At 63.9% G+C, this 55,646-nt stretch carries 53 protein-coding genes and 1 tRNA gene; 28 read left to right on the forward strand and 26 right to left on the reverse strand.

Annotated features, from left to right (window positions below; translation table 11 throughout):
* Nucleotides 1–445: 445 nt before the first annotated feature.
* From pstS to RT460_RS11205, 7 genes are all read right to left on the reverse strand, one after another.
* On the reverse strand, nt 446–1,465 hold the full coding sequence (gene pstS / locus RT460_RS11175; RefSeq protein ID WP_313319029.1) for a phosphate ABC transporter substrate-binding protein PstS: 1,020 nt from the start codon (nt 1,463–1,465) through the stop codon (nt 446–448).
* A 114-nt stretch (nt 1,466–1,579) separates the two neighbouring features.
* The gene (locus RT460_RS11180; protein ID WP_313319030.1) at nt 1,580–2,359 is read right to left on the reverse strand and encodes a hypothetical protein; all 780 of its coding nucleotides are present in this window, start codon (nt 2,357–2,359) and stop codon (nt 1,580–1,582) included.
* A gap of 291 nt (nt 2,360–2,650) precedes the next feature.
* Nucleotides 2,651–3,634: a hypothetical protein gene (locus tag RT460_RS11185; RefSeq protein ID WP_313319031.1), complete on the reverse strand. Its 984-nt coding sequence runs from the start codon at nt 3,632–3,634 to the stop codon at nt 2,651–2,653.
* A gap of 34 nt (nt 3,635–3,668) precedes the next feature.
* Nucleotides 3,669–4,904, reverse strand: a complete 1,236-nt coding sequence (locus RT460_RS11190) for an OprO/OprP family phosphate-selective porin (protein ID WP_313319032.1) — start codon at nt 4,902–4,904, stop codon at nt 3,669–3,671.
* Between the two features lie 169 nt (nt 4,905–5,073).
* Nucleotides 5,074–5,715, reverse strand: coding sequence for an endonuclease III (nth, locus tag RT460_RS11195; protein WP_313319033.1), 642 nt, complete (start codon nt 5,713–5,715; stop codon nt 5,074–5,076).
* A 116-nt stretch (nt 5,716–5,831) separates the two neighbouring features.
* Nucleotides 5,832–6,188, reverse strand: a complete 357-nt coding sequence (locus RT460_RS11200) for a hypothetical protein (protein WP_313319034.1) — start codon at nt 6,186–6,188, stop codon at nt 5,832–5,834.
* A gap of 8 nt (nt 6,189–6,196) precedes the next feature.
* The gene (locus RT460_RS11205; protein WP_313319035.1) at nt 6,197–6,979 is read right to left on the reverse strand and encodes an enoyl-CoA hydratase-related protein; all 783 of its coding nucleotides are present in this window, start codon (nt 6,977–6,979) and stop codon (nt 6,197–6,199) included.
* 168 nt (nt 6,980–7,147) lie between these two features.
* On the opposite strand from RT460_RS11205, the gene RT460_RS11210 reads away from it, so the two are divergent.
* Entirely contained in the window at nt 7,148–7,849 is a 702-nt protein-coding gene (locus tag RT460_RS11210) for an FKBP-type peptidyl-prolyl cis-trans isomerase N-terminal domain-containing protein (RefSeq protein ID WP_313319036.1), read from the forward strand.
* 100 nt (nt 7,850–7,949) lie between these two features.
* Here the strand turns inward: RT460_RS11210 and RT460_RS11215 are convergent, their stop codons facing one another.
* Both RT460_RS11215 and RT460_RS11220 read right to left on the reverse strand, forming a co-directional pair.
* The gene (locus tag RT460_RS11215; protein ID WP_313319037.1) at nt 7,950–9,647 is read right to left on the reverse strand and encodes a PA domain-containing protein; all 1,698 of its coding nucleotides are present in this window, start codon (nt 9,645–9,647) and stop codon (nt 7,950–7,952) included.
* On the reverse strand, nt 9,644–10,063 hold the full coding sequence (locus RT460_RS11220) for a hypothetical protein (protein WP_313319038.1): 420 nt from the start codon (nt 10,061–10,063) through the stop codon (nt 9,644–9,646). Before RT460_RS11220 ends, RT460_RS11215 begins: the two co-directional genes overlap by 4 nt.
* A gap of 746 nt (nt 10,064–10,809) precedes the next feature.
* Here RT460_RS11220 and RT460_RS11225 point away from each other — a divergent pair.
* Both RT460_RS11225 and RT460_RS11230 read left to right on the forward strand, forming a co-directional pair.
* Nucleotides 10,810–11,115 (forward strand): hypothetical protein, encoded by a 306-nt coding sequence (locus RT460_RS11225; protein WP_313319039.1) that lies wholly within the window; start codon nt 10,810–10,812, stop codon nt 11,113–11,115.
* Between the two features lie 12 nt (nt 11,116–11,127).
* Complete coding sequence (locus tag RT460_RS11230; RefSeq protein WP_313319040.1) at nt 11,128–12,789, forward strand: PA domain-containing protein; 1,662 nt, start codon at nt 11,128–11,130, stop codon at nt 12,787–12,789.
* A gap of 152 nt (nt 12,790–12,941) precedes the next feature.
* On the opposite strand, the gene RT460_RS11235 is transcribed toward RT460_RS11230, so the two are convergent.
* Together RT460_RS11235 and RT460_RS11240 are read right to left on the reverse strand one after the other, a co-directional pair.
* Nucleotides 12,942–14,630: a PA domain-containing protein gene (locus RT460_RS11235; protein WP_313319041.1), complete on the reverse strand. Its 1,689-nt coding sequence runs from the start codon at nt 14,628–14,630 to the stop codon at nt 12,942–12,944.
* A complete protein-coding gene (locus RT460_RS11240) occupies nt 14,627–15,052 on the reverse strand; it encodes a hypothetical protein (RefSeq protein ID WP_313319042.1) in 426 nt (141 codons plus the stop codon). Before RT460_RS11240 ends, RT460_RS11235 begins: the two co-directional genes overlap by 4 nt.
* A 293-nt stretch (nt 15,053–15,345) precedes the next feature.
* Here RT460_RS11240 and RT460_RS11245 point away from each other — a divergent pair, with 293 nt between their 5' ends.
* Genes RT460_RS11245 through RT460_RS11255 form a run of 3 tightly spaced genes read left to right on the forward strand, consistent with a single transcriptional unit; the run spans nt 15,346 to nt 18,026 of the window.
* Nucleotides 15,346–16,164: a CoA pyrophosphatase gene (locus RT460_RS11245; protein WP_313319043.1), complete on the forward strand. Its 819-nt coding sequence runs from the start codon at nt 15,346–15,348 to the stop codon at nt 16,162–16,164.
* A complete protein-coding gene (locus tag RT460_RS11250) occupies nt 16,161–17,060 on the forward strand; it encodes a sulfurtransferase (RefSeq protein ID WP_313319044.1) in 900 nt (299 codons plus the stop codon). The genes RT460_RS11245 and RT460_RS11250 overlap by 4 nt, the downstream gene beginning before the upstream one ends.
* A 45-nt stretch (nt 17,061–17,105) precedes the next feature.
* Entirely contained in the window at nt 17,106–18,026 is a 921-nt protein-coding gene (locus RT460_RS11255; RefSeq protein ID WP_313319045.1) for a DUF1684 domain-containing protein, read from the forward strand.
* 6 nt (nt 18,027–18,032) lie between these two features.
* On the opposite strand, the gene RT460_RS11260 is transcribed toward RT460_RS11255, so the two are convergent.
* Nucleotides 18,033–18,596: an N-acetylmuramoyl-L-alanine amidase gene (locus RT460_RS11260; protein WP_313319046.1), complete on the reverse strand. Its 564-nt coding sequence runs from the start codon at nt 18,594–18,596 to the stop codon at nt 18,033–18,035.
* Between the two features lie 51 nt (nt 18,597–18,647).
* Between RT460_RS11260 and RT460_RS11265 the strand changes: the two genes are divergently transcribed.
* Complete coding sequence (locus RT460_RS11265; protein ID WP_313319047.1) at nt 18,648–19,175, forward strand: hypothetical protein; 528 nt, start codon at nt 18,648–18,650, stop codon at nt 19,173–19,175.
* A gap of 145 nt (nt 19,176–19,320) precedes the next feature.
* A complete protein-coding gene (gene rlmKL, locus RT460_RS11270) occupies nt 19,321–21,459 on the forward strand; it encodes a bifunctional 23S rRNA (guanine(2069)-N(7))-methyltransferase RlmK/23S rRNA (guanine(2445)-N(2))-methyltransferase RlmL (RefSeq protein WP_313319048.1) in 2,139 nt (712 codons plus the stop codon).
* A 307-nt stretch (nt 21,460–21,766) separates the two neighbouring features.
* Here the strand turns inward: rlmKL and RT460_RS11275 are convergent, their stop codons facing one another.
* The 4 genes from RT460_RS11275 to RT460_RS11290 are packed head-to-tail and all read right to left on the reverse strand — an operon-like array spanning nt 21,767 to nt 25,065.
* A complete protein-coding gene (locus RT460_RS11275; RefSeq protein ID WP_313319049.1) occupies nt 21,767–23,053 on the reverse strand; it encodes a DUF445 family protein in 1,287 nt (428 codons plus the stop codon).
* A 3-nt stretch (nt 23,054–23,056) separates the two neighbouring features.
* Nucleotides 23,057–23,485, reverse strand: coding sequence for a hypothetical protein (locus RT460_RS11280; RefSeq protein WP_313319050.1), 429 nt, complete (start codon nt 23,483–23,485; stop codon nt 23,057–23,059).
* Entirely contained in the window at nt 23,482–24,126 is a 645-nt protein-coding gene (locus tag RT460_RS11285) for a DUF5671 domain-containing protein (RefSeq protein WP_313319051.1), read from the reverse strand. The genes RT460_RS11280 and RT460_RS11285 overlap by 4 nt, the downstream gene beginning before the upstream one ends.
* Before the next feature lie 51 nt (nt 24,127–24,177).
* Complete coding sequence (locus tag RT460_RS11290; RefSeq protein WP_313319052.1) at nt 24,178–25,065, reverse strand: plasmid replication/partition related protein; 888 nt, start codon at nt 25,063–25,065, stop codon at nt 24,178–24,180.
* Nucleotides 25,066–25,225: 160 nt separating this feature from the next.
* Here RT460_RS11290 and RT460_RS11295 point away from each other — a divergent pair, with 160 nt between their 5' ends.
* Nucleotides 25,226–26,728 (forward strand): aldehyde dehydrogenase, encoded by a 1,503-nt coding sequence (locus RT460_RS11295; protein WP_313319053.1) that lies wholly within the window; start codon nt 25,226–25,228, stop codon nt 26,726–26,728.
* 616 nt (nt 26,729–27,344) lie between these two features.
* Entirely contained in the window at nt 27,345–27,632 is a 288-nt protein-coding gene (locus RT460_RS11300; RefSeq protein WP_313319054.1) for a putative quinol monooxygenase, read from the forward strand.
* Nucleotides 27,633–27,676: 44 nt separating this feature from the next.
* Here RT460_RS11300 and RT460_RS11305 read toward each other — a convergent pair whose 3' ends face one another.
* Nucleotides 27,677–28,111, reverse strand: a complete 435-nt coding sequence (locus tag RT460_RS11305; protein WP_313319055.1) for a PepSY domain-containing protein — start codon at nt 28,109–28,111, stop codon at nt 27,677–27,679.
* A gap of 235 nt (nt 28,112–28,346) precedes the next feature.
* Here RT460_RS11305 and RT460_RS11310 point away from each other — a divergent pair, with 235 nt between their 5' ends.
* Nucleotides 28,347–29,645: an MFS transporter gene (locus RT460_RS11310; RefSeq protein ID WP_313319056.1), complete on the forward strand. Its 1,299-nt coding sequence runs from the start codon at nt 28,347–28,349 to the stop codon at nt 29,643–29,645.
* A gap of 204 nt (nt 29,646–29,849) precedes the next feature.
* On the opposite strand, the gene RT460_RS11315 is transcribed toward RT460_RS11310, so the two are convergent.
* The 3 genes from RT460_RS11315 to RT460_RS11325 form a co-directional block, all read right to left on the reverse strand.
* The gene (locus RT460_RS11315; RefSeq protein WP_313319057.1) at nt 29,850–30,311 is read right to left on the reverse strand and encodes a bacteriohemerythrin; all 462 of its coding nucleotides are present in this window, start codon (nt 30,309–30,311) and stop codon (nt 29,850–29,852) included.
* Between the two features lie 113 nt (nt 30,312–30,424).
* Complete coding sequence (locus RT460_RS11320; RefSeq protein ID WP_313319058.1) at nt 30,425–31,729, reverse strand: diguanylate cyclase; 1,305 nt, start codon at nt 31,727–31,729, stop codon at nt 30,425–30,427.
* A gap of 192 nt (nt 31,730–31,921) precedes the next feature.
* A complete protein-coding gene (locus RT460_RS11325; protein ID WP_313319059.1) occupies nt 31,922–33,214 on the reverse strand; it encodes an FAD-binding oxidoreductase in 1,293 nt (430 codons plus the stop codon).
* Nucleotides 33,215–33,383: 169 nt separating this feature from the next.
* Between RT460_RS11325 and RT460_RS11330 the strand changes: the two genes are divergently transcribed.
* From RT460_RS11330 to RT460_RS11340, 3 genes are all read left to right on the forward strand, one after another.
* Nucleotides 33,384–34,148 (forward strand): gamma-glutamyl-gamma-aminobutyrate hydrolase family protein, encoded by a 765-nt coding sequence (locus tag RT460_RS11330; protein ID WP_313319060.1) that lies wholly within the window; start codon nt 33,384–33,386, stop codon nt 34,146–34,148.
* Nucleotides 34,145–35,533, forward strand: coding sequence for a glutamine synthetase family protein (locus tag RT460_RS11335; RefSeq protein ID WP_313319061.1), 1,389 nt, complete (start codon nt 34,145–34,147; stop codon nt 35,531–35,533). Before RT460_RS11330 ends, RT460_RS11335 begins: the two co-directional genes overlap by 4 nt.
* 207 nt (nt 35,534–35,740) lie before the next feature.
* Nucleotides 35,741–36,865, forward strand: a complete 1,125-nt coding sequence (locus RT460_RS11340) for a polyamine ABC transporter substrate-binding protein (RefSeq protein WP_313319062.1) — start codon at nt 35,741–35,743, stop codon at nt 36,863–36,865.
* Between the two features lie 117 nt (nt 36,866–36,982).
* Here the strand turns inward: RT460_RS11340 and RT460_RS11345 are convergent, their stop codons facing one another.
* On the reverse strand, nt 36,983–38,041 hold the full coding sequence (locus RT460_RS11345; RefSeq protein WP_313319063.1) for a 4Fe-4S dicluster domain-containing protein: 1,059 nt from the start codon (nt 38,039–38,041) through the stop codon (nt 36,983–36,985).
* Nucleotides 38,038–38,328 carry a hypothetical protein gene (locus RT460_RS11350; protein WP_313319064.1) on the reverse strand — a complete coding sequence of 97 codons (291 nt, stop codon included), beginning with the start codon at nt 38,326–38,328 and terminating at the stop codon, nt 38,038–38,040. Before RT460_RS11350 ends, RT460_RS11345 begins: the two co-directional genes overlap by 4 nt.
* 158 nt (nt 38,329–38,486) lie before the next feature.
* Between RT460_RS11350 and RT460_RS11355 the strand changes: the two genes are divergently transcribed.
* From RT460_RS11355 to RT460_RS11380, 6 genes are all read left to right on the forward strand, one after another.
* Complete coding sequence (locus RT460_RS11355; protein ID WP_313319065.1) at nt 38,487–38,891, forward strand: group III truncated hemoglobin; 405 nt, start codon at nt 38,487–38,489, stop codon at nt 38,889–38,891.
* A 74-nt stretch (nt 38,892–38,965) separates the two neighbouring features.
* Nucleotides 38,966–40,378 carry an oxygen-independent coproporphyrinogen III oxidase gene (gene hemN, locus RT460_RS11360; protein WP_313319066.1) on the forward strand — a complete coding sequence of 471 codons (1,413 nt, stop codon included), beginning with the start codon at nt 38,966–38,968 and terminating at the stop codon, nt 40,376–40,378.
* 81 nt (nt 40,379–40,459) lie between these two features.
* A tRNA-Leu gene (locus RT460_RS11365) sits at nt 40,460–40,546 on the forward strand.
* Nucleotides 40,547–40,570: 24 nt separating this feature from the next.
* Nucleotides 40,571–41,860, forward strand: a complete 1,290-nt coding sequence (locus RT460_RS11370; RefSeq protein WP_313319067.1) for a nucleotide sugar dehydrogenase — start codon at nt 40,571–40,573, stop codon at nt 41,858–41,860.
* Between the two features lie 31 nt (nt 41,861–41,891).
* Complete coding sequence (locus RT460_RS11375; RefSeq protein ID WP_313319068.1) at nt 41,892–43,514, forward strand: FMN-binding glutamate synthase family protein; 1,623 nt, start codon at nt 41,892–41,894, stop codon at nt 43,512–43,514.
* 3 nt (nt 43,515–43,517) lie between these two features.
* A complete protein-coding gene (locus tag RT460_RS11380) occupies nt 43,518–43,997 on the forward strand; it encodes a GNAT family N-acetyltransferase (protein WP_313319069.1) in 480 nt (159 codons plus the stop codon).
* Nucleotides 43,998–44,065: 68 nt separating this feature from the next.
* On the opposite strand, the gene RT460_RS11385 is transcribed toward RT460_RS11380, so the two are convergent.
* Together RT460_RS11385 and RT460_RS11390 are read right to left on the reverse strand one after the other, a co-directional pair.
* Nucleotides 44,066–45,310, reverse strand: coding sequence for a TIGR03862 family flavoprotein (locus tag RT460_RS11385; protein ID WP_313319070.1), 1,245 nt, complete (start codon nt 45,308–45,310; stop codon nt 44,066–44,068).
* Entirely contained in the window at nt 45,294–45,725 is a 432-nt protein-coding gene (locus tag RT460_RS11390; RefSeq protein ID WP_313319071.1) for an FKBP-type peptidyl-prolyl cis-trans isomerase, read from the reverse strand. The genes RT460_RS11385 and RT460_RS11390 overlap by 17 nt, the downstream gene beginning before the upstream one ends.
* Before the next feature lie 60 nt (nt 45,726–45,785).
* Here RT460_RS11390 and RT460_RS11395 point away from each other — a divergent pair, with 60 nt between their 5' ends.
* The 3 genes from RT460_RS11395 (at nt 45,786) to RT460_RS11405 (ending at nt 48,186) form a co-directional block, all read left to right on the forward strand.
* Entirely contained in the window at nt 45,786–46,151 is a 366-nt protein-coding gene (locus tag RT460_RS11395) for a DUF6164 family protein (protein ID WP_313319072.1), read from the forward strand.
* Nucleotides 46,152–46,316: 165 nt separating this feature from the next.
* Nucleotides 46,317–47,072 (forward strand): sulfurtransferase, encoded by a 756-nt coding sequence (locus tag RT460_RS11400; RefSeq protein WP_313319073.1) that lies wholly within the window; start codon nt 46,317–46,319, stop codon nt 47,070–47,072.
* Nucleotides 47,073–47,190: 118 nt separating this feature from the next.
* Complete coding sequence (locus tag RT460_RS11405; protein WP_313319074.1) at nt 47,191–48,186, forward strand: LLM class flavin-dependent oxidoreductase; 996 nt, start codon at nt 47,191–47,193, stop codon at nt 48,184–48,186.
* 98 nt (nt 48,187–48,284) lie between these two features.
* On the opposite strand, the gene RT460_RS11410 is transcribed toward RT460_RS11405, so the two are convergent.
* Nucleotides 48,285–48,944: an exopolysaccharide biosynthesis protein gene (locus tag RT460_RS11410; RefSeq protein ID WP_313319075.1), complete on the reverse strand. Its 660-nt coding sequence runs from the start codon at nt 48,942–48,944 to the stop codon at nt 48,285–48,287.
* A complete protein-coding gene (locus tag RT460_RS11415) occupies nt 48,928–50,271 on the reverse strand; it encodes a hemolysin family protein (protein WP_313319076.1) in 1,344 nt (447 codons plus the stop codon). The genes RT460_RS11410 and RT460_RS11415 overlap by 17 nt, the downstream gene beginning before the upstream one ends.
* Before the next feature lie 275 nt (nt 50,272–50,546).
* On the opposite strand from RT460_RS11415, the gene RT460_RS11420 reads away from it, so the two are divergent.
* From RT460_RS11420 to RT460_RS11440, 5 genes are all read left to right on the forward strand, one after another.
* Nucleotides 50,547–51,173, forward strand: a complete 627-nt coding sequence (locus tag RT460_RS11420) for a DUF47 family protein (RefSeq protein WP_132862713.1) — start codon at nt 50,547–50,549, stop codon at nt 51,171–51,173.
* Nucleotides 51,174–51,185: 12 nt separating this feature from the next.
* Nucleotides 51,186–52,307, forward strand: a complete 1,122-nt coding sequence (locus tag RT460_RS11425; protein WP_313319077.1) for an inorganic phosphate transporter — start codon at nt 51,186–51,188, stop codon at nt 52,305–52,307.
* Nucleotides 52,308–52,647: 340 nt separating this feature from the next.
* Complete coding sequence (gene potA / locus RT460_RS11430) at nt 52,648–53,778, forward strand: polyamine ABC transporter ATP-binding protein (RefSeq protein WP_313319078.1); 1,131 nt, start codon at nt 52,648–52,650, stop codon at nt 53,776–53,778.
* Nucleotides 53,775–54,701: an ABC transporter permease subunit gene (locus RT460_RS11435; protein ID WP_313319079.1), complete on the forward strand. Its 927-nt coding sequence runs from the start codon at nt 53,775–53,777 to the stop codon at nt 54,699–54,701. The genes potA and RT460_RS11435 overlap by 4 nt, the downstream gene beginning before the upstream one ends.
* The gene (locus RT460_RS11440) at nt 54,698–55,543 is read left to right on the forward strand and encodes an ABC transporter permease subunit (protein WP_313319080.1); all 846 of its coding nucleotides are present in this window, start codon (nt 54,698–54,700) and stop codon (nt 55,541–55,543) included. Before RT460_RS11435 ends, RT460_RS11440 begins: the two co-directional genes overlap by 4 nt.
* Nucleotides 55,544–55,646 lie beyond the last annotated feature (103 nt).

Consider the following 55,646-nt stretch of genomic DNA (forward strand, 5'->3'; position numbering starts at 1 on the left):
GCTTGCCCGGTAGCGCCCCAGCCGAGCATGGCTCGGCTCTACAGGTGAAGCGGGTAAACCGGGCCGGAGCAGGGTAGTGCCGAGCCATGCTCGGCAAGCGGCTTGCCCGGTAGCGCCCCAGCCGAGCATGGCTCGGCTCTACAGGTGAAGCGGGTAAACCGGGCCGGAGCAGGGTAGTGCCGAGCCATGCTCGGCAAGCGGCTTGCCCGGTAGCGCCCCAGCCGAGCATGGCTCGGCTCTACAGGTGAAGCGGGTGAAGCCGGCCGGAGCAGGGTAGTGCCGAGCCATGCTCGGCAAGGGGCTTGCCCGGTAGCGCCTCAGCCGAGCATGGCTCGGCTCTACAGGTGAAGCGGGTGAAGCGGGCCGGGCGTCAGCAAAAAAAAGGGCGCGGATCGCTCGATCCGCGCCTGAGGCGACGAGGGAGAGGGACTCGTCGCCTCTACACTCAATAGTTCAGGTTCTGCTGCCAGTAGGTTTCGATCTGGCGCACCAGCGGATCCGGCAGCGGCACGTAGTCCAGCTGGCGGGCCTGGGCGTCGCCGTTGGCGTAGATCCAGCGGAAGTACTCGATCGTGGCCTTGGCGCCTTCAGCGGTCTTGGGCTGCTTGCGCATCAGGATGAAATTGGTGGCGGTGATCGGCCACGCCTGGTCGCCCGGGGCGTTGGTCATGACCAGGTAGAAATCACGTGCGTTGGTCCAGTCGGCGCTGGCAGCAGCCGCCGAGAAGGTTTCATCGCGCGGCTGCACGAAGTTGCCGGCAGCGTTCTTCATGCGCGAGAAGGTCAGGCGATTCTGCAGCGCGTAGGAGAACTCCACGTAGCCGATCGAACCCTTGATCTGCTTGACGTAGGCGGCCACGCCTTCATTGCCCTTGCCGCCGATGCCGACCGGCCACTGGACGCTGGTGCCTTCGCCGACGCTGGTCTTCCAGTCGGCATTGACCTTGGACAGGAAGTTGACGAAGTTGAAGGTGGTGCCCGAACCATCGGAGCGGTGCACGACGGTGATCTTGGTGTCGGGCAGGGTCAGGCCGGCGTTGAGGGCAACGATGGCCGGATCATTCCACTTGGTGATCTTGCCCAGGAAGATGTTGGCCAGGGTCGGGCCGTCGAGCTTCATTGCGCCGGCTTCCACGCCAGCCACGTTCAGCACCGGCACCACGCCGCCGATCACCGACGGAAACTGCACCAGGCCCGAAGACGCCAGTTCTTCCGGACGCAGCGGCGCATCGGACGAGCCGAAGTCCACGGTGTTGGCCTTGATCTGGGCAATGCCGCCGCCCGAACCGATGGACTGGTAGTTGACGCGCTTGTTGGTCGCAGCTGCGTAGTCGGCCGACCACTTGGACATGACCGGGTAGATGAAGGAAGCGCCAGCGCCGGTGACATCGGCAGCGTTGGCGGCGAACACGGACGACGCGGCGAGGATGGCGACGACGGCGCGCGATTTGATGGCGTGGATCACGAAAGGCTCCTGGGAGTTAATGTGCGGTGAGTGCCGCCCGGCGCCTATTCCATAACCATTTGATGACAGCGCAGCGTCTGTCATATGACGCTCGCATGACAGCGTTTCATCGCCTCAGAACGCGGCTTTCACGGCCTCCGGAAGGGGGTAGTGGCGGCCCTGCGGGGTGAGCGTATGGACGGCGCCCGGCAGCGTCTTGCGGGTCTCGTTGCAGCTGCCGTCGGCGTCCTCGCGTTGCAGGGTTTCGCTGCTGCGCTCGCGGATGCGCAGCGGAGCCCAGCCTTGCTTGGGTACCGCACCCACCTCCAGCGTGCGGCTGAGTTCCTGGAACTCGCCGGCACAGTTGGTGTCCCATTCGCCGTTGGTGCGCTGCATGACGATGGGGTCGGTGATCACCTCCAGGCGACTACCTTCGTTCACGAACAGCTGCAGCTTTTCATCGCCGAACGGGTTCGCTCGCGAGGACCCACTGCGCGTGATGCGCACGCCAAATGCGCGGGTATCGGCCGACAGGCGATAGCGCGCGGTATCCAGATACACGCCATCCACGCGGATCGCGTCGCTGCTCATGGCGTCGGGCAGGCGCAGTCCAGCACGCGGGTGCAGCGTAGCGCTGTCGACAACCAGTACATCCAGGTCGCCTTGTTGAACGTCGCCATTGAACTCTTCCGGGCCCAATACCGGCACGGCCATCAGGGTCAATGACGTGTCCGCTGGCCAGACCCGGCAAACGCTGCGCGCAATGTCGATGGCCCAGCCGGGGCGATCGGGTAGGGTGCTGATATCGCGTTGCTCATAGGCCTGAGTGATGCGGGTAGCGCTGTCATCGCCACAGTCCTGGGCGAAGGCGGTCAAGGGCAGGGAGAGCAGCAGTACAAGCAAGCAGGTACGCATGGATCCGTCCAGTTGATGCGCCCCCGGGGTTTATCGTAGGAGCGACATGAGCCGCGAAGCTTACACAGCTTCAGCTTGTGGCATCGTTCGTGTATTGAGGCTATTAGGTGCGTAGGTGCTATCGGCTTTTCCGGAGCGCCGGCAGCTGCGAAGCTGGCACAACGGTGGTCGCTTGCGCAATTACGCAATCGGCTTCGCGACTAACCCTGTTCCGATCACCATCCAGCCTATAAAAGACAAACGCCCCTAGCGGGGCGTTTGTCTTTTATAGGCTGGATCAGCTCGGCAACTCTATGGAATTTGTCCGCTCTTGATCTGAAGCCCAATCTGCTTGTATTGACTTCGAAGGGCCGGTAAATCCTTGGTTCCCGGGCATTGACCGCCGTTCTGGCTTTTCCATAGGAAGGGCATTAATAGAACTTCCTCCCCAAGCCATTGGCGTTTGAATTCGTCGAACCACGCTTGTGGGTTGTGGGGACTACCATCAAGGCCACATCCTCCAGTTGCCGCCTGCGGGACGAGAATGATCTTCGGCAATCGAGTCCAATTCTTGCAGTTGGTAGACCAAAGATGCTGGTCTACTCCTAGTGGAGGATCCATGTCATGACAGTATGTGAGCATTCCCGAAAAGTCATTGTATCCAATCGCGGTTGAATCGTTCTTTCCGTAATAGTCTATGCCCAACCAGTCGAAGTACCTGCCACCATCCGTCATCACTTCATGGCTAATTGCCGTAATTGGGATGCTGGCAGATAGTGGATTGGCGCGGATAACTCCGGTCGCATCCCGAATTGCCTGATTGTCGGGAATCGAAAAAAAGCCTTCGGCTCCGTTTTCTATCTGTACAAATCTATCCTGTAAACCACACAGTTCAGGCTCATCGATTAGGTAGAAGGCGACAACCGTTCCATTCGGGCCGAGATGCCCAGCCGTGGACAGTCTTTTTACGAAATTGGCCCAGATGGTGCGTGTCGCTTCAATGTCACGACGTGGACTGGCCGGGCATTTTCGATTCGGAAAGTTGAACAGTAGTGTGTCAACAGTCACCATTGCCTTGACGCCTAGCATCCGTGATTGATCCAGTTCGCGGAGGATAAAATCGGTTGCCTGGACGGGATCTGATGGCGGCCACATTATGTGATGGAGATTGATGTGGTCGTAGTTCTGGATCAGGTCGCCGTCATTTCCGTAGTAGCCGAAATAACGTTGTGCTGAGGCGTCAAAGCAGAATAGTGAAAAAAAACCAATAACGATTGCAGCCATAAATCCTTTCATGGGATCTCCTAATCGTCGGGCTTTCCTGAGGGTATTACCAGAAGAACTGCAGGCGCGCTTCCAGAATGTCCGGCTTGTCGCTGAGGAAGGCAGTCTTGCCGGCGTTGTACTTCTTGCTGTCGACCATCACGTAGTTCAGCGAAGCCTTGAAGTTGGAGCGCCAGTACCAGTTGGCACCCACCGTCCAGATGTCCATCTTGCCGCCCAGCACACCGTCCACCAGCGGGGCGCCGCCGATCACGGCCGGGGCACGCAGGCCGCCATCGTTCAGGTCGATGCTGTCGAAACGTGCGCCCAGCTGCCACATGCCGCGGCCCGGCTCGTCCGGCAGGCCCAGGCTCGGGGTGCCGCCCTTGTAGCCCCAGGTCTCGCCGGTGACGTTCCACACGCCGCTGATGTAGTAACCATCGGTGCTGTAGTTGTCATGGTCATAGCGCTTGACCTTGGCGTTGTAATACTCGGCTTGGGCCTTGAACGGGCCCTGCACGTACATCGCCTCGGCGCCGATGGTGCTGACGCGATCGCTGTCCTTCATGTCGCCGCTGTCCACCAGGCGAACGCCCGCCAGGTCAGCATTCGGGCGTGCGCGCAGGCGCAGCGTGTCGGCGTCGGTATCGTAGTCAACGTAGCTCAGGCCGAAGTGCAGGATATTGCCCTTCTCGTTGATCGGCGCGAAGGTGCCGCGCACACCGTAGCCACTGCCGTGTGCCAGGTCGCGGGTCAGCTCGCGGCCGAAGGCCGATGCGGTGATCGACCAGTCGGCATCGCCTACGCCGTAGCCGACACCCAGGCGACGCGCGACGGCATAGGTATTGGTGACCGTGGCCTTGGAAATGAAGTCGTTGTTCTTGGTGCTGGACAGCTCTTCCAGGCTGTTGGGCTGCTTGAACTGGCCGGCCTGCAGGAAGTGGTTGCTGTTGCCGCCCAGCTTGTACTTCAGGTTGGTGTCCAGGAACTTGTCAGCCTTGGCGTCGTAGCCCACTACCCATTCAATATTGCCCGGGCCCTTGCCCTTGAGCACCAGCTCGGCGCGGCGCAGCTCGAACTCGCTGTTCTTGCCGTTCTTGGTGCCGTCGTTCGGATTGGTGGCGTTCGGGCCCGGGTTGAGGTCGGCACGGTCATTGCTGAACCAATTGCCGTCAGCCTGCACCAGGCCTTCGAAGGTGATTTCGGAACCGCCAATAACGTCGATGGCGACTTCAGCGTGTGCAGCCGGCGCAAACAGTGCAGCAGCCACGGCCGCAGTGAGGAGTTGGCGATGCAGTTTCATTGGGTGGGTAGCCTTGCAGGCAGGTTGAGGTTGCTGCGAAGGCTAGGCTGTAAAGATTGCGTAAATGTGACAGTCCGGCGACGGACTTGCCCTCGACGGGGCAAGCGCCTGCGTATTGGGCAGGCGCGCTGTTACGGGGAAGTGTCGTCCAGATGGCAGCTGCCAACGCTCAGGCGGCGTCGGCGGTCTTGTCCTTGAAGTGGCACAGGTCGCGGATCACGCATTGCGGGCAGTCCGGTTTGCGCGCCTTGCAGACATAGCGCCCGTGCAGGATCAGCCAATGGTGGGCGTCTTGCAGGAACTCGGTGGGGATGACCTTGACCAGCCCGTCCTCGACTGCCCGCACATCCTTGCCCGGTGCCAGCCCGGTACGGTTGGCGACGCGGAAGATATGCGTATCCACGGCCATGGTTGGCTGGCCGAAAGCGGTGTTGAGGACCACGTTGGCGGTCTTGCGTCCGACCCCCGGCAAGGCCTCCAATGCCGCGCGATCAGCCGGGACCTGGCCGCCATGTTTTTCCATCAGGATGGCGCAGGCGGCGATCACGTTCTTGGCCTTGGCATTGAACAGGCCGATGGTGGCGATGTAGCGCTTCAAGCCTTCTTCGCCCAGGTCGAGGATCGCCTGTGCGGTATTGGCCACCGGGAACAGTTTGCGCGTGGCCTTGTTGACGCCCACGTCGGTGGCCTGTGCCGACAGGGTCACCGCGACCAGCAACTCGAACGGCGTGCTGTATTCCAGCTCGGTGGTCGGATGCGGGTTGAGCTCGCGCAGGCGCGTGAACATCTCCAGCACCTCGGCAGCATTCATGCGTTTGCTGCCACGTGTCGGTGCGGACTTGCTTGCGGCAGCGGTCTTTGCCGGCGTTTTGCCAGTACGCTTTTTGCTGACGACCTTCTTTGTCGATTTCTTCAGGACGCTGGCCATCACGCGTTCGGGGTCCCTGCCGCACGTGCCTTGGCCCGGGCCAGGATGGCCGCCGCTGCCGAGGGCAGGGCGGGTTTGCTGTCCGGCGCCGGTGGCGGTGCGCGCCGCGCCTCGCGTTCGGCGGCGCGCCGTGCCAGTCGTGCCGCACGGGCACGATGGCGTTCGCGTGCGGCCCAGGCGGTGTGCAGCTGCTGCTGCGCGTGCTGCAGGCGCTGCGGCAGGTCGGGGTAGGCCGTGTCCAACTGCGCGTGATCGGGCTGTGGCTGGTACTCCATCAGACCCGCGCGTAGCGCCGCATCCAGGTCGTCATCCAGTATCAGTTGCAGCAGCTGTCGGGGTGGGGTGCTTACAGGCATGGTGCGGCTCAGCAGTTCTTGAATTCCGGCTTGCGGCGTTCCAGGAAGGCACTGGTGCCTTCGCGCATGTCCTGGGTAGAGAACACCAGGCCGAACTGCGCGCTTTCATATTCCAGCCCTTCTTCAATGCCGCATTCGCCGCCCACGTTGATGGCATCCAGGATGCCGCGCAGCGCAAGCGGTGCGGCGTTGGCCAGTTGCTGGGCGAGCTTGGTGGTCTCCGCTTCCAGCTCGGCGGCCGGCACGACACGGGTGACCAGACCCAACTGCTGCGCCCGTTCCGCGCCGATGGGTGCGCCCAGCAGGCACAGCTCCAGCGCAGCGGCGCGGCCGCCCAGGCGCAGCAGGCGCTGGGTGCCGCCAAAGCCGGGCACCAGGCCCAGATTGATCTCCGGTTGGCCGACCTTGGCGCTGTCCGCAGCGATGCGCAGGTGGCAGGCCATGGCCAGTTCCATGCCGCCGCCCAGTGCAAAACCATTCACCATTGCGATGACCGGCTTGTTCAAACGCTCGATCCGGCGCATCAGGCGCTGGCCGACCAGCGAGAAATCCCGGCCCTGTACGGGCGTCAAGGTGTTCATCTCCGCGATGTCCGCGCCGGCCACGAACGCCTTGTTGCCGGCCCCGGTCAGCACCACCACCCGCACGGCGTCATCCTGCGCGGCTGCGGCAAACGCGGCATCCAGGGCTTCCAGGGTCTGCCGGTTGAGGGCATTGAGCTTCTCCGGGCGCTGCACGGTAATGGTGTGAACGCCATCCTGGGTGCGGGTGGAAACCGGGGCATCGGACATACAGCGGGACTCCTGAAAAGTTAAAAAAAAGTGAGCCGGGAACTCTCGGAACCCTTGGCCTGTCTGAATCGGCGTCGTCAGTGGCGGACAGCCTTTGTGACGGCTATCCTAACCCGTCGCCTCTAGCGGCATGGTTGCCCTGAGACACCTTTCCTGGAGAACTGTTTGATGAAGTTGCGTTCTATCGCGGTCGCCGTGGCCGCCCTGGCCATCACCGGCACTGCATTCGCCCAGGACGTCTCGTCCGAGAAGGGCAAGCTGAGCTATTACTTTGGCTACGATTACGGCAACAACTTGGCTGAACTCACCGGCCGCGGCGAACAGCTGGACATCGCTTCGGTGGTCAAGGGCCTGCAGGACGCCTACGCCAAGAAGCAGCCGGCCATCACCGCCGACCAGCTGAAGCCGGCCGTCGAGGCTTTCCAGCGTCGTGAGCAGGGCCGTGCCCAGGCTGCCAAGGCCGAGTACGAAAAGGCTGCCGCTGAAAACAAGACCCGCAGTGACCAGTTCCTGGCCGCCAACAAGGCCAAGCCCGGCGTGCAGAGCCTTGCCAACAACGTGCAGTACCGCGTGATCGAAGCTGGCAATGGCGCCAAGCCGACCCAGGCCAGCACCGTTGCCCTGGAAGTTGCCGGTCCGTTCCCGTACGGCCAGCGTCCCACCGAAGCCCGTCCGGCCCAGTCGATCCCGTCGATCAAGCTGAGCGAAGTCGAGATGGCTGCCATGCGTTCGACCCTGCTGCAGATGCCGGCCGGCGCCAAGTGGGAAGTCACCCTGCCGCCGGATCAGGCCTATGGTGCCGACCCGCGCACCCCGTTCCCGCCGAACGTGGCTGTGCAGTTCGAAATCAAGCTGGTCAGCGTCAAGTAATCGCGCACAACCCGCATGAAGAAAAACGCCGGTGGCAACACCGGCGTTATTTTATGCGCGGTACCCGCAAACGGGGGCGCTGGCTGGAGCGGTGGGGTGGCTAGTCCAGTTTGATCACCTTGGCTGCGCAGGCGCGGATGGCGGTCTGCTCGATGCTGTTGATCAACTGCAGCGAACGCAGCGTGGCGGCGTTGTCGCTCATGCAGCGCAGATAGGTTACGCGGCTGCCCTTGGCAGAGAGCCGGCACACCCGATCCTGTGCCTGCACATTGGCGCCTGCCATCAGCCCGGGTTGTTTGAACAGTTTGACGCCGGTGTCGCAGTCGCCGATGCGTGCGTTCCCCGGATTGAGCTTCCACCCCTGGTCGGCAAACGTGCCCAGGGTCAGGTCGACCAGGTGGGCGGCGTCGGTGTCGTCGCTGGCGCTGGGTTCCATCAACACGTTGGGGCTGGCGCTGTAGTCAAAGTGCGAGAACGATGACCCCTGTTCCACCTCCGGTGGTGCGTATAGCAAGGGCCGTCCGGCCAGATCGCTGCCAACGCGTTTGTTGGGGGCCACCGTGGTGGATGCCTTGAGGGATGCAGATTTGAGTCCTGCGCGGATACGGTCGCTGTCGGCAAGTGTCAGCTGGATGGCCGGGATCGTGGCCTTGTAGGCCTCGACATCGGACATCGTCAGGGTGCTGTTCGGATTGGGCGAACTGGCGACATTGCCGATGATGGCTGCAACGGCCCCGGCCGCTTGCGCATTGGCTACCTTGGCTTCGAAATCGCAGGAGCCACGATTGATGAAGGCGATCCTGCCTTTCAGGCTGTCGGTTGGCAGTGCTTCACAGGCATCGGCTGGGTCGCCGCCGCTTGCATCATTCGCCAGTGCGAGGTCTCCCGAGAACACGTTGTTCGGCAGCGCAGGGCCAAACGCGGCGGTCCCAACGTTGTAGGTCACAAGCGGGGGTGCCGCCCCGCCTTCCACGACAAGCTGCAGACTTGGCCGCAGCCAGAGTCGCGCTGCAGCAATGGCGGCGGGGCCGCTCCAACTGGGTGCGCCGGGCGTGCGGATGGACAGAGCGCGCATTGCGTCGGTCATCGTTGTGTCTGCAAAGGGCTTGCCTTGAAGATTGTCAAATGCAAGCTGCGTGTAGCTGTCGGAGTAGCCGTACAGCTCGGGCACGCCCAGACGGTCGCCCAACCTGCCATTGCCATAGCCGACGAAACCGGAAAATCCCAGCCCATGCGCCATTTCGTGCATCACCACATCCAGGAAGGAGATGCCGGATTGGGGTGCTTGGCCATCCAGTCCGTAGTACCAGTCCAAACCGGTCAAGCACGAGCTGCCATCCGGGTTGGTGCCGCCCAGGTTTGCGTTGAAGCGGCTGGCGATGTCCATGCCACTGTCACTGATATCGATGCGCTTGCCCTGCATGGCGTTGGCCAGCGGACCATGGATCAGCATACCTGGGCTACTGGCTTCGGGCGCGCTTGTCGCGACCCATGCTGGGCCTGCCGAACCCAGGACGCCTGTAGTAGGTAAGCATCGTAGGTCCTGGAAGCTGGCCCCCACGATGATGTCGATATCGCTTTCAAGTACGGAGCCCCACAGGTCGGCGGCGTACTGATAAACGATGCGTCGCTGTTCGCCCACGCTGCGGCCGGGGTTGTCGCCCACCGGTGTGCGCGGGGTTGGGTCATTCAAGCCCTTGCCTGCCGGGTCGGTGTTCATGAGGGTGAGCCTGGATGCGTGTACCTGGCCGGAAAGGCAGCAGGAAATGGCCAGGGCCGATAGCCACAAGGACTTCATTTGCTCACTCCTGCAGCGCTGTGGTTGGCATCGACGTCCAATTCGCCCATGGACAGGCTGCCATCTGCCTGGCGGGTTACGGCCAGCGACGACATGGCGGACAGTGGTACGTCCATGCTGGCCTTGCCATTGCCGCGGTGCCGAATCGTTTGCTTCGCCTCCATCCCATTGCGCGGGACCCGGGCCCAGGTGGCGTCCACGTTGCTGCGCGGCATTGCATTGGCCTTGTCTGCCAAGGCGCTGATTTCTTCGTTCGTGAGGCGTCGCGTCTTTCCGCTCAAGACATCAACGCCGACAAGCATGTCGTTGGCGGTGCCGTCTGTCGGTTTGAAATGCGGGGCCGGATCACTGGCAAACGCAACGGCGCTATGCCCTGCTACGGTCAGGAAAACTATTAAAGGTATGGCCGATTTCATCTGGTTTCTCCCGGGGAAGCGAAGTGTTGGGTGGTGCGGCAGCAAGGGAGATGCGCGGGCAACAGATGTTGTCCGGGATGGGGGATCGGTTATGGCTCCTGGCTGCCCGGCGAGTGTGGGCAAACGGCGGGTATTTGGATGTGCCGGGAAAAACAATCGGGCATGCAGATCACGCCGAGCAGCACTAAGGGCATAGTTTCTTCATCAGAAGTAACCAGCTTGCCGGCGATCACCACAGCGCTACAGCCAGGTTCCTGGCGCCGCGTCGGTGCTGTGCCTGGTCGATGTATGTCGTCAGCATTCCGGTCCCCTTGATGGCCGGCATCCGTACCCTCCGAATCGCGGATTACAGGCATCCAATGGCGAATGCAGAGCCATTCCCATGCCGCCGTCATTCGTACGCTGGGTGATGTACGTCCAGCCTTTCCTTCAAGGCGTTGCCCGGGAGGTGTTGTGTGTACATCCAGGTGGCTGGCCTTCGCGCGGACCAAGCGTGCAACTGCCCGCGCGGATCTGATTGAGGCGATGGCAGGTAGCCGCTAGGGGCTGCTTGCTTGCCCAACGTGGGTCATGGCTGCAACCACCGTCATCGTTTCTTACGAGAGGGTAAGTAAATGCAATCAAACAGAAAGACGGTAGCGCGTGCTTTGGGGTGTATTGCAGCGCTCCTGTGTCTGCAAGGCGGCAGCGTATGGGCGCAGACGGCAAAGGAAGTACCGGATTTCGCTGCGCTGATTGGTGTGCCGATGACCAAGGCCGATCAGCAGCGCGCGCGGGCTCGCACGGGACGCAGCACCGTAGCGGATGTGGAGCGAAGAATCGCGGCGGCGGGGATACGCCGTACTGCGGCAGATAGGGCTGCGTCGGAGAACCTCAATCGCAGGCTGGCCAAGATGCCCGAGACCCGGGAGCAGGCATTGCGGGAGTCGGCGGCGCGCGGTGACGGCGTGATATTCACCTCCTTTGAGGAGTTGTTTCCAATGCGGGCGGTGCCAAATGAAGGAGGCGGTTTCAGCGCCTCACACGAGCCACGTCAAAGCGACACCAACTAAACAGGGGGAGTGATGAAACTACAATTGATTGCTGCCAGTGTCGCAGCAGCACTATGTTTGGCGCCGTCGCCCGCGCCGGCGCAGACAAAGATCAGGCTGATCAATCAGGATGCGCCCGGTGTAGGGCTGAACGATCCAAGGCCGCAGTTGCCGCTGGGTGGAAATCCGGGGCGAACCTTGGGGCAGCAGCGTCAGATTACGTTTCAGTACGCGGCAGATCTCTGGGCAGCGCTATTGGGAAACGTGCCAGAGATACGCGTTTCAGCATCGTTTTCACCGCTGGCATGCTCTAAGGGTTATGTAGTTCTTGGTGCCGCGAGTGCGGCGAGCGTTGTCGCGGAGGATCGTGTGGCATCAGGTGGTGCCGTCGATTCCTATTACGCGGTCGCTCTGGCCAATGCCGTTGCTGGTCGGGACTTTGATGTTGCAGGAAATCATATTGATTCGGAATTCAACGCGAGAGTTGATGATGTTGATTGCCAGGAGCTTGGTGCAAATGGTTGGTTCTATGGCCTGCATGGAAATTCACCGGACAATCCAGAATTTCGATCCAACTTTCTGAATGTGGTCATGCATGAAATAGGGCATGGGCTTGGGTTCTATTCCCTTGGCGTTGGTACTAATCTCTTTGACTCGCCGTATGGGGCAATGGCATGGTCAAACGATTCGTCGAAGTCATATAACGATTTCGAAAGGGGGGAGAAAGCACTTGCGGTGGCGATTGCCAATCCCGGACGGTCTGTTTGGAAAGGGGAAAAAGCAACCGCCACCGCGGCTTTGTTGGCTGAGAACAAGACGTTGTTCAAAATAACTTCCCCGCAGCCAGCCTTGCATGAATTCCGGGGTGCCTCGTTTGGCCCTCAGGATCGGAGCGCAATGAAGGGGGAGATCGTGCTTGTGGATGATGAAGTGCTGCCAGACGGTCGGGTCCTTCATACCGGTTGTGATGGGGCTGAGGGACAGCCGAAGATCCGCAATCGGGATGATCTGGTGGGAAAGGTGGCACTTGTTGAAAGAGGGGGGTGCGAGACTGGGCGGAAAGTTCTGAATGTCCAGAACCTCGGAGCAGTCGGGGTTATTGTCGCAAACGATATCCCGTTGGATGCGCTACCTGCGGGCGCAGGTGGGTCCTTTCGTCCGCAGATAAAGGTGCCGGTCATCACCGTGACGCAGGAAGTGGGGGTTGCGCTTCGTTCTACGGTACCGGTGGTGGCGACAGGGTTTGTCGTTGATAAGACGCAGTTTAACGGTCTGGATGCAGCCGGTAGGGTGAAGCTGTACACGCCGAGGCTGTTTGCGGCGGGGAGTACCTTGTCGCATATCGATCCCGAAATGTCGCCAGATGCCATCATGGAGGCTATAGAGGCGCGTGGTATGCGCGCCGACGTGTCGATCGGCATGGTCCTGGACATGATGGAGGAAATGGGGTGGCCGACAAACCGAAACGGCACGGCGAAGCTTGGTAACTGCGACACGGGTATCCCGGTCTACAAGGATGGATTCATTCCCGGTGCCAATCTCATTGCACACAACAATATGTGCAAGACAGCCTTTGTCGGAAGCCGCGCTCAGCAACTACGCTGCATGAATGATCAGATCAATTGGTTGCATGATCAGACCCTGCTCAGTAGTGCAGAAGTGGTGAAGGCGCGCCAGTGCGTAGCCAAGCTGTGAGGGGTATTTTTGCGTGGGCCCGCTGACGTCTTGTCGTCCAGCATCGCAGGTAAAGCGTATGGATAACCGGGCGGTGCGGGGCGTTTGGTTGGGCAGGTGATAGAGGCACCGGCGCCAAATGGCGCCGGTGCTTTTGATGAAACAACTGAGTTTTACAGCGAGGTCAATTTCGCCGCGCAACTACGAATGCCGGCCTGTTCCACCGTGTTGACCATGCCGATGGCCTTCAGGCTGCTGGCGGTGTCGTTCATGCAGCGCAGGTATTGGCCGCGGTTGCCCTTGGCGCCAACCCGGCACAAACGGTCCTGTGCCTGCACGTTCGCACCGGCAATCATGCCCGGTGCCTTGAACAGCTTGACGCCGGTATCGCAGCTGCCGATACGTGCGTTACCGCTGTTCAAGCCCCAGCCTTCGTCGGCGAATACGCCAAGCGTCAGGTCGACGATGCGTGCGGCATCGGTGCTGTCGCTATTGGCCGGTTCCATCAAGGCATCCGGCTTGAGCACGCTCTCGAAGTGCGAGAACGAGGAGCCACTGGCCACCGTGGCCGGCGCGTAGAGCAGGGGACGACCGCTGGGGTCGGCACCGGCCATCTGCCCGGCAACATTGCCCAATGCAGCGGTCATCGCGGTGCCGGCCTGTGCAGCGGCCTTGATCAGGTTGGCATCGTTGAGATTGACGCTGAGCGTTGGGATGGTGGCGTTGACCGATGCATCTTCTGCCATGCCCGGTGCAGTACCCGGGTCCGCGGAACTGGCGACGTTGCCGATGATGGCGGCCACCGCACCGGCGGCCTGTGCATTGGCTGCCTTGATCTCGAACGCGCAGGTGCCGCGATTGACGTAGGCCACCTTGCCGGCCAGGCTGCCGGCCGGCAGCGCTTCGCAGGCATCGGCGGTGTCTGCGCCGGTTGCGTCATTGGCGACGACCACCGGGCCGCTGAAGTTGGCCGATGTAGCTGCCGGCCCGAACGATGCGGTACCGAAGAACTGCGACACCACCGACGTTCCGCTGACCGACAGCACCAGCGCCGGGTCCAGCCACAGCGGCGTCTGCGATTTGGCGCTGGTGCCGTCCCATGCCGGCGCGCCACGCGTCTTGATCGATGTCGCACGCAGCGCGTTGGTCATCGATGCGTCGGTGAAACGCTTGCCGGTGAGGTTGTCGAACGCGTTGTCGGTGTAGACATCGGAGTAACCGTAGTACGCGCTGATGCCGGTGCGCTCGCCGAGCCGGCCACTGGTGTAGCCGACAAAGCCGGAGAAGCCCAGGCCGTGGCCGATTTCATGCATCACCACGTCCAGGAAGTTGATCTGCCCGGCGGGGGTGTTGCCGTCCAGGCCGTAGTACCAGCCCGAGCCGGTCATGCACGGCGTGCCATCGGGGTTGCTGCCACCCAGGTTGGCATTGAAGCGGCTGGTGATGTCGGTGCCGCTGCTGCTGATGGTGATACGCGAACCATTGACCGCGTTGGCCAGCGCGCCGTGATAGATCATGCCCAGCTGCGTGCCTGACGGCGCCGATGCACCAACCCAGGACGCGCCGGCCGAGCCCAGCGTGCCGCCGGTGGCAGTGCAGGCCAGGTCCTGGAAGCTGGCGCCGACAAAGGTTTCCACATTGCTCTGCAGTACCGCGCCCCAGAGATCGGCGGCGTACTGGTAAACAATGCGGCGCTGTTCGCCAACGCTGACGCCGGGGTTGCCGCCTTCCGGCGCGCGCGCGGTGGTGTCATTGAGGCCCTTGCCTGCCGGATCCTGGTTGACCGGGGTGATGATGGCGGCCTGGGCAGAGGCTGCGCAGAGCGTGGCCGCAACAACGGCGGTGAGAAGTTGCACCTTCATTTGGAGACCTCCTGCCGATCGTGCGAAACCGATGCGCCGTTCTCCAGCATCTGCACGCTGCCATCGGCAGCACGCTCCACGGTCAATGCGTTGAGCGAGGACAGTGGCAGGTCCGCGGTGGTCATGCCGTTGCTCTGCACACGCAAGGTCTTGCTCGCATCGGTACCGGTCTGGGGAATGCGTGCCCAGGCAGCGTTGGTACCGGCAGCGCTGCGGCTGGCCGGGGCCATGGCGTTGGCCTTGTCGGACAAGGCCCGGATCTCGCTATCGGTGAGTTTGCGCAGCTTGCCGGTCTTGGCGTCGATGCCAGCGACCATGCCGTTGTCGACAGTCTGCTCCGGCGCGGGCGGCTCGCTGGCCATGGCCGAAGCCGTGGCCAGGACCAGGGCGGGAAGCAGAAGGAGAGGTTTTGCCAATTTCATTTCCGTACTCCGTACAGAGTGATGCGAAAAGGCGCTACCCGGTGGTAAGCAACACCCTGTAGGCCGAAAAGCTTCGGACTGCATGGGTACGCTTGCGGCGCGGATAGTTCGGTGATCCCCCTGACGGCAGCTTGAGTGTGCCCTTGGATTAACCCAAGCTCAATAGATTGATGCGTGTCACAAAATGAATTGGGGCCCTGTCGTTGCAGACGCGACTTTTTGGGCGCACCGCAGCAATTTGCCGGGGATACATTGACCTGTGCGCTGACACTCAGGCGCGCTACGCTAGCTTGATGTGTGAATTTGTTGAGTCTCCGCCGCGCAGCATCATTTCCAGCCCGTGTGTCGGGCTGTGTACCTTGGACCCGACAGGTTTGTGCCGGGGGTGTTGGCGTACCGGCGGTGAGATCGGGGGTTGGATGCAGATGAGCGAATCAGAGCGTCGGCGTGTGATGGAACAGGATCTGCCGCGGCGCGCCCGCGACGCGGCCACTTTTGTCGAGCGACTGGGCGATCGTGATCGCCTGCAGCAGGCGCTGTTGCCCTTGCGTCAGGCGCCGGCTGGCCCGGGTTGGAACCGCACTGAGCTTGAAGACCTGTTGCCGCCTGGGCCACCGGTTGAAGCAGCGGTACTGGCCGGGCTGGTGCCGCGCCCGCAGGGTACCCAGGTCATCCTCACGCGGCGTACCGAGGCCTTGCGCAACCACGGCGGCCAGGTCGGCTTTCCGGGCGGACGCATGGAACAACGTGACCGCAACCCGCTGGCGGCGGCCTTGCGCGAAAGCGACGAAGAGATCGCCCTTGCCGGCAGTCAGGTGCTTGCCTTGGGCTATCTGGACCCGTTCATCACCATCACGGGGTTCCGCGTGACGCCGGTGGTGGCGGTGGTGGACCCGGATTTCGTCGCCCGGCCCGAGCCCGGCGAGGTGGCCGAAGTGTTCGAGGTGCCATTGGCGTTCCTGATGGATCCGGCCAACCTGCGGCAGGTGCCAGTGGACTATCAGGGGCGGGTGCGCCATGTCATGGAGTACACCTGGCCCGGCCAACGCATCTGGGGTGCAACCGCCGCCATCCTCTACAACCTGCGACGCCGACTGGAGCAAGTGGCATGACCCTCCCCCTTTCGTGGACCACCCTGGTGGATGTCGCCAGCCTCGCTGCTGCGCTGCAGGCGGATGCGTTGCGGGTAGTTGATGCCCGCGCGACGGCAAGCGCGGCGGTACGGGTGATGGATGCACGGTTCTCGCTGGCCGATGCCCAGTCGGGCGCGCAGCAGTACGCGGCAGGGCATATCCCCGGCGCGCTGTATGCGGACCTGAACCAGGATCTGTCCGACCTGGGCAAGGTTGGGCATGGCCGCCACCCGCTGCCTGACAGCGCGGTGTTTGCGGCGACGTTGGGGCGCTGGGGCATCACGCCGCAGACCCAGGTGGTGGTCTATGACGCCGCCGACGGCAGCATGGCTGCTGCCCGGCTGTGGTGGCTGTTGCGCTTGATCGGGCACGACAAGGTTGCCGTGCTTGATGGTGGGTTGGCGGCCTGGCAGGGCGCAGGGCAGGCACTGGAAGTGACCGTGCCGGAGGTCGTCGCCACGGCGCCGTATCCGGGTCATTTCGATCTGGCGCAGGTGGTCAGCGCCGATGAAGTTCAGGCGCGCCTGTCGCAGGCGGCCGGCTGGTTGTTCGATGCACGGGCGGGCGAGCGCTATCGCGGCGAGGTGGAGCCGCTGGATCGTATCGCCGGGCATGTGCCTGGGGCACTCAACCGGCCCTTGGGGCTGAACCTGCGTGACGGCCGTTTTCGGCCGGCCGCCGAGTTGCGCGCCGAGCTGCAACCACTGCTGGGCGCGTATGCCCCCGGTCAGGCGGTGATGATGTGTGGCTCCGGGGTGACCGCCTGCCATCTGCTGCTGGCCTTTGAGCACGCTGGCCTGCACGGGCCGCGCGTGTTCGCCGACTCCTGGAGTGGCTGGTCGGGTGACGAGCGACGCCCGGTTGCGGTGGGGTAAGGCAGGCAGGTCGACAGGCATGGCGGTGCGAGGAGTCGGGGGACGATGAGAACGTGGATGTGGTTGCTGCTGGCAGTGCTGCTGGGCGGATGCGAATCCGCCCCGGACGGTGCCTTGACCATGGATGCGCGCCAGTACGCACGTGATGTGGAACAGTGGCGTGGGCAGCGCCTGGCGCGGCTGCGCGCCAGCGATGGCTGGTTGAGCTATATCGGCTCGGGACGGTTGAAGCCGGGCACCTATCGGGTGGGCAGTGCAGCTGGCAACGACTTGTTGTTGCCGGCGGGCCCGGCACAGCTGGGAGTGCTGAAAATCGACGGCAACGGTGATGCCTCGATCGAAGGCGCGCCGGGTAGCGGGGCCACCCTGAATGGCCAGCCGTTGCGGCAGGCGCCATTGCGGGTGGGCGTGGCCGGCGCGCAGGAAGCCAGTCGCATCCAGTTGGGAACGTCCGAGTTCTACCTCGTGCGCATGGGCAGCGTGCTGGGTTGGCGCTTCCGTGATCCCGGATCGCTGCGGCGGCGGAACTTCCCCGGGATTGAGCATTTTCCGGTTGACCGTGCCTGGCAGATACAGGCGCGCTGGCAACCCTATGCGAAGGCCCAGCAGGCGGTGCTGCTGACATCGATTGGCACGCCGTTGTCAGCGCAGGTGCCGGGCGAGGCGGTATTCGAGATCGACGGACGTACGTTCCACCTGCAGCCCATGCTGGACAAGGAAGCGCTGCCGTCGCGGCAGTTGTTCTTCCTGTTCTCCGACCGCACCAGCGGCAGGGAGACCTATGGCGGCGCGCGTTATCTGTATGCAGCCGAGCCGCGTGATGGCCGCCTGGTGCTGGACTTCAACCGTGCCGAGAACCCGCCCTGCGCGTTGACCCCACACGTGGTGTGCCCGATCGCCCCGGCGTTCAATCGGCTGGATGTAGCGGTAACCGCTGGCGAGAAATTCCAGTACCTGGCGCAGTAGCCCGGTTCAGTCCGGCAGCCGCTGCAGGTCGACGGCGCGCAGCACCAGCTCCCACGGAAACAACGGGCCCGGGTCCAGCTTGCGTTGCACGCTGCGGCTGGGATCATCGCTGGCCGGCTCCAGCGCCGTATCCAGCTGCTCATGGCCGGCGATGAAGCGCAGTGAGGGCAACGCCTGCGGCAGCCACTCCAGCAAACGCACCAAGGACGCGATCTGCGCCTCGGGGTAGGGCTCGCTCATGGTCTGCTTGTCGGCGTCGAACCAGTTGGGCCAGCGCCCGCGGTTGACCAGCTCGATGCCGATGGAACGCGGGTTGATGCCGCGTACATGATGGGCAACGCGGTCCAGCGCCACGTACTGCTGGATGCTGCCATCGCGGTCGATGTAGTAATGCCCGCTATTGCCCGTGCCGTTGTCGTACAGGACGCGCTCGCCGTACTCGCGGGCAGTGGCCAGGTCCGGCAGCTCGGTGCAGTGGATCACCACCAGATCGATATCGGTGGGCTTGCGCTGCGTCAGCTGGCTCTCGTACGGCAGCGGTTTGGCGATGATGGGGGGCGGCAGGTGCATGGGTGGATGCTAGCATTCGCGCATGAGTTCCCCCACGACTTGCCGCCAGCCATGAGCCGCGGCCACTGCATCCTTTCACACGGCTTCGAGAGCGGCCCGGACGCGACCAAGGTCACCGCCCTGGCCGAAGTGGCCGAACGCCTTGGCTGGAGCCATGAGCGTCCGGATTACACCGATCTGGATGCCAGGCACGAAATCAGCCGGGTGGGCGATGTGCCGGCACGGCTGCAGCGGCTGGTCGAGCGCGCGGCGGAAATGGCCGCGCGCGGCCCCTTGGTGCTGGCCGGGTCCAGCCTGGGCGCCTATATCTCGGCGATCACCTCGCTGCAGGTGCCGGTGGCCGGGCTGTTCCTGATGGTGCCGCCGACCACGATGGGCCCCATGCCGGCGCTGGATGCTGCGGCCGTGCCGATCAGCGTGGTTCACGCCTGGGGTGACGAGCTGATCCCCGCCGTCGACGTGATTGCCTGGGCCGCAGAGCGCTCTGCGCGCTTGCTGCTGGTCGATGACGGCCACCGGCTGATGCGCCATGTGGACGCATCCGCACAGGCCTTCGAGGCCTTGTTGCGCGGTTTGTGAACGCCGCCGCCGCCCGAAACCGGCGGCGCAGCGGGCAACTGCCTACAATAGCGGCCTCGGACCACCCGGGGCCGGCCACCGCGCCCGCCTGCCGTGCCTGCCCGCCGGGCGCGCCTGACTCCCTTTCTGAAAGTTGATGCCACCCGTGAATTTCTTTGTTTCCTGTGCCAAGGGCCTCGAATACCTGCTCGCCGACGAACTGCTGGCGATGGGCCTGCCACGGGCCACGGCCACCATTTCCGGTGTCAACGCCGAAGGTGAACTGCGCGACGCGCAGCGGGTGGTGCTGTGGTCGCGCTTGGCCAGTCGCGTGCTGTGGCCACTGCATGAGTTCGACTGCCCGGACGAAAACTCGCTGTACCAGGGCGTGGCGGCAATGCCGTGGGACCAGCACATCAGCCCGGAGCTGACCTTGTCGGTAGACGCGCACGTGTCCGGCACCGCCATTACCCATGCGCGCTTTGCCGCGCAGCGGGTCAAGGATGGCGTGGTCGATAGCCTGCGCGACCAGGGCCTTGAGCGGCCGTCGGTGAATGTCGAGTTCCCGGACGTGCGCATCAACCTGTCGCTGCGCAAGGGCAGGGCCACGATCTCGATCGACCTGGGCGGTGGCCCGATGCACCGCCGTGGCTGGCGCATGGCGCAGAACGATGCGCCGCTGAAGGAAAACCTGGCCGCAGCCGTGCTGCTGCGCGCCAATTGGCCGAAGATCCATGCCGAAGGCGGCGGTCTGCTCGACCCGATGTGCGGCAGCGGCACCTTGCTGATCGAAGGCGCCTTGATGGCCGCCGACGTCGCACCGGGGCTGCAGCGCCATGGCAGCATCCCGCCCAGCCGTTGGCGCGGTTTTGACCAGGCGCAATGGAAGGAATTGACGGCTGAAGCGCGTGAGCGCGAGCAGGTTGGCCGCGCTGCGTTGAAGCAGGTCATTCACGGCAGTGACATCGACCCGCAGGCAATCCGCGCAGCCAAGGAAAATGCCGAAGTTGCCGGCGTCAGCGAGGCCATCTGGTTCGGCGTGCGTGACGTGGCCGATGTGCAGGTACCGCCGCAGGAAACCGGCTGCGTGGTCTGCAACCCGCCGTATGACGAGCGTCTGGCGGCCGATACCGTGTTGTACCGCCGTATCGGCGATGCGCTCAAGCGCGCCGTGCCGACCTGGCGTGCAAGCCTGCTGTGCGGCAGTGCCGACCTGGCCTTCGCCACCGGCCTGCGCGCGGCCAAGAAGTACCAGATGTTCAACGGTGCCATCGAATGCGCACTGATCGTCTGCGACCCGATTGCCGTGCCGGAGCGCGAGAACGCCGGCCAGCCGCGTGAGCTCAGCGAAGGCGCGCAGATGGTGGCCAACCGCCTGCGCAAGAACCTCAAGAAATTCAAGAACTGGCTGAACCGCGAAGGCATCACCTGCTTCCGCGCCTATGACGCTGACCTGCCGGAATATGCCGCAGCCATCGACGTTTACCGTGAGGACGGCGGCAAGGCCCGCACCTTCCTGCATGTGCAGGAATATGCGGCGCCGGCCACCATTCCCGACGTGGACGTGCGTCGCCGCCGCAACGAGCTGCTGGCGGCTGCGCGCGAAGTGTTCCAGGTGCCGGCCGAGCAGGTTGCGCTGAAGTCGCGCGAGCGTGGCAAGGGTGGCAGCAAGTACGGCCGCTTCGAGCAGCGTGGCGAGTTCATCCTGGTGCGCGAAAACGATGCGCTGCTGCGGGTCAATCTGTTTGATTACCTGGACACCGGCCTGTTCCTCGACCACCGCCCGTTGCGTACGCACATGGCACAGGAATCGCGCGGCAAGCGTTTCCTCAACCTGTTCTGCTACACCGGCGTGGCCAGTGTGGAAGCAGCGGTAGCCGGTGCCAGCTCGACCACCAGCGTCGACCTGTCCGGTACCTACCTGCAGTGGTGCGCCGACAACCTTGCGCTCAATGGCAAGGGGGGCAGCCAGCACACCTTGGTGCAGGCCGATGCGGTGACCTGGTTGGAAGCGGAGAAGAACCGTTACGACGTGATCTTCTGCGATCCGCCGACCTTCTCCAATTCGGCGCGCGCTGAAGACTTCGATATCCAGCGCGAGCATGTTCGCCTGCTGCGTGCGGCGATGGCGCGGTTGACCTCGGATGGCGTGTTGTATTTCTCCAACAACTTCCGTCGCTTCAAGTTGGAAGAGAACGCCATCGCCGAGTTCGCCATCTGCCGTGAAATCTCCGCGCAGACCATTGGCCCGGATTTCGAGCGTAACGCCCGCATCCACCGCGCCTGGGAACTGCGCCGGGTTTAAGCCGCGTGCTGCACCTGTAGTGCCGAGCCATGCTCGGCATGGGCTTTCCCGGTAATGCCCCAGCCGAGCATGGCTCGGCTCTACAAGGGAGCGCCGCGTGCGGCCGGCGATGCCGGGTTACGTCGCCCCCACTGTTCGGGGGACGGGTAGTGCCGAGCCATGCTCGGCAGGGGCGTTCCAGATAATGGTTCACCTGTAGTGCCGAGCCATGCTCGGCATGGGCTTTCCCGGTAAGGCCCCAGCCGAGCATGGCTCGGCTCTACAGTTACGTTGCTTGCGGCCGGCGATCCGCGCCCGGTGGTGCTGATCAGAACTTCAGCCAGCCGGTGAGCGCATGCAGCAGCAGGCCGATCAGGCCACCCACCAGGGTGCCGTTGAAACGAATGTATTGCAGGTCGCGGCCCACGCTCAGTTCCAGTTGCTCGACCAGCTTCTTCTCGTCCCAGCCCTTCACGGTCTGCGCGATGTGGCTGGTGACGCCGCTGCGCAGGCGGTTGGTGAGCTTTTCCGCGCCGGCCAGCATGTGCTGGTTGAGCGCGTCACGCAGGGCGGGGTCGTTGCCGATGGTGGTGCCCAGCTTGCCCAGGCTGCGTTCCAGGTGGCCGGCCAGCACGGAGTCCTCGCTGGAAAGGTCGGTACGCAGGTAATCGTGGATGCGCTGCCAAAGCCCCTGCACGTAATCCTGTACCGCCGGATGGTCGATGACCTTCTGCTTGAGCGCGTCAACCTTGGCTGCCAGCGCCGGATCTTCGCGCAGGCGTCGCATGTAATCGGCCAGCCATGCCGCGTAGTCCTGCCGCAACGGATGTTCGGGCTGTGAAAGGATGGCTTGCAGCTCCTCCAACCCTGCACGCGCCAAACGATCGGCCAGTGAGTCGCCGATCTCGTCGATGGGTTTGACCCAGTCCACGGTGCTGGCCAGCTTCGGCCATTCCTTGCGGATATAGCGCACGATCAGCGCCGAGGCCTGTTGCCGCACCTTGTCGTTGTCCAGCCAATGGGCGATGCGGGTAAGGCCTTCGTCCAGCACGCGCTGATGGCGGTTGTCGGCAGTCAGCAGGCCGAGTAACTCGCCCGCGGTAGCGGCCGCATTCCATTGCCGCAGCTGGGCGACAACGAAGCCCTGGATGGAGCGGCGCACAGCCGCTTCGTCCAGCAGATCCAATGCCTGTACCGCCCAACCACGCGCCATGCTGGCCAGCATTTTTGCCTGCGCCGGTTGTGCCAGCCATTCACCCAGGCGAGTGGCTGGATCGAAGACTTTCAGTTTGGCCAGCAGTGTTTCGGGTTCCAGGAAGTGGTCGCGCACGAACACCGCCAGGCTGTCGGCAATGCGCGCCTTGTTGCGCGGGATGATGGCCGTGTGCGGGATCGGCAGGTTCAAGGGGCGGCGGAACAAGGCCACCACCGCAAACCAGTCAGCCAGCGCGCCCACGGTCGCTGCTTCGCAGAACGCACCCACCCACGCCCAGATGCCACGTTCGCCGTTGATGTGGCTGACGATGAAGCCCGCCAGCATCGCCAGCAGCATCGCCAGCGCGTAAAGCTTGAGGCGGCGCAACTGTGCGCGGCGGGGGTCGTCCTGAGGACTCACGGTTTAGTTACTGTCCTTTGCTTCCACGCTGCGGCGGAAGCAATGCTTGCCGGCGGGGTGCGCCCACGCATTTATCACCTGTGGCGAGCGCCCGTTGGCACTGTCGGTGTCGAATTGCGCACACAGCTCGTAATGGGTGGCATCCAGCGGCCGATAGCTGTAGTCCGGGCCACCGCTTGGGTCGGTGGTCGATACCGACATGCCGGGCTGTGCTTTGAGGGTGGCGAGATCGGCAGGCAGGGCATCGTGTTCCCCCCAATATGTGCGGGCGGCCATTTCCAAGGCCTGCAGCTCGGAAAGCCGCGCGCCGTCCAAGCGTTTGAGGCGCTGCTGTGTGGGCGAGTCGATGATCCATACGCCGGCAGCGATGGCAGCCGCGGTAACAAGGCCCGCAGCCCAAAGTACGCGGGTGCCCCAGGCGGTTCGGCTCATGCGTCACGCTCCTCTTGGCGCAGGTCCCACAGGTAATAGCCGAATACGGTGCCGGCGATGGCGCCGACCACCACAACCTTCAGCACGAAGCGCAGGCTCAGGTCGCCGCCCAGCAGGTTGAACACCAGTGCGGTCAGGTCGCCGATCAGGATGATGGCGGCGACAAACAGGGTGAGGTAGGTCAGCCAGCGCCGAACCGGGGAAAGACGCTTTATCGGGTTGCGATCCACATCGCGGCTGACCCGGCGGGCAACGAAGGCAAACACCGGGAAGGCGATGACCAGCGCGGAGATTGCCCAGCGGATGCCGCCGTCCAGTCGTAGCCGCTGCCAATCGGCGTCGGCGGCATCGGGCAGCACGTATTCGATCAACTGGAACAGCAGGCTGCCCAGGTTCCATGCGTAGAAATACAAGGTGCTGAACAGCACCAGATAGGCAAAGGCTTCGCGCGCCGACAACGAGGCGCGGGGGCGCGGCACCGGCAGCGGGAAATCCACGTCGGCCCAGCCATCGAGCACGCCGCCGATCTGCTGCTCGCTCCAGCCGGCCGCCAGCAAGGCGCCGCTGACCTGCTGGCGCGTATGCCCGCGCATCAAGGCGTCGCGGACAAAACTCTCAAGTTCCGGGGAGGCCGAGGCCATCGCATGCTCCTTGCAGGGATGACCGCAGCCTAGGGGGCCGGCTCAGGTCAATCAAGCCTCGGCCGTTTCATCGGCCTGCGCGGCCAGCATGCGCGCACGCAATGCGTCCAGCTCCATGCGCAGGGCCTGGTTCTCGGCGGTGAGCGAGGCCACGCGCTGGCGCAGTGCCTGGATTTCCGGATTGACGGGGGCGTCCGTGGTGTCGTCCAGGCCGTCGGCCTCCGCCATGCTCAGCGGCTGCGCGTCATCGCCTTCTTCATGCGTAGGCTTGGGCTTGCGCTTGGCATCGCGCACGCGCTTGGCGGCCTGCTTCAATTCATCCTTGCCACCGCGTGCTGCTGCGCGCTGCTCGTCCTCGGGCAGGCTGGCGACGGTGGCTGCGGCGCTGAGCGAGATCGCACCAACGCGCATCGCCTCGATCACCTCGGCGGTGGCGTGGTCGTGGATTTTCTCGATCATCGTCACCTGGCTTGGGCTGAGCTTGGCTTCGCGGGCCAGGTCGGCCTTGGACAGCTTCGGTGCCGGTTCCCACGGCGGGCTGTCGGCGTCTGCAGGGGTGCCAGGTGCGGCTTCACCTTCGCTCTCGCGGCGCAGCTGTTCCTGCTCGCTGCGGCGGCGGGTTTCCAGGATGTCGCGCTTGCGCAGGGCCAGCACCCCGCGCTGGTAGTCCGACACGCTGCGCCGGCCCAGGTGCTGCTCGATCATCCACAGATGCACGTCATCCATCGACTTGAAGCGGGTGTTCTGCACCGTGTTGAAGGGGATGCCGTGCTTGGAGCAGATGCCGTAGCGGTTGTGGCCGTCGATCAGAACATCGCCCCACAGCACCAACGCGTCACGGCAGCCCTCGGCCAGCAGACTGCGCTCCAGCGCGTCGTGCTCGTCCTGCGTGAGCGGGTCGATGTAAGCCTTCAGTTCTTCGTTGACGATGATGTCCATTGCGCTGCCGGTTGAAACGTTGGGCCGGCATTGTGAAGCCCGGGGCGGTCAGCGCCAACCCTTGCAATTGCGCCGGATTACGTGTCCACACGGCCGCGCTACCGCACGCGGCGTACCATGAACGCGTTGACGCTTATTCATTCGTTACCGGGACATGACCATGAACAGCCCCCATATCCGTGAGCAATGGCAGACCCTGGCCGATGGCTTGTCATTGCGCAGACGCGCGTTCATCAACGGCCAGTACGTGGATGCCGCCTCCGGCGCGACCTTCGACTGCATCAGCCCAATCGATGGACGCGTATTGGGCCAGATCGCCGCGTGCGGCCAGGTCGATGTTGATCACGCAGTGGCGGCGGCCCGGCGCAGTTTCAACGCTGGGCATTGGTCCGGGCTGAAACCGGGCAAGCGCAAGCAGGTGCTGTTGAGGCTGGCGGCCTTGGTGGAAGCCCATGCCGATGAGCTGGCCGTGCTGGAGACGCTGGACATGGGCAAGCCGGTAGTCGAAGCGCGCGGCGTGGACATTGCCGGGGTGGTCCGCTGCATCCAGTGGACCGCCGAAGCCGTGGACAAACTGTACGGCGAGGTCGCGCCCACCGGCGCCAACGAACTGGGCTTGATCACCCGTGAGCCGCTGGGAGTTGTTGCGGCGATCGTGCCATGGAATTTCCCATTGCTGATGGCGGCATGGAAGATCGCTCCGGCGTTGGCGGCGGGCAACTCGGTGCTGCTCAAACCCTCGGAAAAATCGCCGTTGAGCGCGCTGCGGTTTGCGGAGCTGGTGGCGGAGGCGGGCATTCCCGATGGCGTATTCAATGTACTGCCGGGCGATGGCAAGGGCACGGGTGAGCCGCTGGCCCTGCATATGGATGTGGACGGGCTGGTCTTCACCGGCTCAACCGCGGTGGGCAAGCGTCTTTTGCAATGCGCTGGCCTGTCGAACATGAAGCGAGCCTACATGGAATGCGGTGGCAAGAGCCCGAACATCGTGTTCGCCGACGCGCATGACCTGGATAAGGCCGCGGCTGCAGCGGCCTCGGGGATCTTCTACAACCAGGGCGAGGTATGTACGGCCGCGTCGCGGCTATTGGTGGAACGTTCGATCAAGGATGAATTTGTCGCGCGGGTCATAGCGCACGGCAAGCAGATGCAACCGGCGCATCCTTTCGAACCCAGGGCGGCGATGGGTGCCATGGTCGACGAGGCGCAGACCGCCCGGGTGCTGGGTTTCATCGAAGAAGGTAGCGCCGAAGGAGCGCGGCTGCTGCTGGGAGGCAAGCGCGCGCAGGTCGTGGACGGTGGTTGTTACATCGAACCTACCGTGTTCGACGAGGTGAGTCCGCAGCATCGCATTGCGCGGGAGGAGATTTTCGGACCGGTGCTGTCAGTGATTGCATTCGACGGTGAAGCGCAGGCCTTGCAGTTGGCCAATGACACTGAGTATGGGCTGGCAGCTGGCGTATGGACGCGAGATGTGTCACGCGCGCATCGCGTTGCACGTGGTCTGCGGGCAGGCAGCGTGTGGGTCAACTACTGGGATGGCGGCGACATGACGGCGCCGTTCGGCGGCTACAAGCAGTCCGGCAATGGCCGCGACAAGTCGCTGCACGCCTTCGACAAGTACACCGAGATGAAGGCAACCTGGATAAATCTCGAAGGCTGATGCTGCGTTCCATTCGCGCAGCGCAACCGCGTCGCCCCCTCCCTTTCGCGTAGCGAAGGGGAGCGTTGGGGAGGGGTTGGTGTTGAGCTTTGGCTCTGGCATTTGAAGCTTCACCAGCAACAGCAACGCTACCCCCTCCCAACCTCCCCCTTGGCTACGCCAAAGGGGAGGGGCAAAGCGTCGCCCCCTCCCTTTCGCGTAGCGAAGGGGAGGGCTGGGGAGGGGTTGGTGTTGAGCTTTGGCTCTGGCATTTGAAGCTTCACCAGCAACAGCAACGCTACCCCCTCCCAACCTCCCCCTTGGCTACGCCAAAGGGGAGGGGCAAAGCGTCGCCCCCTCCCTTTCGCGTAGCGAAGGGGAGGGCTGGGGAGGGGTTGGTGTTGAGATTTGGCTCTGGCATTTGAAGCTACACCGGCAACAGCAACGCTACCCCCTCCCAACCTCCCCCTTGGCTACGCGAAAGGGAAGGGGCCAAGCGTCGCGCCCTCCCTTTCGCGTAGCGAAAGAGAAGGGTGGGGAGGCGCTTGGAACATTGGGTGCTGAAGGATCGCCTTGCCAGCGGCCGCAACCGCGGCCAAGGTTGTCCCCCCGCTTATTGCCCATTCTTCAGGTCGACATGCTGAAAGTCATCGCCCAGGATTTCATCAAGCCCGAGCATATCGCCGAGGTCTTGCCGCTGTATCGCGAGCTGGTGGAGGAAACCCGGCGCGAGCCCGCTTGCATTGCCTACGACTTGTTCATCGACCAGAAGGACCCCGGGCATTTCATCTTCATCGAGCAATGGCCCGACCGCGCGGCATTGGACGCGCACTGTGCCAGCGCACATTTCCAACGGCTGGTGCCGATGATCGATCGGTATCAGCGCCAGGCGGGGACTTACCTGCTGATGGATGCGTTCGCCTGATCATCTGGCAGTGGCGGTGCCGTACTGGCACCGCCACGCCCCCGTCAGTCCTTCTCCTGCGCCACCACGGCACCGGTGGCGGGATCCAGGTGAATCTCCACCTTCTCGCCGTTGGCGGTTGTGCCCTTGGCCTTCCACATGCCGTCGTCCAGTTTGACGTCGTTGACACCGGTATAGCCGGCACTGGATAGCTGCGCACGGATATCGGCCTCGCTCAGTTGCGAAACGGCCTTGTCCGGATAGACGGTGCCGGTGCGCGGGTCGAGTTTCACGTCCACGCGCTTTCCGTCGGCGCTGGTCGCATCGGCTTCCCACATCCCGTCATCGAACTTGACGTCCTTCACGTCGGTGTAGCCCTGCGCTTCCAGCTGCGCACGGATCTGCGGTGCGGTGAGTGCATCCTGCGCCTGGGCGGCGCTGGCACCGGCAAGTGCGAGGGCAGTGGCAAGCGCCGCGCTCTGCAACAGTCGATTGGTCATCGGTGTACTCCTATGGGTGTCTGCGATTGCACGCAGCACGAACCCTAACGACCTCAGGCTGTACCGTGCAGTGAACCCTGCCACCTTGCGGTCGACAGGGAGGGCTGCGATTAATGCATGTGCAGGCTTTCTTAAGATGGCGTGCACGGGATGTGGACGGTGTCCGCTGCAACCAAATGCGGGGCGCCGTCCGGAGCCATGGCAGACTGCGGTCTTCACCTCTCCTGTCTTGCCCATGTCCACCGTTGCCACGCCCGTCCCGCTGAACTCTCCACGCCGCGTGCTGGCGGCCAGCCTGGTCGGTACGACCATCGAATTCTTTGATTTCTACATCTACGCAACCGCTGCGGTATTGGTGTTTCCCAAGCTGTTCTTCCCGGAGAGCAGTTCCAACGCGGCCATGTTGCAGTCGCTGGCGACGTTTGCCGTGGCCTTCATCGCACGCCCCGTCGGTTCGGCGGTATTCGGCCACTACGGGGACCGCATCGGGCGCAAGGCGACGCTGGTCGCTGCGTTGCTGACCATGGGTTTGTCGACGGTGGCGATCGGCCTGCTGCCGACGTATCACGACATCGGGGTGCTGGCGCCGATGCTGCTGGCGCTGTGCCGATTCGGGCAGGGGTTGGGACTGGGCGGCGAATGGGGCGGCGCGGTGTTGCTGGCCACCGAGAACGCCCCCCCGGGCAAGCGTGCGTGGTACGGCATGTTCCCGCAGTTGGGTGCGCCCTTGGGCTTTCTGTTGTCGGCGAGCACTTTCCTGGTGCTCGGTCGCGTGCTCGACGATGCGGATTTCCTCGCCTGGGGCTGGCGGGTACCGTTCATTGCCAGTGCGCTGCTGGTGATCGTTGGGCTGTGGGTGCGCTTAAACATCCGCGAGACCCCGGATTTCCAGAAGGCACTGGACCAGGGCCAGCGTGTGCGCCTACCCATGCGTGACGTGCTGGTGGGCCACGGTTTTGCGGTGGTGGTGGGTACGTTGGCGGCGTTCGCCACCTTCGTGCTGTTTTACCTGATGACGGTGTTCACCCTGGGCTACGGGACGTCCGCCCTGGGGTATGTGCGGGAAGATTTCCTGCTGATGCAGATGGTCGGCATCCTGTTTTTCGCCGCCGGCATCCCGCTGGCGGCGCTGTACGGCGACCGGCGCGGCACGGTCAAGGCGATGTTGTGGGCGACGGTGGGTATCGGTGTGTTCGGGCTGCTGTTCCAGCCCCTGTTCCAGGCCGGGCATCCGTTGCAGGTGTTGTTGTTCCTGTCCCTGGGCCTGTTCCTGATGGGTCTGACCTACGGCCCGTGCGGCACCATGCTGGCCAGACTTTATCCAGTGCAGGTGCGCTACACGGGTGCATCCTTGTCGTTCAACCTGGCCGGCATTCTCGGCGCGGCACCTGCGCCGTATGCGGCGACCTGGTTGGCCGGGAAATTCGGGATTGCTGCGGTAGGCGGCTATCTGTGTGTCACCGCGCTGGTGACAGGACTGGCGCTGCTGGCCATCGGACGGAAGCAGCGGATGCTGGCTCACCGAAGTCACTGAGCGTGTTGAACCTGCAGACGGGTTCATTTCGGCGCCGATGTACTGGCGGCCTGCGCCATTGGCCGCGCCCAGCAGTGCGACTGTCCGGCTGATGGCTTCAGGCCATCAGCGGCGGTTCGGCCTGGGTGGCTGGAGGCAGGACCGGCACGGGCGCTTGCACTTAAGGGGGAGGGCGCACGCCGTGCCGATCCTGCGCATGAGGTATCAGCGGAATAGACGCTTGAGCGTGCGGCCAAGCCAGCTGCCTTCCTGATGATCCTTGGCAAACTGGTTGAGATGGCGCTTCACCTGCTCGGCGTAAGCCTTGTCATCACCGCGGATATGGTTGAACAACCAGCGCGACAACATGTTGCGCAGTTCATCGGTGACATCCTCGCCAGCCTGGAAGCGCATGCGGTACTCGGAGACGCGCTTGCCAAATACCTCGTGCACGCGCTTGTGCGCAGCGCAGAAGGGGTAGCCGGCTTCTTCCATCAGCTCCTCCTCGAAGGCGAAGTGCGACATGGTGTAGTCCACCAGTTCGTCGATCACTTCGGCCACGGCCACGCGCTCCAGGTTCTTCTGGGCCACATGGAGGTTGTTGAGCATCTCCACGATGCGCATGTGCTGGTGGTCGATGACCTCCACGCCCGTATTGAGATCGTCCTGCCAAACCAGTAGTGCCACAACGCTTCCCCTCTCAAGGTCTGGCTGCACTGTAGGCAGTAGCGGGAAATGTCGCGTTGATCTGGATCAATGGCCTTGGGACAAGGGCATGTTGGCGCCGCTGACGGCGCGATTCAGTGCAGTTGCACGCTGCAGACGCGGTTTCGGCCGGCGGCCTTGGCCAGATACAGCTGGCGATCGGCTTCGGTGATCAGCCGGTGCAGGCCGTCCGCACGCAGCGGCATGCGGCAGACGCCAATGCTGACGGTCATGCGCAGGGTGCGGTCACCGAACTGCAGTTGCGAGGTGGCGATGGCCTCGCGCAAACGCTCGAAATGACGCGTGCTCTGCGCATCGCTCATACCACCGACCAGCAGGCAGAATTCTTCGCCGCCGAAACGGGCACTGATGTCCCGGCCCGTCGTATGCGCCTGCAGCACCCCCGCCACCGCACGGATAGCCTGGTCGCCGGCTTCGTGGCCCAGGCTGTCGTTGATATGTTTGAAGTGATCGATGTCCACCATCGCCACCGATACCTCGCCGTCGCCAGCGCTGGCCAACTGTCGCTGGCTCTGCTCCAGGAAACTGCGGCGGTTGGGCAGGCCGGTGAGGAAGTCGCGGGTGGCCAGGTCCTGCAGGGTGCCGATCAATTCCAGCTGGTCTACGTTCTGCGAAACCCGGCAGAAGAATTCCTCGCGCGAGAACGGCTTGCGCAGGAAGTCGTTGGCGCCGTTCTTCAGGAAGCGCGGGATCAGCGAAGGATCGGAGTTGCCGGAGATGCCGATCACCGCGACCTTGTCGCGTGCCCGCAGGGAACGCAGCCGGCGGGTCAGCTCCACGCCTTCCATGCCTGGCATTTCCTGGTCGACGATGACCAATCGTATCGCGGGGTCGGCCTCTATCGCGCGCAATGCAGATGCGCCATCGGTCGCTTCGGTCACCTGGTAGCCATACATTGACAGCAGCGCGGCCGCATAGGCCCGCGCCGACAGTGAGTCGTCCACCACCAGCGCGGCGATGCGGCGGTTGCGGTCCATGCGCTGCACCAGCCAGACCAGATAGTCGATGCTGCCCGGCGTGTTCTTCAGTACGTAGTCGATGATCTGCTGCTGCAGCACGCGCTTGCGCAGGTCTTCGTCGTAGACGCCGCTGACCACGATGGTGGGCAGGCCGCGGTCGAGGAAATAGGCCACCACCTGGTCGCGGTCGCCATCGGCAAGCACCAGGCCAGTCAGTACCAGGAACCAGCCTTCCTCAAGCTCCAGCAGCTCGCCCGCCTCGGCAAGGGTGGAGGCGACGCTCACCGGCAGTTCCAGGCGCTGCTCGATGGCTTCGCGCAGCATCGTGGTGAACGTGCGCGAGTTCTCCACCAGCAGGATGCGTTGCGGCAGGGGGGCGATGGGCCGGCTGTCAAAGCCGGTGTGGGGCGGCGCGGGCATGGGCGGAACGTCCGGGGATCTCAGGACGGGGTAGCGGCCGCTGGCGCAAGAACTTGAGGTGAGGCGGGGATTGGGGATTCGGGATTGGGGATTCGGGATTCGGGATTCGGGATTCGGGATTGGCAAGCACCGGCCGAGGACTCGTGGTGACCCGCGCTCTTCATCCCCAATCCCGAATCCCCAATCCCCGCCTCACCACAACAAATCGCGCAGCTTGTACCAGGACATGGCCGCCACCAGCAGTGGCATGCGCAGCGCCTTGCCGCCGGGGAACACGCCATGCGGGATGCGCTCGAACACGTCCAGGCGCTGCGCCTGGCCGGCAATGGCGGCGGCGATTACTTCGCCGGCCAGGCCGGTGCTGGCAACGCCATGGCCGGAGAACCCCTGCGCGAAGTACACATTCGGGGTCAGCCGACCCCAGTGCGGGGCGCGGTTGCGGGTGATGTCGATGTAGCCGCCCCACACGTATTCCATTTCGATGTCGGCCAGCTGCGGGAAAACCTTGCGCATGCGCCGGGTCATGCTGGCGCGCAGGCCGGGCGGGGGCAACGCTGAATAATTGGCCTGGCCGCCAAACAGCAGGCGGTGGTCGCGGCTGAGCCGGAAGTAGTCCAGTGCCCAGTTCACATCGGCTACCGCCATGTCGTTGCCGATCAAGGCCTTCGCGCGCTCGGCGCCCAATGGCTGGGTGGCGCCGATATAGGTGCCGACCGGCATCATCCGGGTTTCCAGTTCCGGCGCGATGTCCTGTAGGCAGGCATTGCCGGCCAGTATCACGAAATCGGCGTCGACCCGGCCCTGCGCGGTGATCAGCGCCGGCTGCGGCCCGCGCTTCAGGCGGGTGACCGGTGAGTGCTCATGCACGGTGACGCCGGCAGCCTCTGCCGCCTGCGCCAGGCCTTGCGCGTAGGCCAGCGGGTGCAGATGGCCGCTGGCCGCGTCATACATGGCACCGAGATAGCGCTCGCTGGCAAGCTGCTGTTGCAGGCGTGAGCGGTCCCACCATTCCAGCGGATAGTCGTAACGCTGCGCCATGTGCTCGATGTCGGCGCGCAGGGCGCGTTCCTGACGCGCGTGGATGGGCACGCTGGCGTGGCCGTCGCGCCAGTCGCAATCGATGCGGTGACGGGCGATGCGCTGCTTGAGCATGTGCATGCCATCACGCGAGAAGTCGAACAGCAGCCGGGCATCGGCATCACCTACCAGGCTTTCCAGCGTGCCCTGTTCGCAGCCATAACCAACGATGGCCTGCCCACCGTTGCGACCGGAAGCGCCCCAGCCGATGCGTTCGGCCTCCAGTACGGTGACCTTGTAGCCTTTCTCGGCCAGCGCCAGGGCAGCAGTCAGGCCGGTGTAGCCGGCGCCCAGCACGGCCACATCGGCACGCACCGACCCGCGCAGCGGTGCGCGCGGGGGCAGTTCGGGTTGGCTGGCGGCATACCAGCTCGGGGGGTAAACGGATGCAGCGGCGTCCACAGGCACAGTGCCGTATCAGGGGGCGGGAAGTGTAACGATCCGGACGTATGCGGCGTGCGCAGGCCCGTGGCGTACCTGCGTATTGTGCCGCCCAGCAGTTGAATGCCAGATGCCATGCGGTTGCCTAAAGCGGCGGGCAGGGGTAGCGTGCCTGCACGTCTCATGAGCTTCACCCATGGCCAGCCTGCCGCTGGTCGGCCTGCCCACCGACAGCAAGCCGATTGGTTCCCATCCCTTCCTTGTTGTCGGCGAGAAGTACGTGCGGGCCGTTGTTGACGGTGCGCAGGCCATGCCGCTGGTGCTGCCGTTGCTGCAGCCGCCGTTGCCAGCCGGGGATTGGTTGGCAACGCTGGATGGTCTGTTGCTGACCGGTGCGACCAGCAATATCGAGCCGCACCGTTATCAGGGCGGTGACAGTTGGCCGGGTAATCCGCACGATCCGGCGCGTGATGCCAATGTGCTGGGGTTGATCCCGCAGGCGGTGGCACTGGGCATGCCCATCCTGGCGATCTGCCGCGGTTTCCAGGAGGTCAATGTTGCCTTTGGTGGCAGCCTGCACCCCAAGGTGCATGAAGTACCTGGCCTGGCAGACCATCGCGAGGATCCCGATGCGCCGCTGGATGTGCAATACGGGCCGGCGCATATGTTGCAATTGCGCGCCGGTGGCCTGCTGGCAGGCATTGCCGGTCGCGGCGAGGTGATGGTCAACTCGGTGCATGGTCAGGGCGTTGCGCGCCTTGGCACCGGCTTGCAGGTTGAAGCCGTGGCCCCGGATGGCCTGGTCGAGGCATTCACTGCGCCTGGCCCATCCTTCCTGCTTGGCGTGCAGTTCCACCCGGAGTGGCGGGTTACGGAGAATCCGTTCTATCTGGGCATTTTCAAAGCCTTCGGCGAGGCCTGTCGCCGCTATCGGTTACACAAACAAGTTGGTTCCCCATGACTTCGCGCCCCCGCAACCGCAAGACCGCCGCCGCCGTACAGGAAGAAAGCTCGCTGCTGCGCTGGCTCAAGGAGCGGCATATCACCGAGGTGGAATGCCTGGTGCCGGACATCACCGGCAATGCGCGCGGCAAGATCATCCCGGCAGACAAGTTCTCGCATGACTACGGCACGCGTCTGCCCGAGGGCATTTTCGCCACCACGGTGACCGGCGATTTCCCGGATGACTACTACGAACTGACATCGCCGGCCGACGCGGACATGATCCTGCGCCCGGACCCGGACACCGTACGCATGGTGCCGTGGGCGGCCGACCCGACCGCGCAGATCATCCACGACTGCTACACCAAAAGTGGACAACCGCATGAACTGGCGCCGCGCAATGTGTTGCGGCGGGTGTTGTCGGCCTATGCAGAGCTGGGCCTGAAGCCGGTGGTGGCGCCGGAGGTCGAGTTCTTCCTGGTGCAGAAGAACACCGATCCCGACTTCCCGCTGCTGCCGCCCGCTGGCCGCTCCGGTCGCCCGGAAACGGCGCGCCAGTCCTACTCGATCGACGCGGTCAACGAGTTCGATCCGATCCTCGACCTGATGTACGACTACTGCGATGCGATGAAACTGGACGTGGACACCCTGATCCATGAATCCGGCGCCGCCCAGCTTGAGGTCAACTTCACCCACGACGATGCAATGTCGCTGGCCGATCAGGTATTCCTGTTCAAGCGCACCATGCGCGAGGCGGCCTTGCGCCACGGCATCTACGCCACCTTCCTGGCCAAGCCGATGGAAACCGAGCCTGGCAGCGCGATGCATATCCACCAGAGCCTGGTGCGGATGTCCGATGGCCGCAATGTGTTTGCCGGGGCCAGCGAGGGCGAGTACAGCGAGACCTTCGACAACTACCTGGCCGGGCTGCAGAAATATGTACCGGCAGCGATGGGTTTCTTTGCCCCGAACGTGAATTCCTACCGCCGGCTGGTGTTCGGAGAAGTCTCGCCCAGCAACGTGGAGTGGGGTTTCGACAACCGCACCTGCGGCCTGCGGGTGCCGATGGACAGCCTGGAAAACAATCGCGTGGAAAGCCGCTTTGCCGGTTCCGACGCCAACCCGTACCTGGCCATGGCTGCAACCCTGGCCTGCGGCCTGCTCGGCATCCGCGAGAAGCTGCGCCCGACCACGCCGATCACCGGCAACGCCAAGGAACTGGGCTACGAGCTGCCGCGCTCACTGGGTGAGTCGCTTGATGGCCTGGAAGTATGTGAAGCGCTTCAGGAACTGCTGGGGCGCCGTTTCTGTCGCGCCTACATCTCGGTCAAGCGCAAGGAATACGAGACCTTCTTCCGCGTGATCAGCTCTTGGGAGCGCGAGTTCCTGCTGCTGAACGTCTGAGGGGCTTGTCTCCCTCCCTTTTGCGCAGCAAAGGGGAGGGTTGGGGAGGGGTTGGCTCTGCTGCGGCCTTTCGGGCATGGCGAACTCCGCGGCTCGCTCCCCCCCGGCGGCCGCCTTCTACACACGAAGGCACTACAGATGGGACAATAGCCCACCTCCCGGCTTGGCCGGTCCCCCATACCGCTCCCGGATCACACTGGAGAACCCATGAATCTGCGCATTCTCACCGTTGGTGTTGCCATTTCCCTGCTTGCTGCCTGCGGCGGCAAGGACGAGGGCGCCAAGCCCGCCGAAGGCGGCGAGGCCAAGGTCCTCAATGTCTACAACTACTCGGACTACATTGCCGAGGACACCATCCCGAACTTCGAGAAGACGACCGGCATCAAGGTCACCTATGACGTGTTCGACAGCGACGAGATGGTGGAGACCAAATTGCTGACCGGCGACAGCGGCTACGACATCGTGGTGCCGACGTTGAACTTCTTCGGCCGCCAGATCCAGGCCGGCGTGTTCCTGCCGCTGGACAAGAGCAAGATCCCGAACCTGGCCAACCTCGATCCGGCGGTGATGCAGCGCATTGCCGGCCAGGACCCGGAAAACAAGTTCGGCGTGCCGTACATGATGGGCAGCACCGGCATCGGCTACAACGTGGCCAAGCTGAAGGAACGTTTCGGTGGCAGCGCTGATATCGCCAACAGCTGGGACCTGGTGTTCAAGCCGGAAAACATCGCCAAGATGAAGGACTGCGGTGTCACCCTGCTGGATACGCCGGCCGACATGATCCCGGTGGCCCTGCATTACCTGGGCGAAGACCCGCACAGCGCGGACCCGGCGGTCATCCAGAAAGCGGCTGACCTGCTGAAGTCGATCCGTCCGTACGTGCAGAACTTCCACTCCTCGCAGTACGTGGGTTCGCTGGCCAACGGCAGCACCTGCCTGGTGGTGGGCTGGTCGGGCGACGTGATCCAGGCCCGCGACCGCGCCGAAGAAGCCAAGAATGGCGTGGAAGTTGCCTATTCGATCCCGAAGGAAGGCGCGCCGCAGTGGTTCGACATGCTGGCCATCCCCAAGGATGCCAAGCACCCGCAGAACGCCTACGCCTTCATCAACTACCTGCTGGAACCGCAGGTGGCGGCCAACAACACCAACGTGACCCACTACGCCAACCCGGTGAAGTCGGCGACCTCGCTGGTTGACCCGGCCATCCGCGACGACAAGACCATCTACCCGGCCGATGACGTGGCCGCCAAGATGTTCACCTACGCGATCAACACGCCGGAGACGGACAAGCTGTATACCCGCCTGTGGACCGAGATCAAGACCGGTCGCTGAGTCGTACCCCAGCCTGATGCCACGCCCGCAAGGGCGTGAGCGCAACTGGAAGTGCAGGCCTCCCTGTATTGCAGGGAGGCCTTCCTGTTTCTGCTGCGTCACGCTGCCTGGCGGGCCTCAGCCCAGCTGCAGCAGCCCATGAAGTGCCATTGCCAGCGCACCCACGCAGACGGCGGCGAACAACCATGGCTTGCCGCGCAGGCGGCGTGGGGCCTCCGGTGTTGTCGCCACGCAGCTGCGGTGGACCAGGCCGGCGGGATAGCCGCGCTGCGCCATTACCGTGTCGCAGGCGTCCATGCAGGCGCCGCACTCGATGCAGCTGCTGGAACGGCCATTGCGGATGTCCAGGCCGATTGGGCAGGCACCCACGCAGGCGTGGCAGTCAACGCAGTCGCCCAGGTGGGCGGGGGCAAACAGGGGCAGGGCCCCGGCGATGTCCGGGTGGGCCGAGCGGAACACGTAGTCGCTGGCAGTCACCGGATCGAGCAGGCCGCGTGAACGCTGCAGCACGCTCTGATCAGCCAGTGCGCGCGCGCCACGCGGTTCGCCGCGCGAAGCCTCGTACTGGACCGAGGGCGTACCTGCATCGCTGAGCAGTTGCTGCAGGCGGCTGTAAGGGCAGAGATAGCTGCAGACCTGTTCATGCAGGTAGATCACGTTTGCCCACGTGGCCAAGGCATAGAAGGCTATCCAGAAGTACTCCCAAGGCCCCAGCGAAAGGGACAGGAAGCCGCTGGCGAGCTCGCCGATGGGCGAGAAATATCCGACAAAGGTGATGCCCGTCCAAACCGCGATCACGGCCCATAGCAGTTGTCGCAGCAACGAACCCAACGGCCGGATCGGTTTGGGAAAGCGGGTCAGCCGATCCAGGGCCCGGAACAATCGTGTCAGCACCGTCTGCGGGCAGGCATAGGCGCACCACAGCCGGCCTCGCAACACCGTTACAAAGGCGAGCCCGGATGCGGCGGCCAACGCCAGCCACAACAGCGGGGCAGCCTGGCTGGAATACAGGTGCAGGCCAAACAGATGCAGCTGGCGTGTGTCGAGGTCGACCAGCAGGGCCGGTGCGTCACCGACGCGTAGCCAAGGCAGCCCGTAGAACGCCGCAAGCAACAGGAGTGCAACCAGTTGGCGCACCACCGTGCGCCGCAGGCGGGTAGCGGTAGCCTGGTTCATTCGAATGCTTCGTCGCTGTCTTCTGCGCGCGGGTGCAACAGCAGGCTGGTGAATGCACTGGCCGAACCGGTGGCCAGCCAAAGCAGCAGGAAGCCGACGCTATAGCCCAGCTCACGGCTGATCGAGTAGGAGGGAAAGCTGATACGGGCCAATGCCAGCGGATCGACGATGCTGAAGAACACGGCGGCCGCGACCCCAGCGGCGAAAAAGCTGGGCCAGAGCACGGCGCCGACGCGCTGGATCAGCGGGCGCGGGCGGCCTGTGGCTGGGGTGTCGGTTGGGTTCATCACGGGTTCCGGGGTGGAGCTGGGCAGGGGGCTAAAATGCGTTGCAAACCACACGGGGCGGCCAGTCGATGGCTACCCAGCGTGCGAGGCTAGGGGCAGTGCCCGGATTCGTCCTTGATCCTGATCAAGGGCACCCATTGGCGTGGAGGATGGTGGTGATGATCAGTGTTGACGGCCCCAGGCCCGGGCCGACGATATGCAGCGAGGCCGACGTCGAGCGCCTGGTCCGCAGCTTCTATGCCAAGGTGCGGGCCGATGCGTTGCTGGGACCGATCTTCGAGGCGCGGGTGCACGATTGGGAACAGCACATCCTGCACCTGGTCGATTTCTGGTCGGCCATGTTGCGTGGCACCCGCCGCTTTGCCGGCGCGCCGATGCCCAAGCACCTGGCTTTGCCGGGTTTGGAGTGGCGCTTGTTCGAACGGTGGTTGGCGCTGTTTGCTGCTACCACCAGCGAAATGGACAACCCCGAGATGAAGTTGCTGGCCGACGAGGCAGCGCAGCGCGTGGCTGCGGCGATCTGGGGCCGGTACAGCAATCGCCGCTTCCCCCTGTTTGGCTGAGCAGCGCCAGCAGATTCGTTTGGGATTGATCTGGCTCAAGGCGCGTGGGGCGCGGCCGCGGCAAGCTACCGCCCATGGACACGACTCCCGTTTTGCTGAACCCCCTGGGTTGGACCTTCGACGCTGACCTGCTGCGCCGGCACGACCGGCCGGGGCCGCGTTACACGTCCTATCCCACTGCGCCGCACTTCCACGACGGCTATGGCCCGGCTGACTTCCGTAGCGCGGTGGACCGCAGCAACGCGGCTGGCCGGCCCTTGTCGCTGTATGTACACGTGCCGTACTGCACCAGTCCCTGCTTCTATTGCGGGTGCAACCGGGTGATCAGCCGCGACCGCAGCAAGGGGGAGCGCTACGTGGACCAGGTGCTGGTCGAGGCGGGACGGGTGGCCCCCTTGTTCGACGCGGGTCGCGAGGTGATCCAGCTGCACCTGGGCGGTGGCACCCCCAATTTTCTGGAACCACAACAGCTGCGGCGGCTGATCGAGGGCCTGGCAAGCCGGTTCCGCTTCAGTGAACGGGCCGAACGCGACTTCTCGATCGAGTTGGATCCGCGGTCGGTGAGTGTCGCCGATATCGGGCTGTTGGCCGAGCTTGGTTTCAACCGCGCCAGCCTAGGTGTGCAGGATTTCGACCCGGAGGTGCAGCAGGCGATCAATCGCGTGCAGGGCGTGGACGAGACCATGGCCATCATCCAGGCCTGTCGCGACAACGGCATGCGCTCGGTCAACGTCGATCTGATCTACGGGCTGCCGCGGCAGACATTGGCCGGCTTCGGCCGCACGCTGGACACGGTGATGGCGGTGCGCCCGGATCGATTGGCGATCTACGGATATGCGCACCTGCCGCATATGTTCAAGGCACAGCGGCAGATCCATGATGCCGATCTTCCCGACCCGGAACAGAAGCTGGCCCTGCTGGGGCTGGCGGTGGAGCGCCTGTCCGCCGCCGGTTACCAGTACATCGGCATGGACCATTTCGCGCTGCCCGATGAAGACCTGTCGCAGGCGCAGCGTGCCGGGAGCCTGCATCGCAATTTCATGGGTTACACCACCCATGCCGACAGCGATCTGCTGGGGCTGGGGGTCAGTGCCATCAGCCGCATCGACAACAGCTACAGCCAGAATCCGCGCGACCTGAAGGAATGGGAGGCGCGCATTGCAGCAGAGGAACTGCCGGTGTGGCGTGGTCTGGAGCTGGATGCGGACGACCTGCTGCGCGCCGAACTCATCCAGCAGCTGATGTGCCATGGCCGGGTGGATGGCCGTGCGCTCGCACAGCGTCATGCGGTGGATTTTGATACCTATTTCGCCGAGGAGCTGCAATCACTGCAGGGCCTGCAGCAGGATGGACTGGCCAGCTATCGTGACGGTGTGGTCGCCGCCACCCGGCAAGGCAGGCCGTTGCTGCGCCTGATCGCGATGTGCTTCGACCGCTACCTGAAGGCAGCCCAGCAGCCTGCCCGTTACTCGCGCGCCATCGGTTGAACACGTCGCCGCGCCTGGGGTTGCCGATCTGATGGACACCGTAATTCACAATTGCGGCGTGATCAGGCACGCTATGCGGATGCCCGGGTGGCGAAACTGGTATACGCAAGGGACTTAAAATCCCTCAGCCGCAAGGCTATGCGGGTTCGACCCCCGCCCCGGGCACCAGTTCGCAGACTTCCAAGGGACGGCATGAGTGCCCAGATAACCGCCGCGGCGCAGCCGCAGATCGCCATCATCGGGCTGGGCTACGTGGGTCTGCCGTTGGCCGTCGAATTCGGCAAAACCCTGGATGTGCTGGGGTACGACATCGATGCGGCGCGGGTTGCCGAGTTGCAGGCCGGCCACGATCACACTCTGGAATTGGACGACGTTGAGTTGGCCGCGGCGCTGCATGCGCGCTACAGCGCGGATGCGTCCGCCTTGGCTGAACGCAATGTATTCATCGTCACGGTGCCAACGCCGATCGATGCCTTCGAGCAACCGGACCTTGCGCCGTTACGCGGCGCCAGCGCGCTGATTGCACGGGTGCTCAAGCCCGGTGACCTGGTCATCTACGAATCGACGGTTTATCCCGGGACCACTGAGGAAGTCTGCGTGCCGCTGCTGGAGCAGGGCTCGGGCTTGCGTTTCAATGTTGATTTCTATTGTGGCTATAGCCCGGAACGCATCAATCCGGGGGATCGCCAAAGGCGCTTGCCTGACATCCGCAAAATCACCTCCGGCTCCACGCCGGAGGCCGCGCAGGTGGTGGACGCGCTGTATCAGCGAATCATCACCGCCGGTACCTGGCCAGCATCTTCGCTGCGCGTGGCTGAGGCGGCGAAGGTAGTCGAGAATATCCAGCGAGATGTCAACATCGCACTCGTCAATGAGCTTGCACTGATTTTTGACAGGTTGGGGATCGACACCCTGGACGTACTGGAAGCGGCAGGCACCAAGTGGAACTTCCTGCCGTTCCGTCCCGGCATGGTGGGGGGGCACTGCATCGGTGTGGATCCTTACTACCTGCTGCACAAGTCCGAGAGCGTTGGCTATCACCCGGATCTGATCCATACCGCTCGGCAGGTGAATAATCGCGTGGTCGCACACGTGGTCACACGCGTGCGCGGTTTGTTGGAAAGCAAGGGCAAAGCGTTGCAGGGCGCGCGCGTTCTGGTGCTTGGCGTGACCTTCAAAGAGGATTGCCCGGACCTGCGGAACAGCCGCGGGTTGGATCTGGTACAGATGCTGGCCGCTGCCGGTGCCCGGGTGGACGCGTACGACCCTTGGGCTGATCCACGCGGCGCACATGACATGGGTGGTGTAGAGCTTGTGAAGGTTCCTCTTGAAGGGGCCTACGATGCGGTGGTGCTGGCCGTGGCGCACCAGCAGTTCCGGGAACTGGGTGAAGCGCAGATACGCGCGCTCGGTGTGCCGGACATGGTGGTCTATGACGTGAAGTCGGCCTGGCCAAGGCACGTGGTCGACGACCGGTTGTAGAATCCCTCATCCGTGTAGGTCGAGGGCGGTAATGCATCGTTATCTGGTTTATGTGCTGGCGCTTATCCTGCTGCCAGTTTCGCTGGCATTGGCTACCCATTGGCCGGCCTGGTACTGGGGCGTCGGGCTGTTTGGCTTGATGGCCTTGCTGGGCACCTGGGATGTTCTGCAGCGTCGCAGCGTGTTGCGCCGCAACTATCCGGTGCTTGCGCACTTCCGTTATGGCTTCGAGTCGATCGGCCCGGAAATCCGCCAGTACTTCGTGCAGAGCGACCTGGAGGACGTGCCGTTCTCGCGCCAGCAGCGCCAGCTGATCTACCAGCGTTCCCGCAACGAGATGGATGTTGTTCCGTTCGGCACGCTGCGCAGCGCGTACGCGGTGGACTACGAATGGATCAATCATTCGCTGGCCCCCACCACCATCGCCCACCATGATTTCCGCGTGGTGATCGGCGCCGAATGTGCGAAACCCTATTCGGCCAGCGTCTTCAATATTTCGGCGATGAGTTTCGGCTCGTTGTCGGCCAATGCCATCCGCGCCTTGAACAAGGGTGCGAAGCTGGGCGGTTTCTGCCATGACACCGGCGAAGGGTCGATTTCGCCCTATCACCGGGAAAACGGTGGTGACCTGGTGTGGGAGATCGGTTCGGGCTATTTCGGTTGCCGCGATGAGAACGGCCGTTTCAGCGAAGAGCGCTTCGTCGAGAACGCCAATACCGATCAGGTCAAGATGATCGAGATCAAGCTGTCGCAGGGCGCCAAGCCGGGCCATGGCGGCGTGCTGCCGGCGGCCAAGGTCAGCGCTGAAATCGCGGCCACGCGGGGCGTGCCGATGGGGGTGGACTGCGTGTCGCCGTCCAAGCATTCGGCGTTCTCCACGCCGATTGAGCTGCTGCAGTTCGTCGCACGATTGCGCGAGTTGTCGGGTGGCAAGCCGGTCGGCTTCAAACTGGCCATCGGTCATCCCTGGGAGTGGTTCGGTATTGCCAAGGCCATGCAGGAAACCGGGCTGCTGCCGGATTACATCGTGGTCGATGGCGCCGAAGGCGGTACCGGCGCGGCGCCGGCGGAGTTCATCGACCATGTTGGCGTGCCGATGAACGAGGCGTTGATCCTGGTGCACAACACCTTGGTGGGCCTGGGTCTGCGCGATCGCATCCGGCTGGGTGCGGCCGGCAAGGTCACCACCGCGTTCGATATTGCCCGCACCATCGCCTTGGGTGCGGACTGGTGCAATGCCGGGCGTGGCTACATGTTCGCGCTGGGCTGCATCCAGTCGCTGAGCTGCCACAACGACAAATGCCCGACCGGCATCGCCACGCAGGACCCGAGCCGCTGGCGTCATCTTGAGCCGGTGGACAAGGCCCAGCGCGTGTTCAATTACCACGAGAACACCATGCGCGCGCTGCGCGACCTGCTGGGCGCAGCAGGTTTGCATGATCCGTCGGAGCTGGGCCCGGAACACATCCTGCGCCGCGTATCGCCGGTGGAGATCCGTTCGCTGGCCAGTCTGTACCGCTACCTGGCCCCGGGTGAACTGTTGAAGAAGGTCCCCGAGCACACCGTGTTCCGTGAATACTGGGCCGAGGCACGCAGTGATTCGTTCACGCCACCGGCGCGCGTAGCAGCGCTGCGCACCAGCAAGATGTGCTGAGCCATGCGGTGTCGCGCCGGCACCGTTGCGGACATTCCGGCGCTGTGGACACTGCGCACGCGTTGCGTGCGCGAAACCTGCTCTACGCATTATCCGCCCGACGTGATCGCGCGTTGGGCGGCGTCACCAGTGCCGGTGCAGTTCCAGCCGTTGGTGGAGGCGGGGGGCTGCGTGGTGGCCGAGGATGCAGCGGGAGCGCTATTGGGCTATGGCGTGATCGATCTGGCCGGTAACGAGGTGGATGCGCTGTTTGTCGACCCTGACAGGTCGGGGCAGGGGATAGGCAGGATAGTGCTGGAGCGGCTGGAAGCCTTGTCGGATCCACAGCGGGACCTGCGCTTGTCGGTATCGTTGAATGCAGTGTCGTTCTATCTGCGCGCCGGTTTCAGCGCTGATGGCGAGGCACGTTACCCGCATCCCAGCGGTATCGCATTGGCCTGCATGCAGATGCACAGGCGGGGCCGCAGTCAACGCGGCGATTGAACCGGCAAACCTGGCAGGGCCGCCGATGGTGCGGCCCTGCGGGTGATGATGAGGCTGCGCGCGCCCAATCAGTTTTCGCTGCCCTGCAGCCAACGCACCACGCCCTCGGCGGCGCGCAGGCCGCTGGCATAGCAGGCCGTGAGCAGGTAGCCGCCGGTGGGCGCTTCCCAGTCCAGCATCTCGCCCGCGCAGAACACGCCGGGCTGTGCTTTCAGCATCAATCCCGCATCCAGCGCCTGCAGCCGTACGCCACCGGCGGTGCTGATGGTTTCGGCCATGGGCCGGGGCCGCAGCAAGGGCAGCGGGAGCTGTTTCAAGGTGCGGGCGACGGCGGCCAGGTCATTGCCGGCATCCTTGCCCAGTACTTCAAACAGCAGGCCCGCCTTCACCGCGTCCAGGCCTGCGGCACGGCGCAGGTGTTCGCCGAAGCTGCGGCCCTTGCGTGAGCGGGACAGGTCGGCCAGCAGGCGCGCTTCGTCACGGCCGGGCACCAGGTCCAGGCTGAGGGTGACAGCGCCGTCGCGATTGAGGGTCTCGCGCAGGTCGGCGGCCAGGGCATAGATCAGGCTGCCCTCGATGCCGTAGGCGCTGACCACGCATTCGCCCTGCAGGGACTGTGGCTGGCCGTGCAGGTCCCGCCAATGTGCGACCACCGGCTTGAGCGGCGCACCGGCGTGGCGGCTGCTGAAATGCGCTGTCCAGGCAATATCAAACCCGCAGTTGGCTGATTGCAGTGGCGCGGTATCGATGCTGCGCGCCTGCAATACCGATATCCAGCTGCCGTCCGAGCCCAGTTCCGGCCAACTGCCGCCACCCATTGCCAATACCGTGGCATCGGCGCGCACGGCGATTTCGCCATCGGCGGTGGCCATGCGCAGGCTGCCGTCGGGGTTCCAGCCCAGCCAGCGGTGCTGCACGTGCAGGCGCACCCCCTGTTCCTTCAGGCGGCGCACCCAGCCGCGCAGCAGCGGTGCGGCCTTGCGATCAACCGGGAACACCCGCCCGGAGCTGCCCACATAGGTCTCCACGCCCAGACCCTGCGCCCAATGGCGCAGCGCTTGCGCATCGAAACCGTCCAGCCAGCTCGCGACTTCGGCCTGGCGTTCGCGGTAACGGCTGTCGAACAGCGGGCGCGGCTCCGAGTGGGTCAGGTTGAGCCCACCCTTGCCGGCGATCAGGAACTTGCGCCCGGGCGAACCCTTGGCTTCGTACAGATTGACCGCCAGCCCGGCTGCGCGCAGGCGCTCGGCCGCGAACAGGCCGGCGGGGCCGCCACCGATGACGGCGACGGTTTTATCAGCGAGCTTTGACATCGAGCAGTTCAACATCGAATACCAGCGAGGAGCCGGCCGGGATCGGGCCGACGCCGCGATTGCCGTAGCCGTATTCGGCAGGGATCATCAAGGTGCGCTTGCCGCCGACCTTCATGCCGGCAACGCCTTCGTCCCAGCCGCGGATGACCTGCTTGTCGCCGAGGTTGAAGCTGAACGGCTCGCCACGATCGACTGAGCTGTCGAACTTTTCGCCGTGCTTGTCGGCGGTGCGTTCGTCATAGATCCAACCGGTGTAGTGCACGCTCACCTTGGTGCCGGGGACGGCCTCGGCCCCGGTGCCGGGCTGGGTGTCGATCTGCTCGAACTTGGCAATGGTGCCGCCCGGCGGCGGGCCTGGCGGGGTGCAGCCGGCGGCCAGCAGGGACAGCAGCAGCGGGATGAACAGACGACGCATGGTGCGCTCCGTTGAAAGGGGCGTGCAGGGTAGCGCATCGCCGCCGGGTATCATTGCGCCATGGCCAAACTGCTGCTCAATCTACGTAATGTCGGTGACGACGAAAGCCACGATGTCGGCGAACTGCTCGACCGCAATGGCATTGCCTGGTACCGCACCGAACCCAGCCCCTGGGGTATTTCCAGTGGCGGCATCTGGCTGCGCGACAACGACGACCAGCCGCGGGCAAAGGCGTTGATGGCGACGTACCAGGCAGAGCGTGGCCAGCGGGTGCGCGAGGAGCGGGCGGCGGCGCTGCGCGATGGCAGTGCGGAGACCTTCAGCTCGATGCTGCGGCAGCGGCCGCTGTTCGTGGTGGCGGTGCTGCTGGGCATGCTGGCGGCGGCGGCCCTGGTGTTGTTGCCGTTCTTCCTGTTGCGGGGGTGAGGGCACTGGTCAGGCCCCTGCCGAGCATGGCTCGGCACTACACCTGCCTTTTGTCGTTCGCCCTCCCTTGCGCCGAAGACGGAGGGGAGGGCTGGGAGGGGTCTAGGTTTCGCGGTGTTTCACGGCTTACGCTACGGTCCATGGAGCGTCGTTTAAACTAGGCGCATGATCGTCAATACCGCCGCCTACCTTTTCGTTCCGCTCGCCGATGCCGAAGCGTTGACTGCCACCTTGCTTGAGCGCGCCCAGGTGCTGGAGTTGCGCGGCACCATCCTGGTGGCCGAAGAGGGCATCAACCTGTTCCTGGCCGGCAGCCGCGACGGCATCGACAGCTTCTACAGCCAGCTCAAGGCCGATGCACGCTTTGCCGACATGCGCATCAAGTACAGCTATAGCCAGATGCAGCCGTTTGCCCGGCTCAAGGCCAAGCTGAAGTCCGAGATCATCAGCTTCCGCCGTGATGACGGGCAGCCCTTGGATTACCCGCGTGCGCCCAGCGTAGCGCCGGCCACCGTGCAGCGCTGGCTGCGCCAGGGTCACGACGACGATGGCAAGCGCGTGGTCATGCTGGATACGCGCAACTGGCAGGAGTTCGCCCACGGCACCTTCGCCGGTGCCTTGACCCTGCCCATCGCCAAGTTCACCGATCTGCCGGCCGCATTGGAGCCGCATCGCGACGCATTGGCCGATGCCACCGTGGTCAGCTTCTGCACCGGTGGTATCCGTTGTGAGAAGGCCGCGCTGTGGATGCAGAACGACGGCATGCACAACGTGTTGCAGCTGGAAGGCGGCATCCTGGGTTACTTCGAGGAAGTTGGCGGCGAAGGCTACGACGGCCGCTGCTTCGTGTTCGACGAGCGCGTTGCCCTGGATGCGCAATTGCAGCCGCTGGTGGATAGCCAGGACGAAGCGCAGGCCTGAGCGCGGTCAGCGGCGGCGGCCCGACTGGGAAACAGTGTCCCGGCACTGTTCCGGCTGATTGCATGGAGAATGCCCAAGGCAGCCCCATGTCGTCTGCATCGCCTCTGGAAACCGCCCAATGATCCTCCTTTCCATTCTTGACCTGGCCCCGGTATGTGAGGGCTCCACGCCACAGCAGGCCTTCGCCAACATGCTGCAGTTGGCCCAGCACGCCGACCGCTGGGGCTATCACCGCTACTGGCTGGCCGAGCACCACAACATGCCGGGCATTGCCAGTGCGGCGACCTCGGTGCTGATCGGCCATGTCGCCGGTGGCACCTCGCGGATACGCGTGGGCTCGGGCGGGGTGATGCTGCCCAACCATTCGCCGCTGCAGGTGGCCGAGCAGTTCGGCACTCTGGCTTCGCTTTACCCCGGGCGTATCGACCTGGGCCTGGGGCGTGCGCCGGGCACCGACCATGCGACCGCACGCGCGCTGCGTCGCTACTTCGACAGTGCCGACCAGTTCCCACAGGACGTGAGCGAGCTGCTGCATTACTTCGAGCCGGTGCAGCCGGGCCAGGCGGTACAGGCCGTGCCAGGCGGTGGTATCGACGTGCCGGTGTGGCTGCTGGGCTCCAGTCTGTTCAGTGCAAGGCTGTCGGCGGCGATGGGTCTGCCGTTCGCGTTTGCCTCGCATTTCGCTCCTGACGCAATGGATGAGGCCTTGGCCTTGTACCGGCGCGACTTCCGCGCTTCGGCACGATTGCAGCAGCCCTACGCCATCCTGGCCTTGAACGTGGTGGCCAGTGATTCGGAAGCGCAGTCGCGGTATTTGTTTACCAGCCAGCAACAGGCCTTCGTCAACCTTCGCCGTGGCCGCCCCGGGCGTATTCCGGCACCGGTGGATGACATCGAAGCGTTTTGGGAGCCGCATGAAAAGGCGGGCGTCGAGCGTGCCCTGGCCTGCACGGTGCTCGGCGATATGGCGCAGGTGGGCGAGGGATTGAAGGCCTTTGCCGAACGGCACCGGCCCGACGAGATGATGCTGGCCGCCAATATCCACGACCCGGCAGCACGCCTGCGTTCGTTCGAGCTGGCGATGCAGGCCTGGCAGCGCGTGGAAGCGGTGTAAGCCATTTTTCCTTCCCCTTCGCATGGCGAAGGGGAGGGGGTTCTGCGGGTAAGACCCCTTGCCGAGCACAGCTCGGCACTGCCTTGGGTCGCCAGCCGTCAGCCGGTCATGCGCTCGAACATGGCAATGCTCTCGCTGATCAGCTGGCCCGAGCCCACCCCGAAGAACAGGCCGGCGGCAATCGCCGCGATCCAGTTGAACAGCATCAGCGCACCATCGCGTTCGATCAGGGCCAACGAGAACAGCAGCAGCTGGAAGCCGAACAGATAGTTGGTGAAGGGGATCGGCAGCGACAGCAGCACGGCAACCATCAGCAACAACAGCCCGGTCAGCATGCGCGCCGGCAAGGGGTCGATCAGCGCGGGCAAGCGCGGTTTCAACATCCGGTCCAAACGCTGCAAGGGGCGGCTGATCTTGCCCAGGAACTTGTGCATGGTGCTGCGCTTGGGGCCGCGCCGGGCGATGAAGCCGGGCAGCCACGGGCGGGTCATGCCGCACAGCAGTTGCACGCCGATCAGGAACACCAGCGGACCGCTGACGGCACCGCCAATGCCGGGGATCGGGATGAAGGAGGGCAGGATGGCGATGAACAGGAAAACCCCGAACGCGCTCTGCTCCAGCCCTTTGAGGATCTGCCCGAGGGTCAGGTGTTCGTCCGGATCGCCGTGCTCGAACATCGCCAGCAGGGTGCGGATGCCCTCGTTGCGGTAGCCATGGCCGGGCGCCGCCGGGTTGTCAGCCTCAACCGGTGGTGTCATCTGCGTCTTCTTCCGGCAGCTGGCGCAGCAGCAGCTTGTCGATGCGTGCGCCGTCCAGGTCGACGATCTCGATGCGCCAGCCTGCCCAGTCGAAGTATTCACCCGCGTGCGGGATGCGGCCGAAGTAGTGCATGCACATGCCGGCCAGCGTGTAGTAGTCGCCTTCCTCGGCGTCCGGCAGCTCGGCGCCATTCATCAGCTCCTGCAGGTCGTCCACCGGCAGCGAGCCGTCGACAAGCAGCGAGCCATCGGCGCGGGTCACCACCAGGGCGTCGTCGTCGGTGTTCTCGGTGGCCTGCAGGCGGCCGACCACGGCCCCCATCAGGTCGGAAATGGTCACCAGGCCCTGGATCTCGCCGTACTCGTCCACCACCAGTGCCATCGACTGGTGTTCTTCGCGGAAGATCTCCAGCAGCTTCATGGCATGGGTGGATTCGGACACGTACAGGGTTTCGCGCAGGTTCTCGAACAGGTTGTGGCTGCCGCTGCTGATGCGGGTGACCAGGCTCTTCACTTCGAGGATGCCGGCGATGTCCTGGTCGTTGCCGCGGTAGACCGGGTAGCGCGAGAACGCATGGTCGCGCATGGCCTGCAGGTTCTTTTCCGGGTCGTTGGTGGTGTCCAGCCAGGCGATGCGGTTGCGCGGGGTCATCAGGCTGTCGGCGGTGCGATCGCCCAGGCGCATGACGCGGTTCATCATGTCGCGCTCGTGGCTGTCGATCACGCCCTGCTCGTGGCTTTCGGCCACCAGCATGCGGATTTCCTCTTCACTGACCGAGGCCGACTCGGTCTTGCCCAGGCCGAGCAGGCGCAGTACCAGTTGGGTGGAGCGCGACAGCAGCCACACGCCGGGGGCGGCAATACGGGCCAGCCAGCTCATGGGCACGGCGACGATGCCGGCGATGTCCTCCGAGCGGGTCAGGGCGACGCGCTTGGGGACCAGTTCGCCGAAGATCAGCGTCAGGTAGGTGATCAGCGCCACCGCCAGGGTCTTGCCCAGGAACTCCGAATACGGCTGGGTAGCGCCGAACAGGGAGAAATTGGCCGACAGCGCCGGGAACAGGGACTGCAGCTTCTGTGCAATGGCGCCGCCAATGGCGTCGCCGCCGTAAACGCCGGTCAGGATGCCGATCAGGGTGATGCCGATCTGCACCGTGGACAGGAAGTTTTCGGGCTTCTCGGACAGGGCCAGGGCGCGTGCAGCGCGTTTGCTGGTGCCGGCAAGCTGCTTCAGGCGGCTCTTGCGCGAGGTCATGACCGACATTTCGGACATGGCAAAGAAGCCGTTGACCAGGATCAGGGCCAATACGATGAAAAATTCAAACACGGGTCTCTCCCCGGGTTGGTGGCGGGGAGGGCGGGTGCTTGCGGAGGCGGCGGTCGCTCAGGGGCGGGGTCCGGCGCTGCGGCGGGGGATAAGGGTCGTCGTCCATAGGGTGCGCCATGCAGGCGCCGGGCAATCTTAGCAAACTCGGGTACGGGGACGGCAACGAGACGTTCACACTTCTCGTTCAGAGAACGCGCCGGGAATACCCTGAATGCCATATAGCCGTCATAATTCCCCTTGGTGCCGTCCCTCCCGCGACGGCGAATAGGCTCCCCATGTTTTCGTTGCAGACCATCTTTGGCTCCGGCAAGCAGTTCTATACCTACCTCGACGAGGCCGCGCAGGCCGCCTATGACAGTGCCAAGGCACTGCACGGGATGATGCGCGAGGCCGATCGTCAGCCGGCGCTGGATGCGTTCAAGCTCGCCCGCCTGCGCGAACGCGCGGCCTCGGACAAGATCAGCCAGGCGCTGGTTGACAGTTTCATGACCCCGATCGAGCGCGAGGACATCGAAGCGCTGGGTTCGGCGCTGTACAAGATTCCCAAGCAGATCGAGAAGTTTGCCGACCGCTATTCGTTGGCCGTGCAGCATCTGGACCAGATCGATTTTGCCCCGCGCGCAGCAATGCTGGAGCAGGCCGCAGGTGTGGTGGTGGAAATGGTCAACGACCTGCGCCACATGAACCTGGACCGCATGACCGCGCTCAATGAAAAGCTGCGCGCGCTGGAAAACGAGGCCGACCGCCTGATGCTGGAGCTGTACCGCGACATCTATTCCGGTCGCCTGGACAACCTGCAGATGTTCCTGCTCAAGGAATTCTTCGAGATCCTGGAAAAGGCCATCGACCGTTGCCGCGAAGCCGGCGTGGTGGTCTACCAGATCGTGCTCAAGAACAGCTGACGGGGACGCTCGATGCTCACCCTCGTCCTGGTGGTGATCCTGGCCGCACTCGTTTTCGAGTTCATCAACGGCTTCCACGACACCGCCAACTCAATCGCCACCGTGGTGGCAACCAAGGTGCTGTCACCCGGCTGGGCAGTGATGCTGGCCGCGGGCATGAACCTGATTGGCGCATTGACCGGTACCGCGGTCGCGCTGACCATCGCCAACGGCCTGCTCAACACCAATGTGGTCGACGTAACGCCGCAGGTGATCCTGTGCGCGCTGCTCGGCGGCATCGTCTGGAACCTGATCACCTGGTGGAAAGGCCTGCCGTCCTCGTCCTCGCACGCCCTGATCGGCGGCCTGTGTGGTGCCGGCCTGGCTGCGGCGCATAACAACTGGGATGCGCTGATCTGGTCGCAGAACGTCGGCAACTGGGCGCAGAACAAGGGCCTGTTGTGGAAGGTGTTCGTGCCCATGATCACCTCGCCGATTGCCGGCTTCCTGCTCGGTATCGTGGTGATGTGCCTGTTGTGGGCGATCATCGCCGGCATGGCCCGCGTTGGCGGCGTGCTGGGGCGCTTGGCCCGGCCGCGTTGGGTCAACGCCTTCTTCGGCAAGGCGCAGATCGTCTCGGCGGCCTACATGGGGTTCGCCCACGGCCACAACGACGCGCAGAAGACCATGGGCATCATTGCCATGACCCTGATCGGCGCGGAGGCCTCTGGCGCATTGAACGACCTGCCTTCCTGGCTGGCCTTCATGCACCCGAACGCCCATGCCGGTGACGGCATCGCCATGTGGATCGTGCTGACCTGTGCCGTGGTGATGGCAGCCGGTACCGCTTCGGGCGGCTGGAAGATCATCAAGACCCTGGGCCACAAGATGGTCAAGCTGCACCCCATCCACGGCTTTGCCGCGGAGACCAGTTCGGCCACCATCCTGACCCTGGCTGCCCACTTCGGCATGCCGGTCTCCACCACGCACAGCATCTCGACTGCGATCATGGGCGTTGGCTTTGCCAAGAACCCCAAGTCGCTGCGTCTGGGCGTGATCGAACGCATCATCTGGGCCTGGATCCTGACGATTCCGGCGGCAGGTGGTTGTGCTTACCTGATCCTGAAGTTCTTTGCCTTGATCGGTTGGCATTGAGTTGACGGGTCAGAGCGCTGAAAACCCGCCGGAGACGGCGGGTTCTTTTTGTTGCGAAGAGCTGCCCCTCTCCCCAACCCCTCTCCCGCAAGGGGAGAGGGGCTTTGAAGCGCTGCAGTTCGTGAGGTTGCTTCAATCTGCAGCGCCTGGCCCCTCTCCCCTTGCGGGAGAGGGGTTGGGGAGAGGGGAGCTCCTGGATCAGGCACAACCATCCCGAAATGCCAGCCCAGCCCAATGTGAAGGCCACATCCCGCCCCAGGCGCCAAAATCGGCGGTGTCCCCAAGCGGCGCGGGGGCTACACTACGCCGGTTTTCCAACCCCCTGTTCCCGGAGCCCTACATGCCCGTTGACGCCAAGCCGGACCCCATCGCTTTGACCAGCGAGCCCGGCTATCTGTCCATTCGCGATCTGCGCAAGGAATTCGATGGCTTCGTCGCCGTCGATGACGTCAACCTGGATGTGCGCAAGGGTGAGATCTTCGCCCTGCTGGGTGGTTCGGGCAGTGGCAAGTCGACCCTGCTGCGCTGCCTGGCCGGCTTCGAAACCCCGACCAAGGGCAGCATCCTGCTCGACGGCCAGCCGATCACCGCGCTGCCGCCGTATGAGCGGCCGATCAACATGATGTTCCAGTCCTATGCGCTGTTCCCGCATATGACGGTGGAACAGAACATCGCCTTCGGCCTCAAGCAGGATGGCATGGCCAAGGACGCCATCACTCGCCGTGTTGGCGAGATGCTGGAGCTGGTGCAGTTGGAGAAGCTGGGCAAGCGCAAGCCACACCAGCTGTCCGGCGGCCAGCAACAGCGCGTGGCGCTGGCGCGTTCGCTGGCCAAGAGCCCCAAGCTGCTGTTGCTGGATGAGCCGATGGGCGCACTGGACAAGAAGCTGCGCTCGAAGATGCAGCTGGAGCTGGTCAACATCATCGAGCAGCTGGGAGTGACCTGCGTGATGGTCACCCACGACCAGGAAGAAGCCATGACCATGGCCACCCGTATCGCGGTGATGGACCAGGGCTGGATCCAGCAGATCGGCAAGCCCGACGACATCTATGAGCAGCCGGCCAACCGTTTCGTCGCCAGCTTCATTGGTTCGGTCAACTTGTTTGAGGGTGTGATCGACGAAGATCTGCCGGAGTACGTCACCGTGCGCACCGCCGATTTCCCGGCGCCGATCTATGTCGGCCACGGCATCACCGGCTATGAAGGCCAGCCGGTGGCGTTCGCGCTGCGTCCGGAAAAGGTCCACATCGCCAAGGATGAGCCCGAGGGCGAAACCAACAAGGCGTTCGGCGTGGTCGAGGATATCGCCTACTTCGGCAGCCATTCGGTCTACCACGTGCGCCTGCCCAGTGGCGCCAAGATCCTGTCCAACTTTGCCAACATGAAGCGCTGGGACAGTGACGGCATTACCTGGAATGACGAAGTCTGGGTGTCCTGGGACGACAACGACGGCGTGGTGCTGACCTCATGAACGCGACCGGGCCGAACCTGCGTGCTTGGCGGCGTTGGCTGCCGGACATCCGTACCGGCGTGATCGGCGTGCCCTACGTGTGGCTGCTGTTGTTCTTCGCCATCCCGTTCCTGATCGTGCTGAAGATCTCGTTCGCGAAGATGGCGGTGGCAATGCCGCCGTACACCTCCATCGTCTCGTACGTGGACAATGCGTTCACGGTCAACCTCAACCTGGGCAATTACACCGCCCTGGTCACCGACAGCCAATATGCGGTGGCCTACCTGAGTTCGATCAAGATCGCAGTGATCTCCACACTGTTGACCTTGCTGATCGGCTACCCGATGGCCTACGTGATCTCGCGCATGTCGCCGTCGGCACGCAACATCGCGATGATGCTGGTGGTGCTGCCGTCGTGGACCTCGTTCCTGATCCGCGTCTACGCCTGGATCGGCATCCTCGACAGCAACGGCCTGCTCAACCGCACCCTGATGAGCATTGGCTTGATCGACGAGCCGCTGCGCCTGCTCTACACCCCAGTCGCGGCCTACATCGGCATCGTCTACTGCTACCTGCCATTCATGGTGCTGCCGCTTTACGCCAACCTGGTGAAACTGGACAACCGCCTGCTGGAGGCTGCCTACGACCTGGGCGCCAAGCCTTGGCAGGCGTTCCTGCGCATCACCTTGCCGTTGTCGCGCAGCGGCATCATTGCCGGTTGCATGCTGGTGATGATCCCGGCGGTGGGTGAGTTCGTGATCCCGGAAATGCTGGGTGGCCCGGACACGCTGATGATTGGCCGCGTGCTGTGGGGCGAGTTCTTCAACAACCGCGACTGGCCGTTGGCTTCGGCGGTGGCCATTGTCATGCTGATCCTGCTGCTGATCCCCATCATCATCTTCAACCGGTCCCAGCAGCGTGAGCTGGAAGGGAAGCTGGCATGAGCATGGCCCGGCGTAGTTCGTGGTTGGGCTGGAGCGTGCTGCTGCTTGGCTTCGCGTTCCTGTACCTGCCGATCCTGTTGCTGATGGTGTATTCGTTCAATTCCTCGCGCCTGGCGACGGTATGGGCGGGGTTCTCCACGCAGTGGTATGGCGAGTTGTTCCGCGACCGCCAACTGCTGGAGGCCGCCTGGATAAGCATCAAGATCGCGTTCTGGACCGCGACTGCGGCCATGATCATTGGCACCATGGCCGCGATGGCGATGACGCGTTTCAAGCGTTTCCCCAGCAAGACCATTTTTGGAGCGTTGGTGACTGCGCCGTTGGTAATGCCGGAGGTGATCATCGGCCTGTCGATCCTGCTGATGCTGGTGTCGATGGGCGGGCTGTTCGGCCTGCCGTCCAAAGGCGTGGTGGCGATCTGGATCGCCCACGTGACCTTCACCATTTCGTTCGTGACGGTGGTGGTGTCGTCGCGCCTGCAGGAGCTGGACCGCTCGCTGGAAGAGGCGGCCATGGACCTGGGTGCCAACCGGCTGAAGGTGTTCTTCCTGATCACGCTGCCGATCATTGCCCCGGCCTTGCTGTCCGGTTGGCTGTTGGCCTTCACCTTGTCGCTGGACGACGTGGTGATTGCCAGCTTCGTGGCAGGCCCCAGCTCGACCACGTTGCCGATGAAGATCTTCGCTTCGGTGCGCATGGGCGTAAGCCCGAAGATCAACGCCCTGGCCACGCTGATGGTGCTGGCGGTCTCCACCGTCGCGGTGATCGGCTGGTGGATATCGGCACGCGCCGAGAAGCGGCGCCAGCGCGACATGCAGCTGGCGCTGCAGGAAAACGGCTGACCTGACCGGTAGCGCCGAGCCACGCTTGCAAGACCTCACCCGTAGTGCCGAGCCATGCTCGGCAGGGGCTTCACCGGTAAAGCCCCCTTTGCCGAGCATGGCT

The sequence above is a fragment of the Stenotrophomonas sp. genome, from assembly GCF_032061965.1.
GTDB lineage: Bacteria > Pseudomonadota > Gammaproteobacteria > Xanthomonadales > Xanthomonadaceae > Stenotrophomonas.

Excerpts from the sequence above, each read along its gene's own strand:
- nth (WP_313319033.1), bottom strand. The coding sequence starts at position 5,715 with ATGAATGCTGCCGAGGTGCTGGAGATGTTCACGCGCCTGCGCGAGCTC.
- RT460_RS11265 (WP_313319047.1), top strand. The coding sequence starts at position 18,648 with ATGAGCCGCGGCCACTGCATCCTTTCACACGGCTTCGAGAGCGGCCCG.
- RT460_RS11375 (WP_313319068.1), top strand. The coding sequence starts at position 41,892 with ATGCATCGTTATCTGGTTTATGTGCTGGCGCTTATCCTGCTGCCAGTT.
- RT460_RS11410 (WP_313319075.1), bottom strand. The coding sequence starts at position 48,944 with ATGACACCACCGGTTGAGGCTGACAACCCGGCGGCGCCCGGCCATGGC.
- RT460_RS11345 (WP_313319063.1), bottom strand. The coding sequence starts at position 38,041 with ATGAACCAGGCTACCGCTACCCGCCTGCGGCGCACGGTGGTGCGCCAA.
- RT460_RS11225 (WP_313319039.1), top strand. The coding sequence starts at position 10,810 with ATGACCAAGGCCGATCAGCAGCGCGCGCGGGCTCGCACGGGACGCAGC.
- RT460_RS11405 (WP_313319074.1), top strand. The coding sequence starts at position 47,191 with ATGATCCTCCTTTCCATTCTTGACCTGGCCCCGGTATGTGAGGGCTCC.
- RT460_RS11440 (WP_313319080.1), top strand. The coding sequence starts at position 54,698 with ATGAGCATGGCCCGGCGTAGTTCGTGGTTGGGCTGGAGCGTGCTGCTG.
- RT460_RS11395 (WP_313319072.1), top strand. The coding sequence starts at position 45,786 with ATGGCCAAACTGCTGCTCAATCTACGTAATGTCGGTGACGACGAAAGC.
- RT460_RS11240 (WP_313319042.1), bottom strand. The coding sequence starts at position 15,052 with ATGAAATTGGCAAAACCTCTCCTTCTGCTTCCCGCCCTGGTCCTGGCC.
- RT460_RS11180 (WP_313319030.1), bottom strand. The coding sequence starts at position 2,359 with ATGCGTACCTGCTTGCTTGTACTGCTGCTCTCCCTGCCCTTGACCGCC.
- RT460_RS11245 (WP_313319043.1), top strand. The coding sequence starts at position 15,346 with ATGTGTGAATTTGTTGAGTCTCCGCCGCGCAGCATCATTTCCAGCCCG.
- RT460_RS11420 (WP_132862713.1), top strand. The coding sequence starts at position 50,547 with ATGTTTTCGTTGCAGACCATCTTTGGCTCCGGCAAGCAGTTCTATACC.
- RT460_RS11305 (WP_313319055.1), bottom strand. The coding sequence starts at position 28,111 with ATGACCAATCGACTGTTGCAGAGCGCGGCGCTTGCCACTGCCCTCGCA.
- RT460_RS11235 (WP_313319041.1), bottom strand. The coding sequence starts at position 14,630 with ATGAAGGTGCAACTTCTCACCGCCGTTGTTGCGGCCACGCTCTGCGCA.
- RT460_RS11340 (WP_313319062.1), top strand. The coding sequence starts at position 35,741 with ATGAATCTGCGCATTCTCACCGTTGGTGTTGCCATTTCCCTGCTTGCT.
- RT460_RS11255 (WP_313319045.1), top strand. The coding sequence starts at position 17,106 with ATGAGAACGTGGATGTGGTTGCTGCTGGCAGTGCTGCTGGGCGGATGC.
- RT460_RS11230 (WP_313319040.1), top strand. The coding sequence starts at position 11,128 with ATGAAACTACAATTGATTGCTGCCAGTGTCGCAGCAGCACTATGTTTG.
- RT460_RS11330 (WP_313319060.1), top strand. The coding sequence starts at position 33,384 with ATGGCCAGCCTGCCGCTGGTCGGCCTGCCCACCGACAGCAAGCCGATT.
- RT460_RS11205 (WP_313319035.1), bottom strand. The coding sequence starts at position 6,979 with ATGTCCGATGCCCCGGTTTCCACCCGCACCCAGGATGGCGTTCACACC.
- hemN (WP_313319066.1), top strand. The coding sequence starts at position 38,966 with ATGGACACGACTCCCGTTTTGCTGAACCCCCTGGGTTGGACCTTCGAC.
- RT460_RS11385 (WP_313319070.1), bottom strand. The coding sequence starts at position 45,310 with ATGTCAAAGCTCGCTGATAAAACCGTCGCCGTCATCGGTGGCGGCCCC.
- RT460_RS11210 (WP_313319036.1), top strand. The coding sequence starts at position 7,148 with ATGAAGTTGCGTTCTATCGCGGTCGCCGTGGCCGCCCTGGCCATCACC.
- RT460_RS11290 (WP_313319052.1), bottom strand. The coding sequence starts at position 25,065 with ATGGACATCATCGTCAACGAAGAACTGAAGGCTTACATCGACCCGCTC.
- RT460_RS11220 (WP_313319038.1), bottom strand. The coding sequence starts at position 10,063 with ATGAAATCGGCCATACCTTTAATAGTTTTCCTGACCGTAGCAGGGCAT.
- RT460_RS11285 (WP_313319051.1), bottom strand. The coding sequence starts at position 24,126 with ATGGCCTCGGCCTCCCCGGAACTTGAGAGTTTTGTCCGCGACGCCTTG.
- RT460_RS11300 (WP_313319054.1), top strand. The coding sequence starts at position 27,345 with ATGCTGAAAGTCATCGCCCAGGATTTCATCAAGCCCGAGCATATCGCC.
- RT460_RS11425 (WP_313319077.1), top strand. The coding sequence starts at position 51,186 with ATGCTCACCCTCGTCCTGGTGGTGATCCTGGCCGCACTCGTTTTCGAG.
- RT460_RS11260 (WP_313319046.1), bottom strand. The coding sequence starts at position 18,596 with ATGCACCTGCCGCCCCCCATCATCGCCAAACCGCTGCCGTACGAGAGC.
- RT460_RS11355 (WP_313319065.1), top strand. The coding sequence starts at position 38,487 with ATGATCAGTGTTGACGGCCCCAGGCCCGGGCCGACGATATGCAGCGAG.
- RT460_RS11320 (WP_313319058.1), bottom strand. The coding sequence starts at position 31,729 with ATGCCCGCGCCGCCCCACACCGGCTTTGACAGCCGGCCCATCGCCCCC.
- RT460_RS11190 (WP_313319032.1), bottom strand. The coding sequence starts at position 4,904 with ATGAAACTGCATCGCCAACTCCTCACTGCGGCCGTGGCTGCTGCACTG.
- RT460_RS11335 (WP_313319061.1), top strand. The coding sequence starts at position 34,145 with ATGACTTCGCGCCCCCGCAACCGCAAGACCGCCGCCGCCGTACAGGAA.
- RT460_RS11350 (WP_313319064.1), bottom strand. The coding sequence starts at position 38,328 with ATGAACCCAACCGACACCCCAGCCACAGGCCGCCCGCGCCCGCTGATC.
- RT460_RS11390 (WP_313319071.1), bottom strand. The coding sequence starts at position 45,725 with ATGCGTCGTCTGTTCATCCCGCTGCTGCTGTCCCTGCTGGCCGCCGGC.
- RT460_RS11200 (WP_313319034.1), bottom strand. The coding sequence starts at position 6,188 with ATGCCTGTAAGCACCCCACCCCGACAGCTGCTGCAACTGATACTGGAT.
- RT460_RS11400 (WP_313319073.1), top strand. The coding sequence starts at position 46,317 with ATGATCGTCAATACCGCCGCCTACCTTTTCGTTCCGCTCGCCGATGCC.
- RT460_RS11250 (WP_313319044.1), top strand. The coding sequence starts at position 16,161 with ATGACCCTCCCCCTTTCGTGGACCACCCTGGTGGATGTCGCCAGCCTC.
- RT460_RS11295 (WP_313319053.1), top strand. The coding sequence starts at position 25,226 with ATGAACAGCCCCCATATCCGTGAGCAATGGCAGACCCTGGCCGATGGC.
- RT460_RS11185 (WP_313319031.1), bottom strand. The coding sequence starts at position 3,634 with ATGAAAGGATTTATGGCTGCAATCGTTATTGGTTTTTTTTCACTATTC.
- RT460_RS11370 (WP_313319067.1), top strand. The coding sequence starts at position 40,571 with ATGAGTGCCCAGATAACCGCCGCGGCGCAGCCGCAGATCGCCATCATC.
- RT460_RS11280 (WP_313319050.1), bottom strand. The coding sequence starts at position 23,485 with ATGAGCCGAACCGCCTGGGGCACCCGCGTACTTTGGGCTGCGGGCCTT.
- RT460_RS11435 (WP_313319079.1), top strand. The coding sequence starts at position 53,775 with ATGAACGCGACCGGGCCGAACCTGCGTGCTTGGCGGCGTTGGCTGCCG.
- RT460_RS11215 (WP_313319037.1), bottom strand. The coding sequence starts at position 9,647 with ATGAAGTCCTTGTGGCTATCGGCCCTGGCCATTTCCTGCTGCCTTTCC.
- RT460_RS11380 (WP_313319069.1), top strand. The coding sequence starts at position 43,518 with ATGCGGTGTCGCGCCGGCACCGTTGCGGACATTCCGGCGCTGTGGACA.
- RT460_RS11310 (WP_313319056.1), top strand. The coding sequence starts at position 28,347 with ATGTCCACCGTTGCCACGCCCGTCCCGCTGAACTCTCCACGCCGCGTG.
- potA (WP_313319078.1), top strand. The coding sequence starts at position 52,648 with ATGCCCGTTGACGCCAAGCCGGACCCCATCGCTTTGACCAGCGAGCCC.